Here is a 57,511-nt window from a genome sequence, read left to right on the forward strand (position 1 = left end):
CAGCGCCAGTCCTCCCCCACGGTGGTGGATGAGAGCGCACTGGCGCTGGAGACCATCCTCGTTTCGGGCGGACGGCGCGGCCTGGACATCGAACTGGATCCGGCCGAGCTCATTCGGCTCACGGCTGCCCGCACCGCCAGGATCGGGACCCGGCGCGACTGACCCGGCCCCAGATGTCGAGACGGCAGAGCACGGCAATGGTCGCGCACAACACTGCCGTGATCTGTCAGCGAACCGTCAATGAACTGTCAATGATCTCTGTCAGTGAACTGTCAGTTGAATGCGGCATTGCCGGCCGGAGGCTCCTGGTCGCCGGGGTTGGCGCGGGGCGCCAGCTGCTGCCGGAGCCAGGCCGAGACCTGCCGCTCCCAGCGCTCCGGATCCACGTTCCATTCCTTGGTATGCAGGGCCCTGTCGAAGGGCTCGAAGGTGACCATCTCGGGGTTTTTCTCGGCCAGCGCCGCGGAGGGCCCGTAAGGTACGTACTCGTCGTCCACGCTGTGCACAATGAGGGTCGGCGTCCTCAGCTCCACGGCCCGCGAGACCCAGTCCATCGCTTTGAGGTCGACGGGCGCGGCCAGGCCGGTCAGCCGCCGGCCCAGGCGGTGGCCGAGCATGAGTTGTCCGTAGCGGCCCACGGACGACGGAATCCGGTTCAGCTCCGCGTGGTGGGCCAGCACGTTGACCCAGTTGATCACCGGCGCGTCCAGGACCATGGCCCGGATCAAGTGGCGGTGCCGGGAAAGGTCAGCGGTCTGGAGGCAGATCGCGCCGCCCATCGACCAGCCGAACAAAACCACCTCGCGGGCGCCCTGCTGCACGGCGTAGCCGATGGCGGCCTCGACGTCGCGCCATTCGGTGGAGCCCAGGCCGTACCGCCCGTCGCTGGCTGACGGGGCCAGGCCGTCGTTGCGGTAGGAGATCAGAAGACTGGACATGCCCAGTTCCCTGGCGGTCCGGACGGCCCGCAGCCCTTCCTGCCGGGTGGCCCCGCGCCCGTGCACCATGATCGCCCACACGTCGGGGGCCACATCCTCCGCCACGGCCGGCGCGGCGCGGACAAGCCAGGCCGGCGCGGTCCCGGCGTCGACGTCGATCAGCACGTCCTCCACCGGAAACCCCAGGGCGGCCGGATCCGGATAGGCCGCGCCGCTCCACCAGCCGCGCCGGGCGGTGGCCATGTCCCCGCTGTAGACGTGCTCGACCTCGCGCAGCACGGTGCGTTCGGCCGGGGAGTAGGACAGGATCCGGCCGATCCGCGCATGCCCGCGGCCGCCGTCGAAGAAGAAACCGTACACCCCGTCCACCGTGGCGTCCGGGGTGGCGGCGAAAATGACCCGCAGCGCCCGTCCCTCGCGGATGACGGCCAGCACTTCCTGGTCCTCTGCCCGGAACCGGGCCGGGGTGATGACGCGGCGGGCGAAGTAGAGGGCGAGGGCGGAGGAGCCGGCGGCGAGCACACCCGCAGCGGCGCTGCCGCCGATGATGCCCCCCACCGCCCACTTGGCGCTCCCGGACGTCACGCCGCCGGGGGCCGGCGCGACGGGGAGTGCTGTTCTGCGGGCAGAGGCCCGCCGGGCAGCGGCCTGGCGGAGGTCCGGGCGGAGGCGCAGGGAGGATGCCATGGCACCATTCTTACTGAAGCGCAGCCCAACCACGGCATTGGCGGGATTTCAGGCGCACGGCCGGGCCGGTACAGACACGCCAGGGTCCCGCGGGACACAACGATGCAGGTCAACACGAGCGCGACTAGGCTGGGGTCATGAGTGATCCAATCGTCATTTTGACAGAAGAGCCCCTCGGTGCGGATGACCGCGTCAATATTGAAACCCTGATTGCCGGCGGTGATGCGCCCCTGCTGATCCTGGTGCCGGCCAACACCGAGCGACACCTGGTGGTGGATTTCCTGGAAAACCTTTCCATGCTTGAAATCGCCAAGGCCTTCCGTGAACTGACGGCACACTCGGATCCCGCCGAGGAGCGGGCCGAAGCAGCCGACACTCTGGCCGCCTCGCTGGCCGCGCTGGCCGGTCTGGGCGGCGGCGTCTCGGGCGAAGTCGTCGAGGGCAAGGCCGTTGACGGCCTGGTTGCCAAGGTCAAGGAACTCAGCGCCGGACAGGCTGTGGTCATCACCCGCCCGCACGCCGTGGCCGACACGTTCCACACCGACTGGGCCACCAAGGCACAGGACAAGCTGGGGCTGCCCGTCCTGCATCTGTACGCCGGTTCGGGATTTATCGGGGACTCCTGAGCGTTATTGAGGCTATGAGTATCTTTAACAGGCCTAAATCCATGCCCTCGGCAGTGCCCGCCACCGACCCCACAGCCGACCCCGCCGCCACGGCCCTTGACCAGACTCCGACCGGAACGCCCGTCGAAAAGACGGACGCCCAGTGGCGCGAGGAACTGACGCCCGAGGAGTACCGCGTGCTCCGCCAGGCAGGCACCGAGCGGCCGTACACCGGCGAATACTGGGACACCCACACCCGCGGTGTCTACAAATGCAGGGCCTGCGGCGCCGAACTCTTCACCAGCAACGAAAAGTTCGACTCGCACTGCGGCTGGCCGTCCTTCTGGGCGCCCCTCGCCGAGGGCACCGTTCGCTACATCCATGACCGCACCATGGGCATGGACCGGGTGGAAGTCCGCTGCAGCACCTGTGATTCCCACCTGGGGCACGTGTTCGACGGCGAGGGCTACGGCACCCCCACGGACCAGCGCTTCTGCATCAACTCGGTTTCCTTGAAGCTGGTTCCCGCGGACGACGCCGGGCAGTAGCCCGCAGCCCTGCCTCTCCTTCCGCTGGAACGGCTTTTCAGAATCACTTGCCACAGACTTTCTTATGCTCGAGACAATTTTGCATTAGAGTCTCTGCTTGCTTGCTACGCTCGATTTAGATCCAGCGACACGCTCCACAGCAAACAGAAAGGCGACCGTCGACGATGACCACGACCGCTCTTACCGCCCCCGCCCCGATCACCGCCGGCAACCAGGAATGGCTGCGGCTCAAGGCTGCCGCCACCGCCCTGCGCGCCCTCCAGGTCCAGGACGGATCCGTGCCGGATGCCGAAGCCCACGAAGCCGCGGCCGGCCACGTCGCAACCATCACCGCGGCGGTCGCGGCCCTGGCCCCGTCCTTCCCGCACGACGCGAACTACCTGGAACTGCTGGTCACCGACTTTGACCGCTGGGCCGATGGCGGCTTTGGGGTCCCGGACTTCCTGGATTCCCTGCAGGCGTTCCAGCCGCAGCAGCACCGGGTCAACGGACTCCAGCACCTGGTCGTGTTCCCGATGTACACCCAGAACGGCAGCAGCAGCCGCCTCGTCGAGGCCGTGCTGATCGAGGTCATCTGGCCGGAATTCATCGGCGGCCTGGAAGCCGGCGAATACTCCAACAAGCTCTTCGTCCCGATCCGGTTCCTCGACTTCACCGCGGGCTACGACACGAACTCCGCAGTCCTGTTCCCCGAGACCGTCGCGGTCCGCGAGACCCCGACGTTTACGTGGGGCGCGATCTTCGCCGACCGCGAGGCCGCACGCTTCCGCCGCGTCCTGCGCGCCGCCGCCGAGATCACCTCCCTGCAGCTGCCCGAGGACGCCGCCGGGCTCCTGGAGGACCAGCAGCTGACGCAGGAAACCTTTGTCATGTGGGACCTGATCCACGACCGCACCCACATGCGCGGCGACCTGCCCTTCGACCCGTTCATGATCAAGCAGCGCATGCCGTTCTTCCTCTACTCACTGGAGGAACTGCGCTGCGACCTCACCGCCTTCCGCGAATCCGTGAAGATCGAGAAGGACGAGGACGCTGACCCGGAGGCCCGCCGGCACGCCAAGCTGGTCCAGTACGCCGTGATCTTCGACCGCATCTTCCGCTTCGCCATCACCGGCACGCGCGTGCGGAACTACGACGGCCTTGGCGGCCAGCTGCTCTTCGCCTGGATGCACCAGCACCACGTCCTGCACTGGACCGACAGCAAACTCAGCATCGACTGGGACGAGGCTGCCGACGTCGTGGTTGAACTCGGCGCGAAGATCGAGGAACTGTACTGGCGCTCGATCGACCGCCCCAAGATGGCCCACTGGCTCGCCGCCTACGAGCTCATCTCTGGCACGGTCACGCCTAACCCGGCCTCGGTCTGGGCCAAGGGTCCCGACGCCCTCCCCCTGGACGGTCCGCCCCGCGGCCTCACGGACCAGGTCCTCGACGACGAGTTCCCGCTCTCCATGTTCTACGAGGCGCTGGAGAAGAAGATGCGGCCCGTCATCGAATCCACTGCCGGCATCACCGGGTCGTCAGACATCAGCACAGATACCGGCACTGACACGGGATCAGAGTCCGGCGGCACCCAGGCCCTGAACGCCGGATGAGTGCCGGACGCACTTTGAACGTGCTGGTCACGGGGGGCAGCGGGCCGTCGGGAATCGCGACGGCCCGCGCCCTGCGCGGCGCCGGCCACAGGGTCTTCACGGTCGGATCGGATGCCGCGCGCATCGAGGCAGCCGCCGCCGAGGCCGGCGACGGCGTCACGCCGCTCGCCTGCGACCTCGCCAGCCTGGCCGACGTCCGCGCCCTGCGGGAAAGCATTGCCGGCCTGGCCGGACGCGTCGACGGCGTTATCCACCTGGTGGGCGGCTGGCGCGGCGCGAAAGGCATCACCGACCAGAGCGACGACGACTGGGACTTCCTGGAGCGCAACGCCGTCACGACCCTGCGGAACGTTACGCGCGTCTTCTTCGACGACCTCGCCGCCTCTGAGGCAGGACGCTTCGCCATGGTGTCCTCCACGGCGGTAAGCGCCCCGACGGCGGCGGGGGCGAGCTACGCCGCGGCCAAGGCGGCCGCCGAGGCCTGGACGCTGGCGGTCGCTGACGGCTTCCGCCGGGTCCACGCCGCGGGCAATGCCACCAGCACAGGCACTCCAGAGCAGGACAGGGCGCAACAGGACAACGCCGGACAGGACAGCGCCGCGCTACGGAGCGCCGCCGTCATTTTCGTGGTGAAAGCCCTCGTTGACGCGAAAATGCGGGCCAAGGCCCCGGACCGCAAGTTCCCGGGCTTCACGGACGTGGCTGACCTGGCGGCTGCCGCAGCGGGACTCTTCAACGCTCCTGCCGGCGACCTGAACGGCCAGCGGCTGCTGCTCAGCCGCTGAACATCCCTGATTCCGCGGCCCTGATCCTGGACCCCAGCGTCTGTGGCACAGGGTCTGGGCCCCGATCCAGGGCCCCGGGCTTAGCCCGGGCGGCCCGACCTCTTAGACTGAAAGCGTGAGCAAAACGATGACCAGCACAGTTGAAACTGTCCCTGCCGGCACTGCGGTGCGGCTCCACGATCCCTCCGTCCGCGGCTTCGCCTCGGACAACTATTCCGGCGTGCACCCGGAAGTCCTCGCGGCCCTGGCCGCCGCCAACGAAGGCCACCAGGTCTCCTACGGCGAGGACGATTACACCGCGCGCCTGCAGCAGCTGATGGAAGAGCACTTCGGCGAAGGCATCGAGTGCTTCCCGGTGTTCAACGGCACCGGAGCCAACGTCCTGTCCCTGCAGTCGCTCCTCCCGCGCTGGGGTGCGGTCATTTGCGCTTCCACCGCCCACATCAACATGGACGAAAACGGTGCACCGGAGCGGATCGGCGGCATCAAGCTGCTGCAGGTCCCCACCACCGACGGCAAGCTCACCCCCGCACTGATCGACCAGGAAGCCTGGGGCTGGGGCGATGAGCACCGCGCCCAGCCGCTGGCCGTGTCCATCACCCAGACCACCGAGCTCGGTACCTGCTACACCCCGGACGAGGTCCGGGCCATCGCTGAGCATGTCCACGCAAAGGGCATGAAGCTGCACATGGACGGTGCCCGGCTGGCCAACGCCGCCGCCCACCTGGGGGTCCCGCTGCGGGCCTTTACCCGTGACGCCGGCGTGGACATCCTCTCCTTCGGCGGCACGAAGAACGGCCTGCTGTTCGGCGAGGTTGTGGTCGCCCTGAACCCGGAGGCCGCACACGGCCTGGTCTACCTGCGCAAGATGAACATGCAGCTGGCCTCCAAGATGCGGTTTATGTCCGCCCAGTTCATTGCCCTCCTCGAGGGTGAGCTGTGGCTGCGCTCGGCCTCGCACGCCAACGCCATGGCCGCCCGGCTGCGCGCCGGCGTCGAGGCGATCCCCGGCGTCGAACTGACGCAGAAGACCGAGTCCAACGGCGTCTTCGCCGTCCTGCCTGCCGGTGTCGCGGACCGGCTGCGCAAGTCCTTCCGCTTCTACGACTGGAACGAGGCGGCCCGCGAGGTCCGCTGGATGTGCTCCTTCGACACCACCGAGGACGACGTTGATTCCTTCATTGCGGCCATCAAGCGCGAGCTCGCCGCTGCCTGAGCCGTGCAACGCTTCCCCTGCCCGGCGGCGAGCCTGCCGGGCAGGGCTCCGGCCGTTGCATAACCTTCCAAGGTGAGCTCCCTCGATCAGGTTCCGGCAGATTTCCTCTTCGCCCTGGGGACCCTTCGGCAGGCACGGTGCCGCAGCGAGCTGCACCTGGACGAAATTCCGGCCCCGTCCCGGCTGGCACCGTTCGCGGTGGCCCTGGGCGCGGAAGTGATCGGCCCGGGCGACTCCCCCGCCGGCGGACCGGTCCACGGCCCGGCCGCCGCGGCGCTGGCACGGGCGTCCGGCAGCGACGACGTCGAGCTGGCCACTGGCCGCTTCATTCTGCTCCACGATCCCGACGGCTCTGCCGTATGGGACGGGGAATTCCGGATCGTCACCTACATCCGCGCCCAGCTGGAACCCGAGATGGGCAACGACGAACTCCTGGGGTCCGTGGCGTGGACCTGGCTGGTAGAAGCGCTGGAAAACCATCAGGCCCCGTACCGCTCCGCCGGCGGCACCGCCACCCGGGTGCTCTCGGAGAGCTTTGGAACGTTGTCGGACCGGCCGAATTCAATCGACATTGAGCTCCGGGCCTCCTGGACCCCGGCCACCCCGGACATCACCTCGCACCTGGAGGCGTGGTCGGACATGGTCTGCACCTTCGCCGGGCTGCCGCCCCTGCCCGAGGGCGTCACGGCCCTTCCCCGCCGCCCCCGCGGACACGCATGAGGCCCCTGTTCGGCCGCGGTCACGGCCCTATACGCCATGTTGTCGGTAAACTGTAGAGACCATGACCCCTCAGAATCCGGAAATCAGCACGGCCGGCGCCAGTCGCACCACGGCCGAGGCTGCTGACACCACAGCCCACATCACCGTGGAAGGCTTCGACAGCCTGGTCCCTGAAGTGATCGACCTCGACATTCCCCGCGACGGCGTGCCGCTGGTCATTGAAACCCAGTCCGGACTCGAACGCTGCGCCGCGGCCCTCGCCGCCGGCCACGGCCCTGCGGGCGTGGACGCGGAGCGCGCCTCGGGGTTCCGCTACGGCCAGCGCGCCTTCCTGGTCCAGATCCGGCGCGAAGGCTCCGGAACCTGGCTGATCGATCCCGAACCTTTCGGGGACCTCAGCATCATCAATGACGCTTTGCGCGGCGTCGAATGGATCCTGCACGCCGCCAGCCAGGACCTGCCCTGCCTGTCCGAACTCGGCATGTGGCCGGACAAACTCTTCGACACCGAGCTCGCCGCCCGCCTGGCCGGGCTGCCCCGGGTGGGCCTCGCCGCCGTGATCGAACAGCTCCTGGGCTTCGGCCTGGCGAAGGAACACTCCGCCGCCGACTGGTCCACCCGCCCCCTGCCGGAACCGTGGCTGCGCTACGCCGCGCTCGACGTCGAAGTCCTGACCGAGCTGCGCGAGGAACTGATTGAGCTGCTCGTGGCGGACGAGAAGCTGGAATACGCCGAGCAGGAATTCGCCGCCATCCTCGAAGCCGGACAGGCCCCGCCGCGCGTTGATCCGTGGCGCAAGACGTCCGGGCTGCACCAGATCCGGGACCGCCGCCAACTGGCCGCAGTCCGGGAGCTGTGGCTGGAACGCGATTCCCTGGCCCAGAAACGTGACGTCGCCCCCGGCCGGCTGATCCCCGACTCCGCGCTCGTCGCCGCGGCCAAGGCGATGCCCTCCACGGTCCCCCAGCTCCTGGGCACCAAGGGCTTCCACGGCCGCGCCGCACAGCGGGAAGCCCCCCGCTGGCTGCGCTGCATCGGCGTGGCCCGGGCCCTGGAGGACCTGCCGCCGCTGCACCTGCCCACCAACGCTCCCCCGCCCCCGCGCGTCTGGGCGGACCGGGACCCGGAGGCGGCCGCCAGGCTCGCCACCGCCCGTCCGAAACTCCAGGCCAAGGCCGAGGAACTGAACCTGCCGGTGGAAAACCTGCTGACCCCGGACTATCTTCGGCGGGTCGCCTGGCGTCCACCGGCAGAATGCAGCGAGGAAGGCGTGGCCGAGGAACTGGCGAACCTCGGGGCGCGCCAGTGGCAGATCGAAATCACGGCTCCGCTCATTGCCGAGGCTTTCCTGCACCCCGAGCCGCTGCCCGCGAAGGAACCCAAGGCCGCCGCGGAGGCGCCGTCGGGTTCCACGGTCTAGCGGCTCCTTCCGGGGCCGCTCATCTCCTCCTTGCCAGCTATGTTACTGGCGAGTAACATGATGCATGATGTCGTTCGGAACCCTCCCGCCTGTGGCAACCCCTGCCACAGGGCTTTTTGCCGCTAGCGCGGTTCCGGCACCATGTCTCAATGAGGAGTACGCCGTGAGCCAAGCCCGCACCAGCGGAAAACCCAGCAGCGCAAACCCGAGCAGCGGAAGAAACAGGACCGTGCGCGACGTCGTCTTTGTCGACGGCGTCCGCACCCCGTTCGGCCGCGCCGGCGACAAGGGCATCTACGCGGGCACCCGCGCCGACGACCTCGTGGTCAAGTGCATCCGCGAACTGATGCGCCGCAACCCCTCGCTTCCGGCGGACCGAGTCGACGAGGTCGCGATCGCCGCCACCACCCAGACGGGCGACCAGGGTCTGACCATCGGCCGCACAGCCGCCCTGCTGGCCGGACTCCCCCGCACCGTGCCCGGCTTCGCGATCGACCGCATGTGCGCCGGCGCCATGACCGCCGTCACCACGACGGCGAGCGGCATCGGCTTCGGCGCGTACGACGTCGTGATCGCCGGCGGCGTGGAACACATGGGCAACCACCCGATGGGCGCCGGCGCCGACCCCAACCCGCGCTTCATGTCCGAACGGATCGTGGACCCGGCCGCGCTGAACATGGGCAACACGGCCGAGAACCTGCACGACCGTTTCCCGGCCATCACCAAGAACCGCACAGACGCCTACGCCGTCGCCTCGCAGGACAAGCTCGCCGCAGCCTACGCCAACGGCCAGATCCAGCCCGACCTCGTACCCGTCGCCACGATGAAGCCGGGCCAGGGCTGGACCGTCAACACCGTGGACGAACCCCCGCGCCCGGGGACCTCGCTCGGGGACCTGGCCACGCTTAAGACGCCGTTCCGCGCCCACGGCCGGGTCACGGCGGGCAACGCCGCGGGCCTGAACGACGGCGCCACCGCAGCCCTGCTGGCCTCCGCCGATGCCGCCGAGGAACTCGGGCTGCCGGTCAGGATGCGCCTGGTGAGCTATGCCTTCGCCGGCGTCGAACCCGAGGTCATGGGCATCGGCCCGGTCCCGGCCACCGAGAAGGCACTCAAGAACGCCGGACTCGGCATCGGGGACATCGGGCTCTTCGAAATCAATGAGGCCTTCGCCGTCCAGGTCCTGAGCTTCCTGGACCATTTCGGGATCGCCGACGACGACCCCCGCGTCAACCGCTATGGCGGCGCGATCGCCGTCGGGCACCCGCTGGCGTCCTCGGGGGTCAGGCTGATGAACCAGCTGGCCCGGCAGTTCGAGGAGGACCCCTCCGTCCGCTTTGGCATGACCACGATGTGCATCGGCCTGGGCATGGGCGCCACCGTAATCTGGGAGAACCCGCATCACGCAGATTACGGCACCGAAGCACCTGGCAGAGAAATGCACAACACAGCAGCACAGCACGCAGAGACCACGACCACCGAGACTGGAGCCACAGCATGAGCGCCGCTGATTTCCGCAAGCTTGCAGAACTCTTCCCCAACGAAACGGTCACCCACTCCTACGTCCAGGACATCGAACTGCCGCCCGTCGACGGTGGGGAGACGACTGACGGCAAAAGCCCCGGCATCTTCGCGCTGGTCACCCTCGACAACGGCCTGGACCACTCCAAGCCCACCACCCTCGGACCCAACACCCTGATCGAGCTCGGCACGGTCCTGGAAGGACTGAAGGAACGCGCCGCCCGGGGCGAGATTGCCGGCGTCGGCGTCACCGGCAAGCCGTACTTCCTCGTGGCCGGCGCCGACCTCTCCACGGTCAAGTCCGTCAGCGGACGCGAACAGGGCCTGTGGATGGCCCAGCTCGGCCACGACGTCTACGCCACCCTCGCGAACCTCGGCGTGCCGAGCTTCGCATTCATCAACGGACTGGCCCTGGGCGGCGGCCTGGAGATCGCGCTGCAGTCCACCTACCGCACGGTCTCTACCGGCGCCGGCGCTCTGGCCCTTCCCGAGGCGTTCATCGGACTCATCCCTGGCTGGGGCGGGGTCCACATCCTGCCGCGGCTGATCGGGCCGGAGAACGCCCTCAAGGTCATGATCGAAAACCCGCTGAGCAACAACCGCACGCTCACCGGGCCGCAGGCCTACCAGCTGGGCATGGCGGACGCGATGTTCGAGCCGGCCGACTTCGTGGAACAGTCCCTGGCGTGGGCCGCGAAAGTCATTGCCGGTGCCGTGGCGCCGGAGCGGGCGAACGCCGTGGACCCGTCCGCTCCGGAGGTCGCCGCCCGCTGGGCGGCCGCCGTCGCCAAGGGCCGCGCCTTCGTGGAGGCCAAGACCTCCAACGCTTCCCCGGCGCCCGCCAAGGTCCTGGACGTCATGGAGGCCAACCGCACCCTGACCCAGGCGCAGTCCGCTGAGCTCGAATGCGAGACGCTCGCCGACCTCATGCAGACCGACGAGTTCCGCTCCACGGTGTACGCCTTCCTGGACCTCGTGCAGCGCCGCTCCAAGCGTCCAGCCGGCGCCCCGGACCGCAAGCTTGCGCGCCCGGTGACGAAGATCGGCGTCGTCGGTGCCGGCCTGATGGCCAGCCAGCTCGCCCTGCTCTTCGCCCGCCAGCTCAAAGTACCCGTGGTCCTCACGGACATCGACCAGGCCCGCGTGGACAAGGGCGTGGGTTACGTCCACGCCGAGGTGGAGAAGCTGCTGGCGAAGGGCCGGATCAGCCCCGACGCCGCCAACCGCACCCGCGCGCTCGTCACGGGATCAGTTTCGAAGGAGGCCTTCGCCGACGCCGACTTCGTCATTGAGGCCGTCTTCGAGGAACTCAACGTCAAGAAGCAGGTCTTCAAGGAAGTCGAGGCGATCGTCTCGGAAGAGTGCATCCTCGCGACCAACACGTCCTCGCTGTCCGTCACCGCGATGGCGGAGGACCTTGAGCACCCCGAGCGCCTGGTCGGCTTCCACTTCTTCAATCCGGTGGCCGTGATGCCGCTGCTGGAGATCGTGCGGGCACCGAAGACCGACGACGCCGTGCTGGCCACCGCGTTCGAGCTCGCCAAGGGGCTCAAGAAGTCGGCGGTGCTGGTCAGGGATGCCGCCGCGTTTGTGGTCAACCGCGTCCTGCTGCGCCTCATGGGTGAAGTCACCGCGGCCTTCGACGAGGGCACCGCCGCCGACGTGGCCGATAACGCGCTGCGGCCGATGGGCCTGCCCATGACGCCCTTTGTGCTCGGCGCCATGGTGGGCCTGCCCGTGGCGCAGCATGTCCAGGAATCGCTGCACACGGCGTTCGGGGACCGCTTCAGGGTCTCGGCGAACCTGCAGGTGCTGATCGACAACGGTGTGACGTCCATTTGGGCCGTGCAGAACGGCACACCGGTGCCGGGCCCGGACGGCAAGCCGTTCATACCGGCCGAAACCCTGGCGCTGATGTCCTTTGGCAGCACCCCGTCCACCGGCGAGGAGGTGCTGCGCCGGACGCAGGACGCCCTGGCGGAGGAAATCGGGCTGATGCTCGAGGAAGGCGTTGTGGCCGGTCCCGAGGACATTGACCTCTGCATGATCCTCGGCGCGGGCTGGCCGATGTTCCTGGGCGGGATCACCCCGTATCTGGACCGGGTGGGCGCCTCGGAACGGGTCAACGGCAAGAAGTTCCTGGCCCCGGGCGTGGCGTCAGAGCCGGCCTAAAGCCAGGCTTCACCGCTCGCTTTTGTTGGCGCCGCCGCCCGGACTTTGGTCCGGGCGGCGGCGCTGCTTTCGGGAGAGTGGCCGGGCATCCCGGCGGCGCCATGACGTGGGCAGCCTCGATGTCTGCGGTGTTGAGATGAAAGGCTGGAACGCGAAAGACCGCGTCCGCGGAATAGATCCTGCTGTCCAGGACCAGGCCCGCGGAAACTCCAAGCAATATACATTGCGCGTCATGCATTGCGCGTTGGATTCGGTGCCTACCCCGCGGCCCCAGTCAGATTTCCCGCAGGCTCCCGCCGCTGAGTTCCAGGACGCGGTGCGCGTTCCTCCGTGCGTAGTCCAGGTCGTGGGTGACCATGACGACGGCGGCGCCCCGCGCGGCGGCGCGGTCGACGGCGCCCTGCAGCGCCTCGAGGCCGTGCCGGTCCAGCCCGACGGTCGGTTCGTCCAGGGCCACCACCGCCGGTTCGCGGGCGAGGACCGTGGCCAGGGCGAGCAGCCGCTGCCGGGAGGCGGACAGCTCGGCCGGGTGTGCCTCCTCGGTACCGGACAGGCCCACCGCGGCCAGCGCGGCCCGGGCCTTGCCCTCGGCGCCGGCCTTTCCGGACAGTTGCCGGAGTCCGAACGCGGCTTCCCGCAGGACGGTGCGTTCGAAAAGCTGGTCCCGGGGGTGCTGGAACAACAGGCCCACGGAGGCCGCGACCTTTCCCACCGGCTCGCCGGCAATGCTGCGCCCGCAGACCAGCACGTCCCCGGCCGAGGGCCGGAGCAGTCCATTGAAGTGGCGCAGCAGTGTCGACTTGCCGGCGCCGTTGAGCCCGGTCACGGCGATGATCTCGCCCGGGCGCACGGCGAAATCCACGTCCCGGAGGACCCGGTCCTGCGCGCCGGTGCCGTGCCGACGCGGGTCCCGAGCGTAGCCGAACCCAACCCCGCGCAGTTCCAGCGATGCCGGGCCGGGACCGGGCGCCGCGGCAGGCACCGGCCCGGGATGGCGGGCGCCGGCGGCGACGCCGGACCCACTGGCCCCCAGGACGCCGGACCCAATACCGCTCGGCCCAATGCCGCCGGGCCCGCCTACGCCAATCACTCCGGCGCGCTCCAGTTCGGCCGAGCCCGCCAGCTGCGCCGGCGTCCCGGCAGCGGTGACCGTCCCGGCAGCGGTGATCCTCCTGCCGTCGGGCCCGGTCTGAGCGTCAAGAATCGTCCAGTGCGTGGCTTCCCCGGCGAGCCCGTCGGCTGCCTGGCTCAGGAGGACGACGCCGGTCCCGGCGCCGCAGAGGCTGCGGACCAGGGCCTCGACTTGCGCGGCTCCGGCCGCGTCCAGCGATGCCAGCGGCTCGTCCAGGATGAGCACGTCCGGTTCCGTGATGACGGCGCAGCCCACGGCGAGCCGGCGCAGCTCCCCGCCGGAGAGCGTGGCCGGGTCCCGGTCCAGCAGGTGAGAGAGTCCGGTGCGGGCGGCGGTGCGCTCCACCGCGCGGAGCATGTCCTCCCGGGCCGTCGCGCGGTTTTCCAGGCCGAAGGCCAGCTCCTCCGCGACCGTGGCGCGCACCGAGGAGAGCATCGCCGCGGCGTCCTGCGGAACGAAGGCCACGCGGCGCGACCACTCGGCGGGGTTGATCCGGGGGTCCTCGGGCACGCCGCGGAATTCCAGCACCGTGCCGCCAAGCTCCAGGCTGCCGCGGAATTGTCCGGCGTGACCGGCCCGGAGCCAGCCGGCCAACAGTTTGCCCAGCGTGGATTTTCCGCTCCCGGACCCGCCCAGGACGGCGGTCAGGGAACCCGACGTGACCGAGAGTGCGGCATCCCTCAGCACCGGGGTGTCATCGCCGTGGAACGTGAACGCCTCGATCCGGATCTGAAGCGCCGTGCGGGTGGTGGCCGTCATGACACCGCCCCGGCAGGCCAGGAGGCCACAATCCGCCCGGCGACGGCGGCCGCCGCGAATACCAGTGCGGCTGCCCGGCATAGCCGCTGGGCGGGCGGGTCGGCGACTTCGCGGTAGCTGGTCCGGGGCCCCGGGCTGCCGAAGCCGCGGGCGTCGAGCGCCTGGGCGCGGCTTCCGGCGTCGTCAATCAGGGCCAGGACCAGCGGCACCATCTGCAGACGGAGGGTGCCGAGGCGGGACAGCAGGCCGCGTCCGACCACCATCCCGCGGGTTTCCTGGGCCTGCCGGATCCGGTCCAGGCGGCCCGCGACGGCGGGCAGGAGGGTGAGCGTGGACGCCAGGACGAAGCCGAACTGCGGTGGGATCCTGCGCCCGGCGAGGGCGGAGACGAGGTCGGGGACGCTCACGGTGAAGGAAAAGAGCAGGAATACCAGCACGCAGGCCGTGGTCCGGGTTCCCAGCTCCAGCGCGAAGCCCAGACCCTCGGCCGTGACCCTCGCCGGGCCCCACTGGGCCAGCACGGTCTGGCCCTCAGGGAAGAAGAGGCCGTGCAGCACCAGCAGGGACAGGCACAGGGGTGTCAGGATCACGGCTCCTGCGGGCAGGACGCGCCCCGCAATGCCATGGCGGGCGGCAAGGATCACCGCGGCGAGGGCCACGGCGACAGACAGCGGCCAATAGGCGGCCGCCGTCGTGACGACGGCGGCGCATACGGCGAGGGTCAGCGCGGTGAAGGGGTGCAGTCGCGGTGTCATGGTCGCTGTGTCAGTGTCTCAGGGTCAGTGTCGCTGTGGCAGTGTCGCAGGGTCGGGTGTCCCAGCCGCAGCGGGGCTCAGGCGTCCGGCGCTGCCGGGGCCTTGCCGGCGAGTACCCGGTAGCGCCGCACGAAGGGGAACTGGAAGGTGGTGCGGCGGGGCAGGGCGTAGGCGAGCAGCGCCGCGATGGTGAAAACGATCGCCTTGTCCATGGGGTCGGAAATCAGTGCCTGCTTGGTGATGGCGGCCAGGAGGGTATCCCCCATGGCGCGGAAGGCGCTGACGATCGCCCCGGTACCCAGCCCTGACGTGCCGCCAAAGACGAACGCGGCGATCGGGGCGGAGACGACGCCGGCCAGGATGCCGGTGACGAAGCCGGCGACGGGGGCGAGGTAGAAGCGGCGGAACAGCCCGCCGCGCGCGGCCATGCCGGCGAGGAATCCGATCAGGGCGGCACCGGCGGCGAACGGCAGAACGGTGGGGTTGAAGAAGGACCAGACGATGCTGCTCAGCGCGCCCGTGGCGGCACCCGCTGCGGGTCCGGCGAGGACGGCGATCAGGACGGTGCCGATCGCGTCAATGTAGAACGGCAGGCCCGTGCTGCCCATCAGCTGTCCGAGGACCACGTTCAGGACCAGCGCCACCGGGATGAGGACCACGGTGGAGGTGGGCAGCGCCGGCAGGACGGCCACAATCAGCAGCACAGCGCCGAGCAGGAAGCCGCCGAGGGCAACGAGGGCGGAGAAGCTGGCCGGGCCGTTGGCAATGTCAGCGGGCTGGGTCAGCACCAGGAAGATGTAGGTGGCGGCGATCGCGGCGGCGCCGGCGATTTCGAGCAGGCGGCGCCTGCGGCCGGCCGCCTGTCCAGGGGCAATGATGGTGAGGGCTGGCTGTGACATGAGGGGTGTTCCTTTGGCTGGGTACAACAAGTTCCGCCTCATGTCACCTCGGCGCAGCTACCATCCTAGCGAGCGGCGACCATTCTAGCGATCTGCAGACCCGTCCGGGCACTCCCCGCATTGGCCCAGCCGTACTGTCCGGTTTCAGGCCACCGGCGCCCGGGGGCCCACCGCGCGCGCAAGGGCGCCGATCGAGGAAATCAGTTCGTCGAAGCACTGCCCGGGGTTGTTGTCAGAGACGATCCTGACGTTCGGCGCCAACCCCCACAGCCCGCGGAAATCGGCCACCGTGGTGCCGATCAGCAGGGGCGAATCCGTTTCGACGTCGACCGTGGCCAGCCGGGTGGCGAACGGTGTGCGCCCCGCTGCAGCGCAGGCCGCGAAGGCGTCGTGCACGTGCGCCACATAGCCTTGGTCATAGAGGCGGTGAAATTCCATGTAGAAGCGCAGGGCGTCGGACAGGCAAGCGACGAGGGGGTTCCCGGACTGGCTCCGCTGGCCTTCGGACTGCTCCGGGAGGACGAGTTCGGGCTCCGGTGCACCGGCGGCCTCGCCAAGTCGGCGCAGGTGCTCCGGGTGCATCTCGATCCGCTCGGTCATTTCCAGGGCACACAAGATCGGCAGTTTGTCCTCGGGCAGGCCCCGGTAGGCGGCAAACACCTCCTTGGCGGCATGCGGATCCACCGAGGTGTTCCATTCGGCCGTAGGGGTGGTGTTGCCCTGGTAGTAGAAGCTGCCGCCCATGATCACAAGTCCCTTGAGCAGCCGGGGAAGTTCCGGTTCCCGGCGCAGGGCCAGGGCGAAGTTGGTCAGCGGTCCGGTGATCAGGCCGGTGAGCTCCCCCGGGTGCGCCCGCACCTCCTCGACCCAGACGTCGACGGCGTGCCGCGCCGAGATCTGCTGGCGCGGCGGCGGCAGCTCGGCATAGCCGATGCCCTGCGGCCCGTGGGTCTCCTCGGTGGTGACCAGCGGGATCTCCAGCGGGACCTCGGCGCCGATGGCCACCTCGATGCCCTCGCGGCCGCAGAGCTCCAGCAGGGCCAAGTTGTTCAGCGCCACCTGACGGGCCCCGACGTTCCCGGCGGTGCACGTGATCGCCTGGACGTGGACCTCGGGCCGGGACAGCAGGTAGACCAGGGCCAGGGCGTCGTCGATCCCAGTGTCGACGTCCATCAGGATCGAATGCGTCACGGCAGGTACCGCCGCCCGGGCGCTTGCAGCACTGTTCAGACCAGCACTGTTCATACGATCAGTGTTCAGACCTGGACCGTTCAGAACAGCGCCACCTTGGGCGTGCGCGGGAAGAGGTCGTCCAGCTCGGCGAGGTCGGCGTGGCTGGGTTTCCAGGCCACGGCGGCGGCGTTCTGGCGCACCTGCTCCGGCGTGGTGGCGCCGGCGATGACGCTGCTGACGGACGGCTGGGCGGCCAGCCAGGAGAAGGCCACCTGGACTTCGTTGAGCCCGCGGTCGGCGGCGAACTTGCCGAAGGCACCCAGCTGTTCCCAGTCGGCGTCGTGGACCAGGTTGGTGCGGGTGTGGCTGAGCCGGCTTCCCTCGGGGGCCCGGCCGGCGGAGTATTTGCCGGTCAGCAGGCCGTTGGCGAGCGGGAAGTACGGCAGGACGCCCAGGCCGTAGGCCTCGGCCGCAGGGGTCACCTCGAGTTCGGCGCGCCGGTCCAGGAGGTTGTAGTGGTTCTGGCTGGAGATGAAGCGGGCTCCCCCGCGGGCGCGTGCCACGTACTCAGCCTCGGCGATCTGCCAGCCGGCCCGGTTGGAGTGGCCGATGTAGCGGACCTTGCCGCTGGTGACGAGGTCGTCGAGGGCCGAGAGCGTCTCGTCGATGGGCGTGAGCGGGTCCGGGGTGTGGAACTGGTAGAGGTCGATCCAGTCCGTGCCGAGCCGGCGCAGCGAGGCCTCCGCCGCCTTGATGATGTAGCGGCGGGATCCGCGCGCACCAAAGTCCTCGCCGTTGGCGCCGCGCATGTCCATGCCGAACTTCGTGCCGATGACCGCATCGTCGCGGCGGGAACCGAGGGCCTTGCCGAGCATTGACTCGCTGAGGCCGGGCTCGCGGCCGTAGGCGTCCGCGACGTCAAAGAAGGTGATCCCGGCGTCGAGCGCCGCATGCACGACGGCGTCGGTGCCTTCCTGCGATTCGGTCACGGTCCCGGACCGGCCCAGGTTGTTGCAGCCAAGTCCCACGACAGAGACGGACAGTCCGGAATTTCCAACGCGGCGGTATTCAGTCATGGTTTTAGCCTATATCGCCCCGGCGGGTGCCCCGGCCAGGCCGCCGCGGGCGGCGGACAGCGGGCCCGCGCTACCCTGCCGGCAGCTTCAGCCCGTGCTCGTCCATGGCGTCCTGGAGCTGCGCGAGGGTGCGAGGGCAGACGCCCGGCATCCCGGCAAGCCGGCGCCGGCCAAGCTGCACGAGGTGTTCGAGGGTCTCGACCCCCGCGTGCGCGAGCGACTTTCGCGCCGGCGCCGCGAGTCCCGCGGGCAGCGGGGTGCAGCCTGGTTTCGAGGGTTTGCGCGTCATTGCGTTGCCTTTCAGTCCGTGCCCCCAAACTGGTGTGAGCCGTGCCCGGCTCCTTGCCCGTGCTGCCTACAGCGTGAAGCCGTTTGCCGGCTTCGGCGAGTGCTTGAGCTTGAAAGTATCCTCGCCAAACGGCGCGGCGCCAATGCTCAGTTTGGTGAAGTCGAGGTCTTCGCCGCGGACGCAGACCTTGATGGCGTTGACCGTCTTATTCACGTCCGGGGTGAGGCAGAAGATGTTGAGCCGGGCGTCGGAAAATTCGCTGCGGTCCACGATCCCCAGGCCCCGCCAGGCCAGATGGCTGATCAGGGCGTCTTTGGCTTTTTCCTCGAGGTACCGGTCGCGGCTGGTCCCCTCTTTGGTCTTGAGCGCGTACTGGGCCACTACCCAGGACTGTTCCTCCGCCGGAATTTCGGCGTAGCCGTCCTCGGCGCACTGCGCCGCGAAGGCGTCCATGAGGCGCTCCGCGGCCTCCGCGTCCGCGACGTCCGTCTCGTCCGTCTTGCTCTGGTGTCCGACGACGCCGTGGTTCATCACGAACTGGCTGTAGTCCTCATCAAACCAGGCCTCCCTGAAGTGCAGGGTGCCCTCTTCGTCGCGCTTGTAAACTCTGATAATTCCACTCATATGCCAGTTCCTTCCTGGGCCGTCCGGCGCCGGATTCAGTGGCGCCCACGGGTAGTGCTCAACGGATGTGCTGGCTACAGCTGCGGGATGCTGCCGGTGCTGGGGTGTTCCTGGCCGGGCAAGGGGCGCGCAAACGGCACCTTGGTGCCCAGGACCTGGGCGACGACGTCGTGCGTGATCTGCTGGGCGGTCAGGCCCACGCGTTCGAGCACCTGGCTGCGCGTGCCGTGTTCGAGGAACTCGACCGGCAGGCCGACCTCGTTGAGGGCAGTGTCCACGCCCGCGGCACGCATCTCCTGGCGGATCCGGGAGCCGACGCCGCCGGCCCGCACACCGTCCTCGATGCAAATGACCAGGCGGTGGCGCGCGGCGAGATCGATGATGGACTGCCGGACCGGGAGGACCCAGCGGGGATCCACCACCGTGGAGCTGATGCCCTGGGCACCGAGCCGGCCGGAGACGTCCAGCGCGAGTTCTGACATGGCGCCCACGCTGACGATCAGGACGTCGTTCTCGCTCGAGCCCGCGGGCCGGCGGGCCAGCACGTCCACGCCGTCCTCCAGGCGTTCGACCGCATCGACTTCGGGGCCGACGTTGCCCTTGGAGTAGCGGAGCACGCTCGGGGCGTCTTCAATGGCCACAGCCTCGCGCAGTTCCTCCCGCAGCCGGGTGGCGTCGCGCGGCGCGGCGAGGTGCAGCCCGGGGACGATCTGGACCATGGCCATGTCCCACATGCCGTGATGGCTTGCGCCGTCGGGTCCGGTGACGCCGGCCCGGTCCAGCACGATCGTGACGCCGGCTTTGTGCAGGGCGACATCCATCAGCAGCTGGTCGAAGGCGCGGTTCAGGAACGTCGCGTAGACCGCGACCACCGGGTGCAGTCCCCCGAACGCCATGCCGGCAGCCGAGGTGAGGGCGTGCTGCTCGGCGATGCCGACGTCGAACACGCGTTCCGGGTGCCGGGCGGCGAACTTGTGCAGCCCGACCGGAATCAGCATGGCACCGGTAATCCCGACGATGTCCTGTCGCTCGTCGGCGATGTCGGCGATCTCGTCGGCGAACACCGCGGTCCAGGACTTCGCGCCACCGGCTTCGGTGGGTGCGCCGGTCTCCGGATCGATGATCCCCACGGCATGGAACTGGTCCGCTTCATGGGCGCGGGCCGGGGCGTAGCCGTGGCCCTTTTCCGTCATGGCGTGCACGATCACGGGGCCGGCATAGTTCTTGGCGGTGGACAGGGCGTTTTCCATGGCCTGGAGGTCGTGGCCGTCGACGGGACCGATGTACTTCATGCCGAGGTCCTCGAACATGCCCTGCGGGGCCCACCAGTCCTTGATGCCCTTCTTCATGGCGTGCAGGCTCTTGTACGTGAACTGCCCCGCGGGGCCGCCCTTCTGCAGTTTGCGCTTCCACCACTCGAGCGTGCCTTCATAGGAGGGGGCGGCCCGGAGGGAATCGATGGTGGGGCGCAGGGACGCCAGGTAGTCGGCGAACCCGCCGACAGTCGGGGCGTACGAGCGGCCGTTGTCGTTGACCACAATCACGACACGGCGTTTCTTGTCCGCCGCGATGTTGTTGATGGCCTCCCAGGCCATGCCGCCGGTCAGTGCGCCGTCGCCCACCACCGCGACGACGAAGCGGTCGCCGTCGCCGGTCAGCTGCCGGGCGCGCGAGATGCCGTCGGCCCAGGAAAGCGAGGAGGACGCGTGCGAGCTTTCGACGATGTCGTGCTCGGATTCGCCGCGGTCCGGGTAGCCGGACATGCCGCCCTGCTGGCGGAGCGTGCTGAAATCCTGCCGTCCGGTGAGGAGCTTGTGCACGTAGGACTGGTGCCCTGTGTCGAAGACAATGCTGTCGCGGGGGGAATCGAAGATCCGGTGCACCGCGATGGTGAGCTCGACGACGCCGAGGTTCGGGCCCAGGTGCCCTCCCGTCCGGGAGACGTTGCCGATCAGGAAATCCCTGACCTCGGCTGCCAGCTGATCCAGCTGCGCCCCGGACAACTTACTCAGGTCCTGCGGATTCCGGATGGTGTCCAAGATTCCCAACGGCCCCTCCTTCGGGTGGTAGACATGCCTTTTAACTCTAACGCCTCCGGGCGGGCCGCCGCGCCGGAGGCCAGCACCGGTGCCCTGCACGCTTCACGCTCTCCGCTCCCCCGCTCCCCCGCTCCAGATCCAGCACCCGCGGCCGAAGCCGGGAACGCAAAGGCCCCGGCCGGTCAGTGACCGGCCGGGGCCGTTGCATGCGTTACCGGAACGTGCCCGGCAGCTCCGCTAGTGTGCGGAGATCTGGCGCAGGACGTACTGCAGGATGCCGCCGTTGCGGTAGTAGTCCGCCTCGCCCGGGGTATCGATGCGCAGCACGGCGTCGAAGGACGTGACGGTACCGTCTTCAGCGGTGGCCGTGACCTTGAGGGTCTTCGGCGTGGTGCCGTCGTTCAGGGCGGTGACGCCCTCAACTGCGTAGGTTTCCGTACCGGTCAGGCCCAGGCTGGCGGCGTTCTGGCCGGCCGGGTACTGCAGCGGGAGGACACCCATGCCGATCAGGTTGGAGCGGTGGATGCGCTCGTAGCTCTCGGCAACGACAGCCTTGACGCCCAGCAGCGCAGTGCCCTTGGCGGCCCAGTCACGGGACGAACCCGAGCCGTACTCCTTGCCTGCCAGGACCACCAGCGCGGTGCCGGCAGCCTGGTAGTTCTGCGCGGCGTCGTAGACGTAGGCCTGCGGGCCGTCGGCCTGGGTGAAGTCGCGGGTGAAGCCGCCCTCCACGCCGTCCAGGAGCTGGTTCTTGATGCGGATGTTCGCGAACGTGCCGCGGATCATGACCTCGTGGTTGCCACGGCGTGAGCCGTAGGAGTTGAAGTCCTTGCGTTCCACACCGTTGGCCAGCAGGTACTGGCCGGCCGGGGTGTCCGACTTGAAGGAACCGGCCGGGGAGATGTGGTCCGTGGTGACGGAGTCGCCGAGCTTGAGCAGCACGCGCGCACCGGTGATGTCCTGGACCGGCTCCGGCTGGGCCTTCATGCCCTCGAAGTACGGGGGCTTACGGACGTACGTGGACTTCTCGTCCCAGGCGAAGGTGTCGCCGGCGGGGGTGTCGAGCGCCTTCCAGCGATCGTCACCCTCAAAGACGCCTTCGTAGCCGCGGGCAAACATTTCCTTGTCGATCGAGGAATCGATGACCTGCTGGACCTCAACCGGGTTCGGCCAGATGTCCTTCAGGAAGACGTCGTTGCCGGCCTCGTCCTGGCCCAGGGCGTCGTTGTCGAAGTCGAAGTCCATGGTGCCGGCAAGGGCGTAGGCGATGACCAGCGGCGGGGAGGCCAGGTAGTTCATCTTTACGTCCGGGTTGATCCGGCCTTCGAAGTTGCGGTTGCCGGACAGCACGGCGGTGACGGAGAGATCGTTGGCCTGGATGGCCTCGGAGATCTCGGCGTCGAGCGGACCGGAGTTGCCGATGCAGGTGGCGCAGCCGTAGCCCACGATGTAGAAGCCGAGCTTCTCCAGGTAAGGGGTCAGGCCCGACTTGTTGTAGTAGTCGGTGACTACCTTGGAGCCGGGAGCCACGGAGGTCTTGACCCACGGCTTGGACGTCAGGCCCTTGTCGACGGCGTTGCGGGCCAGCAGTGCGGCGGCCAGCATCACGGACGGGTTGGACGTGTTGGTGCAGGAGGTGATCGAGGCGATCGACACTGCGCCGTGGTCCAGCTCGAACTCGCGTCCGTCCGCGGTCTTGACGCTGACCGTGTTGGACGGGCGGCCGTTGGACTTCGGGCCGTGCGCGTGCGGGGCCACGTCACTCAGGTGCGACGCTGAGGCGGTGAACGAGGGCGAGTCCGAAGCCGGGAAGCTTTCGTCGATCGCTTCGTCCAGGCTTCCGCCGGCCAGGTCTTCCTTCACGTAGTTGCGCAGGTCCTCGCGGAACTGGGCCTTGGACTCGGTGAGGATGATGCGGTCCTGCGGGCGCTTCGGGCCGGAGATCGACGGAACAACCGTCGACAGGTCCAGCTCGAGGTACTCGGAGAACTTGATCTCGCGGGAGGGATCGTGCCAGAGGCCCTGTTCCTTCGCGTAGGACTCCACGAGGGCGACGTTCTCGTCGGACCGGCCGGTGAGGCGCAGGTAGTCGAGGGTGACGTCGTCGATCGGGAACATCGCGGCGGTGGAGCCGAACTCCGGGCTCATGTTGCCGATCGTTGCACGGTTGGCCAGCGGCACAGCCGCGACGCCTTCACCGTAGAACTCGACGAACTTGCCGACCACACCGTGCTTGCGCAGCTGCTCGGTGATGGTCAGGACGACGTCGGTGGCGGTGGCGCCGGCCGGGATGGAGCCGGTGAGCTTGAAGCCCACGACGCGCGGGATGAGCATGGACACGGGCTGGCCGAGCATGGCAGCCTCGGCCTCGATGCCGCCAACGCCCCAGCCCAGCACGCCCAGGCCGTTGACCATGGTGGTGTGCGAGTCAGTGCCGACGCAGGTGTCCGGGTAAGCGCGGACAACGCCGTCGACTTCACGGGTCATAACGGTGCGGGCCAGGTACTCGATGTTGACCTGGTGCACAATGCCGGTGCCCGGCGGGACGACCTTGAAGTCGTCAAATGCAGTCTGGCCCCAGCGCAGGAACTGGTAACGCTCACCGTTGCGCTGGTATTCGATCTCCATGTTGCGCTCCAGTGCGCCGGAGTTGCCGAAGGCGTCAATCTGGACCGAGTGGTCAATGACCATTTCGGCCGGCGCCAAGGGGTTGACCCGCTTCGGGTCGCCGCCGAGCTCCTTGACGGCCTCACGCATGGTGGCGAGGTCAACGACGCAGGGCACGCCGGTGAAGTCCTGCATGATCACACGCGCCGGCGTGAACTGGATCTCGGTGTCGGGCTCGGCGCTGGGATCCCAGCCTGCCAGCGCACGGACGTGGTCGGCCGTGATGTTGGCACCGTCCTCGGTCCTCAACAGGTTTTCAAGCAATACCTTGAGGCTGAACGGAAGGTTCTCTGCACCTTCGACGGAGTTCAACCGGAAAATTTCATATTCGGTTCCGGCTACATTAAGTTTGCCTTTTGAACCGAAACTGTCCACAATGCTCATTCGCAGGACTCCTCTCGCAACAGTTTCATCTTTGTCGCGCCGCAGGACCCTTGCTAGTTAGGGCGGCCTAACTAATACAGGCATCAGTACAACGTGGTACGCAATGCAGGTAAGAAACGCAGGGAACGGCCGTTACATCAACACCAGTCAAATTAAAAGCAGCGGTGATGGAGCGCGACGACGGACTACTACGCCCATCCTAGTGGCATCACGGTTGAGGAGTCAGCAACGCCACAGTCTCCATGTGGTGGGTGTGCGGGTACAGGTCGAAGGCACGCAGCCCGGCCAGGCCCCAGCCGCCCTGCCGGAAATAGCCCAGGTCGCGGGCGAACGAGGCCGGATCGCAGGAGACGTAGGCGACGGCCCGGGGACCGGCGTCGATCAGCTGTTTGACTACCGCCTTACCGGCACCTGCGCGTGGCGGGTCCAGGATAAGGGCGTCGAAGTTGCGCGGTTTCTGCCGCAGCACGCGCTCCACACGGCCCTGGACGATCTCGACCTGGGCGGCGTCGTGCAGGTTCTTGCGTGCATCGCGGCTGGTTCCGGGTGCTCCCTCGACCGAGAGCACGGATCCGGTCACGCCCACGGCATCAGCCAGCGGTGCCGTGAACAGCCCGGCCCCGGCGTACAGGTCCGCCACCACCGAGCCCGGCGCGAGGTAGCCGCCGTCGTGCAGGAAGCCGGTGACGGCGCCGACGAGTGTCTCCGGGGCATCCCGGTGGATCTGCCAGAAGCCGTCGCCGGTAACCCGGTACTCGTGGCCCGCGGCCGACTCCTGGACGTAGGTGCGGCCGCGCAACTGCAGCACCTCGCCGGTGGCCGGGTCCAGGCTGGCGACCGAGACGTCGTCGGGCAGCTGGGCCAGGATGCCGCTGAGCCGCTTGGACCGGGTTCCCGGGGCTGGCACCAGCAGCACCAGCGGCCGGGAGCCGTTCGCCGGCGCGGCAACCTCGATCCGGTCGATGCCCTGCAGGTCGATGTCCCAGAGCCGGAGCGCGTTGATTCCGTCCACGGCCAGCGGCATCTCGCGCACGGGCAGGATGGCATCGGAGCGGTGGGCGTGCATGCCCAGCTTGCCGGCCTGTGTCACGGCGAAGCCGGCGCGCGTGCGCCAGCCCAGGCCGGACGCGGCGGACTCCCCCGCACTGCCGGCATCCTCCGGCGCGCCTGCGCCGGCGCCTGCCGCCTCGCCGACGGCCTCGACTGTGATCTGCTCTGCCGGCGCAAGTTCGACGCCGGCCAGCCGCTTGAGTTGTTCGGCCAGGACCTCGGCCTTGAGGCTGCGCTGGCGGGCCAGGGAGATGTGGCCGAGTTCGGCGCCGCCGACGGGCGGGTGCCGGTGCGACCAGGAACGTGCGGAATCGGCGAGGTCCCAGAAGTGCGACAAGCGGTCCGGGGAGGCCTCCAGGACCTCCACCACATCGGCGCGCCAGAATTTCGCGGCCGGGCCGTCGTCGGTGAGCCGGACGCGGACCTTTTCGCCGGGAATCCCGTGCCGGACGAAGATGACGCGTCCCTCGTGCCGGGCCACACAGTGGCCGCCGTGGGCGACGGGTCCGACATCGAGCGTCAGCTCGGTGCGGGTCTCGGTGCGGGTGTGCGTCCGGGTGTCGGGGGTCATTGGATATCCTGCAGTTTCTTGGCTTCTTCGGACGATTTCAGCTGCCACGGCACACTGCACACCATGACCCCGGGCTCGAAGTGCAGCCGGGTTTTGATGCGCAGCGCGGTCTGGTTGTGGACCAGTTGCTCCCACCATTTGCCCACGACGTACTCCGGGATGTAGACCACGATCAGGTCGCGCGGCGAATCCCGGCGCATGCTCTTGATGTAGTCCATGATCGGAGTCACCGTTTCGCGGAACGGGCTGGCAAGGACGGTCAGCGGCACAGGGATTTCGAGCTTCTCCCAGTCCGCAACTGTCGCCTCGGTCTCCTCGGAGCTGATGTCCACGGTAATGGCGTCCAGCCGCGACGGGCGGGAGGCCCGGGCGTAGGCGAGGGCGCGCAACACCGGCTTGCGCACGTGCGAGACGAGCAGCACGGCGTGCACCCGGGTGGGCAGCGCGCGCGGCGAGGAGTCCTCGTCCACGGCGAGTTCCTTGGCCACGTTGTCATAATGCGCCCGGATGCTCCACATGATCAGGAACAGCACGAACATGGCCAGCAGCGCGATCCAGGCGCCCTGCGAGAACTTGGTGATCAGGACGATCACCAAGACCAGGGCGGTCATGCAAAAGCCCACCGTGTTTATGGTCCGGGACTTGATGATGCGCAACCGCACGGCAGGTTCCTTGGAAAGCTTCAGCTCCCGTCCCCAGTGCCGGATCATGCCCAGCTGGCTCATCGTGAAGGAGATGAAGACGCCCACGATGTAGAGCTGGATGAGCTTTGTAACGTCGGCGTTGAAGGCGATGATCAGCACCAGGGCGCCGGCCGCCAGGGCCAGGACACCGTTGCTGAAGGCCAGCCGGTCGCCACGGGTCCGCAGCTGGCGCGGCAGGTAGCCGTCCTGTGCCAGGATCGAGCCGAGCACCGGAAAACCGTTGAACGCCGTGTTGGAGGCGAACACCAGGATGACGCCGGTGGCGGCCACCACGATGTAGAACGGGATGGACCCCTCGCCGAAAACTGTCTGCGCGATCTGGCTGATGGCCGGGTTCTGGATGTAGCCCTCTTCCAGCGGTTTGCCGTTCAGCAGGAATTCCGTCGCCGGGTCCAGCACGATGTGCACCTTGGTGGCGTTGGCCAGGTAGATGATGCCCGCCAGCATGGCGGAGGCAATCACGCCCAGCAGGAGCAGTGTGGTGGCCGCGTTCTTGCTCTTGGGCTTCTGGAAGTTGGGCACACCATTGCTGATGGCCTCGACGCCGGTCAGGGCCGCGGCGCCGGAGGAGAAGGCACGCAGCAGCAGGAACGCGCCGGCCAGGCCGACAAGTCCTTCGTCGAAGCCTGGCTCCGGCACAATCTCGAACGCCGCCGACGGTGCCTGCCCCAGCTGGCCTGTCGCGGCCTGGAAGATCCCGACGGCGGTCATGCCCAGGATGGAGGCCATGAAGATGTAGGTCGGGACGGCGAAGACACTGCCGGCCTCTTTGATGCCGCGCAGGTTCACGAGGGCCAGGATGATGACGCCGATCGTGGCAATCGCCGCCTGCTGTCCGTGCAGCGAGGGCACGGCGGTGGTCAGGTACGTCGCGGCCGAGGACATGGACACGGCCACGGTCAGCACGTAGTCGACCAGGAGCGCCGAGGYGACGGTGAGGCCGGCGAACTTGCCGAGGTTGACGTTGGCGATCTCGTAGTCGCCGCCGCCGGAGGGGTAGGCGTGGACGTTCTGGCGGTAGGAGGCCACCACGGTCAGGAGCACCACCATGACGGCAAGGCCCACCCACGGGGCGACGGCGACAGCGCTCACGCCGGCGATGGCCAGGGTCAGGAGGATTTCGTCAGGGGCATAGGCCACGGAGGACAATGCATCCGAGGCGAAAATGGGCAGCGCGATCCGCTTCGGCAAGAGTGTGTGGGCCAGACGGTCGTTCCGGAAGGGCTTGCCTACCAGCACCCGCTTCACGGCATTGAAAATTGTCAGCACCACACAAAGCTAGTCTGATTCGGACGCGATGTCATGACGGCGAAGCCGGCGTGCGCAAGGGCGCCGGCCGGGGCCCCGTGCCCGTGGCCTTCCGGGACCGCGTGGCCGGTAGAGTTTTACGCAGTATCAGACGCAGAACCAAGAGGAGGCCCATGTGGCGCACTTCGTGATCATGGGTTGTGGCCGTGTCGGGGCAACCCTGGCACACACGCTCGAGGACGCCGGGCATTCGGTGGCCATCATCGACCAGGATGACCGCGCTTTCCGGCGGCTCCGCACAGGATTTTCCGGACGGAAGGTCACGGGGGTCGGGTTTGACCGCGAGACGATGAAGCGCGCCGGCGTCGAGGAAGCCTATGCCTTCGCGGCGGTTTCCAGCGGCGACAACTCCAACATCCTCGCCACCCGGGTGGCGCGGGAGACCTTCCACGTGCCCCATGTGGTGGCCAGGATCTATGACCCGGGCCGCGCCGAAATCTACCAGCGCCTCGGCATTCCCACGGTCGCCGCGGTCCGCTGGAGCGCCGACCAGGTGCTGCGCCGCATCCTGCCCGAACAGCACATCGCCGGTGACTTCCGGGAGCCCTCGGGCCGGCTGGTGCTCGCGGAGGTTGACCTCAACCCCGACTGGATCGGGCACCCGATCTCCTCGATCGAGAAGGCGGCCGGCATCCGGATCGCGTATCTGACCCGGTTCGGTGAGGGCATGCTGCCCGCTGCCGCCACGTCTTATCAGGACGGCGACACTGTCCACGCCATGCTGAACGTGGACCGGAGCTCCGAGATCGGCCACATTCTCGCCAAATCCCCCGCCAAGGAGTCCTGAGTGAAAGTCGTCATCGTCGGTGCCGGAAGCGTCGGGTCCTCGATCGCCCGCGAGTTGTTGGCCCACAAGCACGAAATCCTGCTGATCGACGAGAAGCCGGAGGTGATCGGCCGGAGCGGGCTGCGCGGAGCCCACTGGCTGGTCGGTGATGCCTGCGAGCTGAGCACGCTGCAGGACGCCAAACTCGAGGACGCCGACGTCGTGGTCTCCGCCACCGGTGACGACAAGGTCAACCTGGTGGTCTCGCTGCTGGCCAAGACGGAATTCGGCGTGGGGCGTACCGTCGGCCGGGTCAACAACCCCAAGAACGACTGGATGTTCGACGACTCCTGGGGCGTCGACGTCGCGGTCAACACCCCGCAGCTGATGACCGCGCTGGTGGAGGAGGCGGTGGAGATCGGCGACCTGGTGCGGCTGCTGACACTGCAGACCGGGGTGTCCTCGCTGGTGGAGTTCACGGTCCCGCACGACTCGCATGTGATCGGGCTGACCGTGGGCGATGTCCAGTGGCCCGAAGACGCCACCCTCGTCGCGATCCTGCGGGACCAGGCGCCCATTACGCCGAGCCGCGACGACGTGATCGACGGCGGCGACGAACTGTTCTTTGTCACCACGATCGCGGCCGAGGACGACCTCCGCGCCCTGCTGGCACCCGAATCCCCGCTGGAGGACCAGCACCCGGTGACCTCGGACAAGCACGGCCACGGCACCCAGCCGGCCGGGGACGACGGCTTCGACGGCTAGAGCAGTTCCGCTCCCAATAGTTGCGCTATCGGATATGGCCGTTCCCGAAGTCTGGGAACGGCCATATCTGATAGCGCAACGGGTCAGTTGGCCTCTGGAGCTGCGGCGGGCACCGGGGCCGGCCGGGTGATCAGCCAGGCAATCCAGATGCCGAGGATGTACAGCGGGGCGCCCATGATGAGCCTGGTGGTGGCGAGGGCGGCGAGGCCCTGCTCGCCCATGAAGTAGAGCGGAACCTGCACCACGAGCCGCAGGACCAGCACGGCAACGATCACCCAGGTGCCGATGCTGTACGCCCTGATCCGTTTCGGGTCCTTGCGCCATTCCAGGCCCTCGTTGCGGATGAAGCCGAAGAGCAGGCCGGCGATCGGCCAGCGCACGGCCACAGAGATCGACATTGCCAGGATGTAGCCGACGTTGGTGAAGAACCCCAGGACGTAAAAATTCTCTGCTTTGCCGGTCGAGGTGGCCAGCCAGGCGGAGAGGCCGACGCCGATGAAGCCGGCCAGAGCCTGCGTCAGTGGTTTGCGCTGAACCAGCCGCGCCACGGTGAAGACGGCGGCCACCGCCAGGGAGGCCGTGACGGCCATCGTTAGGTTTTCCCGGTCGATGGTGAAGGCAATCAGGAAGACCAGGCCCGGGAGGATGCTCTCGGCGATGCCCTGGATGCCGCCGGCGCTTTTCAGCACGTCGATGTTGCCGTTGCTCGACCGGTGCAGGCCGGCCTTGGCCGCGTAGTCCCCGGCAAGCTGGGCGACGGTGGGCGCGGCGGTTGTGGGCTGGGCCGTTGTGGGCTCGGAGGTCACGGGGGCGGAAATGTCCCGGCCGCCGTCCGCGGATTCCGCCGGCTCGTGCCGGTCGGTGTCTTGTTGAGGCCGCTCCGGGCGGTCCCGCTCGGGGTGTTCGGGCAAGGTCATTGCTCCTCCTGGCGGGAGAGTATTTCGTAGCGTGGGTTGAAGATCGTGGGCAGCCCGTCGCGGATGGTGACCATGCCCTCGAGCCGGAGCTCAGTTCCGGCGTCGACGCCAGGGATCCGGCGCCGGCCCAGCCATACAACGCGCAGCCGCTCCTTGGGGCCGGCCGGCCGCTGGCGCTGAGCGCCGGGGCGCACCCGGTGGGTGGACACGCCGCTGGCCGGCAGGCTGCTGGCCGTCCCGGCACCGGAGCCGGCTTTGACACCAAATCCCGGGAAACGGCTGACGGGCGCAGGCACGTCGTGATCGATCAGGATCGCAATGAAGGAAGCCACCTGGTTGGCGGGCACGTACGTGACGGACTCGATGAAGCCGTGGCACAGCACCCGCCCGCGGTCCGGCAAGTCCCGGACGGACATGGCGGCGGTGGATTTTTTGCCGGCGGCATCAGCCAATCTGGGTTATCTCCGGTCCGCGTTCGGGCTGTTCGAATTCGGGGGCCGCCTGCGGCGACGGTGCAGCGGCGGTGTCCTTGGGCAGGCGCAGCTGCAGCAGGTCACGCGGCGGCATGGGGTTCTCGCCGCGGACCACGACGATCTTCCGGAAAAGCCCCTCCAGCCCGGCCGCCGCGTCGCGGTCAAGGGCTGCCTCGCCGCCGAAGACTCCGCGGAGGAACCAGCGCGGGCCATCAACGCCGATGAAGCGGGCCACGCGGTAGCCCTGGCTGCCGTCCGCGCCGCCGGCGGGAAGCTTCGCCACGAGTTCGGTGCCGAAGCTGCCCTCGACCTCCTCGACCTGGCCGCCCTGGCTGCCGACCGACTGCCCGATCTGCTCACGGATTTCATCCCACAGGCCCTCGGAACGGGGGGCGGCGAAGGCCTGCAGCTGAAGGCTCGAGCCCTCCAGGTCCATGGTGACGGCGACGACGCGCTGGCTCGCCTCTTCAACCTCCAAGCGGAGCTGGAGTCCCTCGCGGGGCGCGATCAGCAGCGCACCGAGGTCCACGTACCCGTCCTGGTCGTCGATTTCCGAGACGTCGAAGGGCCCCGTCGCGGCCCGGCCGGCGGTCTCGGCAACGTTCCCTGCCGCTGTCGCGGCGGCGTCACCAGCAGCTTCCGTGGCCACAGCGTTCTGGTCCGTATCGGCCCCGGTCGGCTGCTCCTGTTTGGCTTTCCTGCCGCGCCCAAAAACCATGGGGTGTCTCCTTCAGTTGTGATCCTGTACCGCCGCCCGGCGCCGTCCTGGCGCCTGTCCGCGTGGCCGCCCGCTACCCCGCGGCCGGCTCCTTATTCCGTGCATCATTGGCTGCATGTGCTGCAGTGCCTGCGGCACTGCTTAAACGCAGTTGGCTCCCGTGGTGTTGCCGGGGCCTGCGCTCAGGCCGGTCCGCCGAAACCGCCGGTGGAGCCGAAGCCTCCCCCGCCGCGGACGGAGCCGTCGAGCTCCTCGACCGGGAGGAACCTGGCGTACTCCACGCGCTGAATGACCATTTGTGCAATTCTATCGCCGCGGCGGAGCTCAATCGCCTCGTCCCGGTCCGTATTGAGCAGTGTCACCGCGATTTCACCGCGGTAGCCGGCGTCCACGGTCCCCGGGGCGTTCACCACCGTGAGTCCGTGCTTGGTGGCGAGGCCGGACCGGGGGTGGATCAGCGCAACGAATCCATCCGGGAGCGCAATCGAGACGCCTGTCGGGACGAGGCGGCGCTCCCCCGGCGCGAGGACGACGTCCTCGCGGGCGCGAAGGTCAGCGCCCGCGTCGCCCGGGTGCGCGTACGACGGCGGCTCGAGCCCGTCGTCGAGCATTTTCAGCTGTACCGTCAAGGTGGGCGTTCCGTAGGCTGCGTCGCTGGCCGTCGGTGCGGCACTGGCGACGGCGGTGTTTTCTTCAGTCACAGTCCCTCACTCTAACGCCCGCAAGGAACATCGTCCTAGCCGACGCTGGCCTGCCCGGGCACGCCGCCCGCGGGACTGGTGCGCGGTGGATGCGGGTTGATCCTGGTTGTTCCGGGTTGATCCAGGGCTGGAGCCGGGCGGGGCCGAGGTGAAATAGCCCGGGAAAGATGAAAAGCTGTGCTTATGCCCGAATCCAGCGCAGCCGCGCCTGCCCCGAAGAGCGCCCCGCGCGACTCCACTGCCCTTTACTCCGAGAAGCTTTGGCCGAACTTCTGGATCTGGCTGGTCGCGGCGGGGTTCTCCAGCGCCGGGATCCTCATGCTGGCGCCCATCAGCATCTGGGCCGGTATCACCGCAGCGATCGTGCTCTTCGTCATCATCTCCGCGCTGCTGGTCCTGTCCACGCCGTCAATCACGGTCACGAGGACCACCCTGAAGGTGGGCAGGGCCACGATTGAACGCGGATTCCTGGGCAAGGCCACGGCGTTCCGGGGCAAAGAAGCGACGGCGGAGCGGGGCACCCGGCTCAATGGGCTGGCGTTCCTGTGTATCCGCGGCTGGGTGGATCCGGTGGTCCGGATCGAGATCGAGGACCCCTCGGACCGCACACCGTACTGGCTGGCGTCCAGCCGCCACCCGGAGCAACTGATCGCCGCGCTCAACGCTTAGTTCCCGCCGCCCCCTGCACGGCTCTCCCCAACTCCCAGAGGGCACCTCACGTCGCCTCCTCCCCGGTCCCGAAATGCGGGCCCGGGATCGGGGGTCCTGGTCAGGGCTGCCGCGTGCCTAGCCCTCGCAATCCTTGCAGTACTTAAGGCCGTCCTTTTCGCGGGCAATCTGCGAACGGTGGCGGACGAGGAAGCAGGAGGCACACGTGAATTCGTCAGCCTGGGCGGGCAGGACCCGGACCAGCAGTTCCTCCCCGGACAGGTCTGCGCCGGGAAGTTCGTAGCCTTCGGCGAGGTCGGACTCATCTTCATCCACCACGGCGGAAGGCTTCTCCGTACGCCGCGCCTTCAGAGCCTCAATCGAATCCTCGCTGAGGTCTTCTTCGGTCTTACGCGGCGCATCGTAATCAGTCGCCATTATTTGTTGCTCACACTCCGCATTCGTTCGATTGATTCGCCGCTCCTGGGTGGCCCGCCGGGATGGTAACCCTGGGCTCCGGGAACGGTTCACCGTTGTAACGCCGGACATGCGGTTTTTGTGCCCGGTGTCGGGTCATTTTTGCTTAAGCGCCTCCCGAATGCCAGAGCCCACCGGTCTCCTCGCCCCGATCTCTCCCGCAGACCGGCAAAAACAGGCGGAAAGTCGCGTAAAGTCGCGGAAAATCACGGCGCGCCTGCCGTCCTAACCCGAAATGCGTCCGGCTGGTGGCAGAGTTTCGATTGTTAGTAATGCCAGGGTGGAGGATTTGTATGCAGGATCTACGGCTTGTAGGCGTCCACGACGACGGAGAGCATCTCCTGTTGAGTGGCACCGGCGGCGAGATGTTCCAGCTGCCGATCGATGAAGCACTTCGGGTGGCAGCCAGCCGGGCGTCGGCGAAGACCGCGTCCAGCGCGGCCGCACCCCCTATTGCCATGTCACCGCGCGACATCCAGACCAGGATTCGCAACGGGGCCACCGCCGCCGAAGTGGCGGAACTGTCCGGAATTCCGCTGGAGAAAGTCCAGCGCTACGAGGGCCCGGTCCTGGCCGAACGCGAGTACATCGCGCAGCAGGCCCGCAAGGTGGAGGTCGCCTCCCCCGCCCCGGGCCACGACGCCTACCGATCGGTGTTCGGTGAAAACCCGGCGTCCCTCAGCGACATGGTCGAGCACCGGCTCAGGGCCTACGGCGTCGAGCCCTCAACACTGGAGTGGGATTCCTGGCGACGTCCCGACGGCAGCTGGAACGTGGTGGCCCGCTTCGAGCCCAAGCCCGGCGGCCCGGCCGGAATCGGCGAGGAGCCGCCGGCCCTGTGGACCTTCCACCCCGCCCGGAAGACCCTGCAAAACGCCAACCGCTGGGCCCAGCAGCTGAGCGAACTTGAGCCGCTCGAAGGCCCCGTGCCGACCCGGCGCCTTACGGCCGTCTCCGACCGGCCCTTCGACTTTGAAACCGATGCCGAGGCCGCCGCCCGCACAGCGACCGGCCAGCACAGCATTATTCACCAGATGCTGCTCCAGCAGGACAGGATCCACCAGGAACAAGACGCCGACGGGCTGCTGGACATGCTGCGTTCCCGCCGCGGCCAGCGAATCGGCGTGGACGAGGACGCGGACGACGCCCTTGCCACGCTCCTGACCACCGGCGTCCCCGCTGCCCACCCCCGTCCCTCGGAGGTCCCGGAAACACCCGGGCTTCCGGCAACTGTGGAACCGGATGCCATCCCCGAAACGGCTGCGGAGAACGATCCCGCCCCGGCCGAGACCAATCCAGCCCTCATCAACCCCGGTCTGCCGGACGTTCCTGCAGTGGAGGCGGCCGCCCAGTCGGAAACCGACCCCTTCACGCGACGGCGCGACGGCAGGCCCTCGATGCTCTCGCGGCTGAGCCTCGCACCGCGCCTCCCGGAGGAGGACGATGCCCTGAAACTGCACGACGGCGTCAGCACCGAGACCCGGGAAGTCACCATCGCGGCCTCGCAACTGCGCCCGGCCCCTAAGAGCGGCCCGACGGCGAGCCCGGGCCTGGATGAATTGATCGGCGGCGGAACGTCCCGGCGGCAGCACCGCGAGTCCCACGCCGCTGCCCGGAACGAAGCCGGAACGGACCAGCCCGAGCGCCAGCCGGCCAAGCCGAAGCGCTCCAGCGTTCCGAGCTGGGACGAAATCGTCTTCGGAACCCGCAACGACCAATAAAAGCCGGGTGCGCGTTTCCGGCAGGGATTTCAGTCCCGAATTTCAGGCAGGAAATTCAGGCAGGAATTTCCGTCCCGATTTTCAGTCCCGAATTTCAGGCTGGGAACGTCAGCCGCGGGGCGCTTTTTTACCGTCGGCCTGGAAATAGAGCAGCGGGACTTCACGCTCGGCTTTCGTCAGGGAACCGTGCTGGCCCACGACCTCAAGGGCAGTGGGCCGGACCCTGCGTGTATCGTAAAGCGCCAGCGCGTCCCGGGCCGCGATCATGACGTCGCCAATCCGCAAGGCGGCCTCGGCCCTCACGTCGCCGAACAGGCCGCCCGCGATCGCTTCCTCACGGGTGAAGGCCCATATTCTGTCCCCGAAACGGGACCGCCAGTTGGCCAGCAGGCGGCCGCGGGCGGCGTCGTCCGTCCTATCCTCCAGGTAGAGGTGGACCATGCGCGGCTCTCCGGCGGTGTGCCGCACCCCGGCGAGCAGCGCCGGCTCCGCGGAGTAGTCGATCCGCTGCGATTCGGGCACGTCCACCATTCCGTGGTCCGCCGTCAGCAGCACCGTGGTGCCGGCCGGCAGGGTGGCGTTGAGCCGGCGCACCGTGGCATCAAGTTCTTCCAGCTGGTGCTCCCACTGGGCTGACTGGCAGCCGTGGCGGTGCCCGGCCTTGTCGAGCTCATTGACATAGAAGTACATCAGCGAGGGACCGGCGCCGGCCATGGCCTCGGCGGCCGCTTCGGTCCGGGCGTGCGACGTGGTTCCGGTGAGGAAGCGGCCTCCGCGGAGCGCGGCCTCGGTCATGGCAGAGGTGCTGAACTGCGGCAGGCTGACCGTCGTCACATCGACGTGTTCCGCGGCCCGTTCGAAAACGGTGGGGAACGGCTGCCACGTCCGCGGGTCCACGCCGGCGTCCCAGTTGCCCAGCATGTTCACTACCCGGTCCTGATCCGGATCCAGGACGTCGTAGCCCACCATGCCGTGCTGGCCCGCCGACAGTCCGGTGCCGAAGCTGGCGAGGGATGCCGCGGTGGTGGACGGGAACGCCGAGTCCAGCGACACGGGCACCTGGCCCTGGCCGGCCTGCTGGACCGCACGCAGGAACGGGGTGTGGGCGCTCTTCTGCTTCAACAGGTTCCGGCCCAGCCCGTCGGCCAGCACCACACACACGCGTTTGGCGGCCGGAAGGTTCAGTTTGTTCTCAAACCCCGGGACTCCCAGGCTGGCGGCGGCGCTGGTGAGCACCTCGGCGATGGAACGGTGTCCGAACGCCGGGGCGGGCGGGAGCGGGGACGGACCAGCACCGGCGGCCAGCGGAACGGCCGCGGCGCCGGCGGCCAGGGAGGGAGCCAATACCGGGACTGGCAGCTGATCTTCGGCGGGCTCAGGCTGACGGAAATGGGCCATGTCAGCGCTGGTGGCCGCGGCTGAGGCGGTTTCCGAACACGCCCATCCGCGGTCGGGGCGGCAGCCCGGGCCCGTTGTGCGGGACCGGCGCCGCGGAGCCGGTGTTCACAGCGCGGAGGGCGCGGGCGAAGAGCTTAGCGTCTTGTACGGCCTGCAGGCCGTCCGCTTCGGCGCTGATGCGCAGGACGATGTCTTCCTGGGCAATGGTGCCGCTGTAGCCGTGATCGGCCTCGCACTGCGGGTCCCCGCAGCTGGCCGGACCCATGTCGAGGCGCTGGCCGCCGGACCATGCAATGGACAACGTCAGCTCGCGGACAGGGTCGGAAGGCTTGTAGTCCTGCGGCTGGGCGTAGACATAGCTCAAGACGACGGAGCGGATCTGGGTGACGGGAACGGACTCGGTGGACACCTGGGCGACGGTCTGCTCGCCGGCCTCGTCGAGCTGCTGGTCGTCGACATGGGTGATGACCAACATGTCGTCGGTCAACACCAGGACTGTGATGTGGCGGCGGACCTCGGCCCGGTCGAAGTGTGTCTCGAGATGTACGAGGTGGGCCACGCAATCGCGGCCATCCAGGGCATCGGCGACGACGTCGGCCACGAGCCGGGGGTAGAAACCGGCCTGCTGGAGGGCCCCTTCCAGGCTCTGGCCCTGCGCACTGTGGTCATGGAGGCCGTGGTGGTGCGCGGTCTGGCGTGCGGGGGCGGTCGCCAGGGGCTTGGGTGCTGGAGGCTGGGTGCTCATAGTCTCCATTTTCACAGATCAGCATGGGACTTGCTAACTGCCGGGCCCTGGAGGCGGGCTGCAGCCGGGGAGGTTAGACCCTAACTGCGCATCGCCCGGCGTGCACTGTCGGTCCGCTGGGCGGCGTTCGCGATCCTGACATCGGCGGCCAGGATCGAGGCACCATCGGGCCCGGCGAGGACGGGATTGAAATGCACCAGCGCGATCTCCGGGTGGTTGTCCTTCAGCCTGGTGAGGCGGGCGGCGAGGTCCTCGAGTGCCGCGACGTCGACGGCGGGCAGGCCCTGGTAGCCGAAAAGCTTCCGCGACGCCCGGGGCGCCCGGATGAAGTCGTGGACGTCGGAGCCGGAGAGCGGCGGCACGCGGTGGGCCCAGTCGTCGAGCAGGTTCACGGCGTCTCCGGCCAGGCCGAAGGAGATCACCGGCCCCAGCAGCGGGTCTTCGATGGCGCGGAAAGTGCAGGCCTGCCCCACGGGTACCATGGTCTGCACTTCCAGGGACGGCGAGCCGTACCGCTCGAGCGACTTGCGCATCTCCAGCACGTTGCGCCGCAACGAATCGGCGTCCTGGATGTCCAGCCGCACACCTCCCAGGTCCAGCCGGTGCCGCAGTGCCGGGTCCGTGGTCTTCAAGGCCACAGGCCAGCCGAGCTGCCCGGCCGCGGCCACGGCCTCCTCCGCCGTCTCGAACCCGACGGACGGGACCAGCCGGATGCCGTAGTGGCCCAGCAGCCGGGCGGCCGTGTCCTGGTCCAGCCGGACGAGCTGCTCGCCGCCCACATCGCGCAGCAGCAGCTCCAGGTCCGCCCGGGCGGCCTCCGGGTGGCACCCTTCGGGCTCCACGAACAGTCCCTGGTCCCGGTCCAGCCATTGGGCGTAGCGCACGACGGCGGCAAGGGCCGCGACCGCCGCACCCGGGTTGGAGTAGCACGGGACCGGCGGAGCGGGCGCGGGCTGGTGCGGCTGTTCAGGTTCGGCGCCGACCATTCCCTCCACATAGATGGAGGGATCAAGGATTCCGCTAAAGGCGGCAACCACCGGCTTGCCGGCCGCCGCGGAGCATTCGGCCAGCACTCCGGCGATCTTTTCGACGGTGAGACCGTGCGCCGGCAGCAGCGCGACCACCGCGGCGTACACCGTGTCCGCGGTCAGGGTTTCCTGCAGGCTCCGGCGCAGGGCCGGCAGCGCCCGGGACATGCCCGCGTCCAGGTCCATGTCTGTCACGATCCGTTCCACGCCGAGCCCCTGGCGGGCGGCACTGTCTGCTACCACCTTGCCAAGGGCGCGCGAGTTGCTGAAGACGGCGATTCCGGGGCCCCCGGGCAGCGGCTGGCTCGAGACGATCTGGGCGACGTCCATGAGCTCTTCGATGGTCTCGACCCGGATCACCCCGGCCTGCCGCATCATGGCATCCAGCGCTTCCGAGGGAGCCTGGGTGGTGCGGACAGAGTGCCCGGGCGGCAGGTTCAGGCCCATGGCGTCGGACTTGGCCACAATCACCGGCTTGGTGCGGGCCAGCCGGCGGGCCAGCCGGGAGAACTTGCGCGGGTTGCCGATCGATTCCAGGTACAGGCCCACCGCCGTGGTGTCGGCGTCGTCTTCCCAGTACTGCATCATGTCGTTGCCGGAGACGTCGGCGCGGTTGCCGGCCGAGAGGAAGGTCGAGATGCCAACCCGGCGCCGGCTGGAGGCCGCGTAGAGCGAGACGCCGATCGCGGCCGACTGGCTGAACAGCCCCAACCCGCCGCGACGGGCCAGGGCCGGTGCCATCGAGGCGTTGAGGGACACGGCCGGGTTGGTGTTGACGATGCCCAGGGACGCCGGGCCGATCACGCGCATGCCGTTTTCTCGAGCCTGCCGCACCAGTTCGCGCTGGCGCGCCAGGCCGCGTTCGCCGTCGTCCGCGTACCCCGCGGTGGCCACCACGATTCCCTTGACCCCGGCGGCCGCGCATTCCTGGACCACCTTGGGGACCTCGTCGTACGGGACCGCGATGATGGCGAGCGTGACCGGGCCGGGAACCTCGGAGAGCCGGGCGAAGGAGAGCATGCCGGCCAGTTCCAGGGCCTCCGGGTTGATCGCATAGACCGGGCCGCTGAAGCCGCCTTCGATGACGTGCTCGAGCAGCTGGTAGCCCACGGTGCCCCATTTGCGGCTGGCTCCGATCACGGCCACGGACGCCGGAGCGAGCAGTTCCTGGATGCTGCGGGCTTCGGCGCGGTGCTCGCGGGATTCCATCACGGCGCGGGATTTGTCGGTGGGGTCGATGTTGAACTCGAGGCTGACCACGCCGTCGTCGAAGTGACGTTTGACGTCGTAGCCGGCGTCGGAGAAGACCATGAGCATCTTGCGGTTCTCCGGAAGCACCTCGGCGCTGAACTTGCGGATCCCGTTCTCGCGGGCCGCTGCGGCGAGGTGTTCGAGCAGGATCGAGCCGATGCCGCGGCCTTGGTGGGCGTCGGCGATGTTGAAGGCGACCTCGGCCTCGGCCGGGTCATCGAGCCGGTCGTAACGGCCGATGCCCAGGATTTCGCCGCCGATGGTGATCACCAGGGCCACCCGGTCCTTGTAGTCCACCTCGGTGAAGCGCTTGAGTTCCTTGCTGGAAAGCTTGGACTTGAAGGCGAAGAAGCGCATGTAGATGGACTTCTGGGACTGGCCCACGTGGAAGGCCTGGACCGCATCTGCATCGGAGGGGTGGATGGGGCGCACATGCGCCGTGCCGCCGTCGCGCAGGACAACATCGGCTTCCCAATATTCCGGATATACGCCGTCCGCCGGCTGATCCACCATAGGCTTAGCCTAGTCATAAACTTACGCAGTACCCGTTCAGCACCCCTCAGAAGGATCCACCAGCCTTATGGCACGCCGCCAAACCACGCCCCCGGCAGGGGAACCCAGCCACGATTCCGCAGGAAAATTCGTTGAGAACATCGTCGATATCGATGTCACGTCCGAGATGGAAGGCTCATTCCTCGAATACGCCTATTCGGTGATCTATTCGCGGGCCCTTCCCGACGCCCGCGACGGCCTGAAGCCCGTCCAGCGGCGGATCCTCTACATGATGTCCGACATGGGGCTGCGCCCGGACCGCGGCCACGTCAAGAGCGCCCGCGTGGTGGGCGAGGTCATGGGCAAGCTGCACCCGCACGGTGACGCCGCGATCTACGACGCCATGGTGCGGATGGCCCAGGACTTTTCCCTGCGGCTGCCGCTGATCGACGGACACGGTAACTTTGGCTCGCTCGACGACGGCCCGGCGGCCCCCCGCTACACGGAAGCCCGGCTGGCGGCCGCGGCCCTGACCCTCACCGACCACCTCGACGAGGACGTCGTCGATTTCGTTCCCAACTACGACAACCAGCTGACCCAGCCGGACGTGCTGCCGGCCGCGTTCCCCAACCTGCTGGTCAACGGCGCGACGGGCATCGCCGTCGGCATGGCCACCAATATGGCCCCGCACAACCTGGTGGAGGTCATCGCCGCGGCCCGGCACCTGATCGACAACCCGGACGCCACGCTCGAGGACATCATGAGGTTCGTCCCCGGCCCGGACCTGCCCACCGGTGGCCGGATTGTGGGCCTGGACGGCATCCGCGACGCCTATGCCACCGGCCGCGGCTCCTTCAAGACCCGGGCAAAGGTGGACATCGAGCAGCTCTCGGCCCGCCGCACCGGCCTGGTGGTCACGGAACTGCCTTACATGGTGGGCCCGGAGAAGGTGATCGAGAAGATCAAGGATGCCGTCAACGGCAAGAAGCTCACCGGCATCAGCGACGTCGTGGACCTCACCGACCGCAAGCACGGCCTGCGCCTGGTCATTGAGCTCAAGAACGGCTTCAATCCCACTGCCGTGCTCCAGCAGCTCTACCGCTACACCCCGATGGAAGACTCCTTCGGCATCAACAATGTGACGCTCGTCGACGGCCAGCCGCAGACCCTCGGGCTGCTCCAGCTGCTCTCGGTCTACGTGGACCACCGGATCAATGTGGTCCGGCGCCGCACCGCCTTCCGGCTGGGCAAGAAGAAGGACCGCCTGCACCTGGTCGAGGGCCTCCTGGTCGCGATCGTGGACATTGACGAGGTCATCCAGATCATCCGGTCCTCCGACGAGGTGGCCGAGGCCCGTACCCGGCTGATGTCCATCTACGATCTCTCCGAGATCCAGGCCAACTTCATCCTGGAACTGCGGCTGCGGCAGCTGACCAAATATTCGCGGGTCGAGCTGGAGAAGGAGCAAGAGGAGCTCCGCCGGGAGATCGCGGAGCTTGAAGCGATCCTGGGCTCCCCCGCGCTGCTCCGTGCCCTGGTGTCCGACGAACTCGGCGAGATCGCGGAGAAGTACGGCACACCGCGCCGGACCGTCCTGCTGGAATCCGAGGCCGTCTCCCCCACCGTCGCCGCGGCACTGGGCGCAGCCGCCGGGGTCAAGGGCAAGGCCGCACCGCTGGCCCTTGAGATCGCGGACGATCCTTGCTGGGCCATCCTCACCGTGTCCGGGCAGATTGCCCGCACCGCCAACCAGGACAGCCTGGCCGAGGCCGGACCGCGGACCCGGCATGACGTCTTCTCCTCCGTGGTCAAAACCACCGCCCGCGGCGAGATCGCCGCCGTGACCTCGCAGGGCCGCATGCTGCGCCTGCAGGTCATGGACATGCCTGTGCTGCCGCCAACCTCGGGTACCCCCAACATGGCCGGCGGGGTAGCGGCCAAGGATTTCATCACTCTGCTCAAGGGGGAATCGCTGGTGGCCTTCGCGCCGCTGGACCAGGTTCTGGCAATCGGAACCGCCCACGGCGTGGTCAAACGGGTGCAGCCGGACTATCCGCTGAACCGCGAAGACTGGGAAGCGATCGCGCTCAAGGACAAGGACACCGTGGTGGGCGTTGCCCCCGCCGGGTCCGACGACGACGACCTCGTCTTCATCACGCGCCAGGCCCAACTGCTGCGTTTCAGTGCCTCCGCCGTCCGCCCGCAGGGCCGGACCGCCGGCGGCATGGCCGGGATCAAGCTGGCCGCCGGGGACCGGGTGATGTTCTTCGGGACCGCCAGCCCCGCTGACGCCGCCGCCGTCGTCGTGACCATCGCGGGGACGGAAGGCGCGCTGCCGGGCACAGCCCCCGGGGCCGCGAAGGTCACCGCCCTGGCCGAGTACCCGGTCAAGGGCCGGGCGACTGCCGGGGTGCGGGCACACCGTTTCCTCAAGGGCGAGGACACGCTGCTGCTCGGCTGGGCTGGGCACGGGCCGGCCAAGGCGTCCTCCCTGGCAGGTGTGGCGCGCTCACTCCCCGGCGAGCATGGCCGCCGCGACGGCTCCGGCATTCCGCTGTCCCAGGCGATCGACGCCATTGGACCCAGCATGGCGTGGTCAGAGGACCCGGAAGCCGGCAACGACACGTAGGACCGCGGACGAACGAAATCCGGCCGGCGGCGCTGTCGCGCTCCGGCCGGGATTCGTGATCCGGCGTTGCCTCCGGCGATCTCAGTCCCGGAAGCCTTGCCCGCATCCTGTGGGCCGGCGCTAGGGCATGTGGTTGAGGCTCAGGATGTTGCCCTCCGTGTCCAGGAACCACGCGGCCGAGCTTCCGTCCGGAGTGGTGGCGATGCCGTCCTCCGTTTTTAGGCCCGGGAAGTCGTATTCCTCGAAGACGACTCCCTTGGCCCGGAGTTCCGCAACGGCACCCGGAAGGTCATCGACCACCCAGCCGATCTGCGTGTTCTTGGCCGTTCCGGCATTGGGCGTCTGGTACAGGAGGAACCCGGTACCGCCGCCGCACTTGTACTGCAGGTTGTCCTCGGCATCCGCGTTCTCGGGTTCGAGTCCGAGCTTATCGCGGTAGAAATCCCGTGCACGGGCGATGTCCGCTGCCGGTAGCACTGCGCCGACTTGCTTGTCCTTGAGCATGGCTATTCTCTTTCCAGGCCCGCCCCCCGGAAGGAATGATACTCCTCCACATCCCCCACGTACCTGAGAAACCGCGACGCCGATTTCCTTGGCCGGCGGGGCACGGCCGGGCATGCGCGCACTCGATATCCGTGAGTGCGTGTAGCTCGAGGCTCCCGGGCGGGGAGGCCTTCGGACTCTACCGGGCAGCCGGGGTCGGCCCAAGAATCGGAATAGCAATGGTCTGAGGCGAAAGGGCACCGGTTTTGATGTGGGGCTACGGCATGAATATGGCCTGGATGTGGATGTGGGGCATTCTCCTGCTCATCGGCATAGCGCTGCTGGTACTGGTCGCCGTGCGCATGTTTGCCGGAGGCGGCAGTCACAGCGGGATGCAGGGACCGCAGGGGCCCTACCCGGGCAGGAGCCGGGCCCGGCAGATCCTCGATGAACGCTTTGCCCGGGGTGAACTGACGGCGGAGCAATACCGCGAGCAGCTAAAGGTTCTCGGCGAGGACCAATAGTGCTCCCAATGAGCCGCCGGAACGCGCTCCTGCTGGGCGGCCTCGGCACGGCAGCCGTAGCCGCCGGCGGAGCCGGGCTCTGGTGGACGGTCAGTTCCCGGTTCGCGTCCGTCGCGGGCGGAGACTTCACCGAGCCGAAGCAGCTGCGCAGCAGCAACGGACAGTTGCAGGTCCGGCTCGAAGCGTCAGCTGGCTCAGTGCAGCTCGGCGGCCAGCAGGCCTCGGCGCTTGGCTACAACGGCGGAATCCCCGGCCCAACCCTGCGTTTGAGGGGTGGGGACGTGTTCGCCGTCGAGCTGGTCAACAGCATGGACGTCCCGACAAACCTGCACGTCCACGGACTCCACGTTTCACCCCAGGGCAACGGAGACAACGTTTTCAACGTCGTCGAGCCCGGCCACTCGTTCCGCTACGATTACCGGCTCCCTGCGGATCACCCGCCCGGCGTGTACTGGTACCACCCCCACCATCACGGCATGGTCGCCGATCAGATTTTCGCCGGCCTGTTCGGTGCGATCATCGTCGAGGACGCACAGCCCGTGGACGTCAGCCGCGAGCGGGTGATGGTCGTCTCTGACATCACCCTGGACGGCTCCGGAACCGTCGCCGGCCCCTCGCCCATGGACCGGATGCTCGGCCGGGAAGGTGAACTTGTCCTGGTCAACGGCCAAAGCAACCCGAAACTTTCCGCCCGGCCGGGCGAGCGTGAGCGGTGGCGGATCGTGAACGCGTGCGTGGCCCGCTACCTGCAGCTGCGCCTGGACGGGCAGCAGATGCAGCTCCTCGGCATGGATTCCGGCCGCTTCCCCACACCCTGGAACGTGGACGAGGTGCTGCTGGCGCCGGGCAACCGTGCAGATGTCCTGGTCACAGCTGTCGAGGGCGACGCCACTCTCGGTGCCGTCTACTACAACCGTGGCAGCATGGCCGGCGTGATGGGGCCGGCAGGGCCAGCCCCCAACGGCGCGCAGGGCACAGGGGATCTCGTGCTGGCGACCCTCTCGGTCTCCGGCGCCCCGGCCGCTCCTCCTCCGGCGGTGCCGGCCCGGCCCGCAGCGGCAGACCTGAGGACCGCGGCCGTTGCCGCTCGCCGGCAGCTGACCTTCGCCGTCGGCGGTATGGGGATGGGAATGACTTTCACCATCAACGGCCGTGAATTCAACGCAAGCCGGACGGACACCACCGTGGCCGCGCAGACGGTGGAGGAGTGGACCCTGATCAATCCCAGCCCGATGGACCATCCTTTCCACCTGCACGTCTGGCCGATGCAGATCATCGAAGAACAGAGGCAGGCGCCGGGCCAGCCCGTCTGGCGTGACGTCGTCAACATACCCGCCAACGGACAGGTGCGGGTCCGGATCCACTTCAAGGATTTCACCGGCCGCTCCGTGTACCACTGCCACATCCTGGACCACGAGGACCAAGGAATGATGGGCGTCATCGAAGTCCGCTAGCCCAGCGGGAGCAAGTATCCCGACGACGGCCCGGCCAATGCGCAGCCTGTAGCCTTAACCTGGCTACCGTCCAACACTGCCAACCGGAGGGAGAATGCCATGGCCGCAGCTTTCATGGGCCATGCCGCAACCGCCCTTCGCCGCGGATTCCTGCTAGTGGGCCTGCTGGCCGTCATGGCTGGATTCCTCGGGATGCACATCATGACCGGAATGCATGGCGCTCATGCCATGACCGCGGTGACATCCTCCGCGGAAACCGCGGGGTCGTCTTCCCGGCCGGAGACCGGCCTCGCACCTCATCCGGCCGCCCATGCCCTGCAAGAGCGCACCATGGGCCATGACTCCTTGGCTCCGCGCCCTGCGACCCCAGCCGGTCCCGACCTGACGGCCGACAGCCGGGCCGCTGCCCCAGCGGCTTCGTGCGTATGCCAATCGAACTGCGCCGACGCTGCGTCAATGCACTCGGCCTGTGTGCCCTCGGCGGCAATGACGTCCCTGGCCGCGCCCCCGCCTGGCACGGCACCGGCCTCAATGCACAACCCGGACACGCACGGCGACGCCGCCGTCAGGGCCTACTTCTATCGCCCCGCAAGTCCTTCGCCGGGCGATCTGTCCATCAGCCGGACGTAAGACGGGATCGCGCCGTGTCGTGCCCGGCGTCCCTACTTACCCGACACGCTCCATCCCGTTCTTCCAGCGGCGCGGGCGTGTCATCCGCAGGCGTGCCACAACGCCGATTGATGATTGAAGGACTTGACCCCATGAAGAAAACCCTGACCATCTCTGCCACAATTTCTGCCTTCGGCATTTCCGCCGCCATCGCCCTTGCCGGCTGCGCCGGCACCTCCGGAAGCACACCCACTAACACCATGCCGGGCATGGGCATGGCATCCAGCTCAGCCCCCGCAACCGCAGACCACAACACGGCAGACACCATGTTCACCCAAGGGATGATCCCGCACCACGCCCAGGCCGTGGAAATGAGCGACATGATGCTCAGGAAACAGGGCATGGACGTGCGGATCACCGCACTCGCCACCAAGATCAAGGCCGCACAGGCACCCGAAATCGCGCAGATGACGGGCTGGCTCAAGACCTGGAACGAACCCACCCAGATGGCGTCCGGCCATGGCATGGGCGACGGGATGATGGGCGACGACGACCTCAAGACGCTCGACGCCGCCCAGGGCAACGACGCGGCCAAGCTGTTCCTGGCCCAGATGATCGCCCATCACGAGGGCGCGGTGATGATGGCCAAGACTGAAAGCAGCCAAGGCAAGAACCCGGACGCCCTCAGCCTCAGCAAGGCAATCGTGACCGCCCAGGAAGCTGAAATCCAGGAGATGAAGGACCTGCTGGCCAGCCTCTAGCAGCGTCCCGGCCCCGGTCCGTCTTCGGACCGGGGCCGTCAACTGGGCGGCCACGGCCGACGTCGTCAAAGCATCGGCCGACGGCGGTGCTGCTTTGGCCTCGTACCTGGGTGCCGCACCGGCTGCAGCGACGGGTCGGGATGCCCGGCGGAACAAATGCACCTACACTGCTGGAATGCCTATCATTCCGGATTCCAAGGACTGGACTTGGGTCCTGTCGCGGCCCTGCCCCGAGTGCGGTTTCCATGCCTCCGCCGCGACCCCGGCCACGGCGCCGGGGATCGTCATCAGCATGCTCCCGCGGTGGCGTGCAGCCCTCCGACGTCCGGACGCGACGGAACGGCCCAACGAGGCAGCGTGGTCCGTCCTCGAGTATGGCTGCCACGTCCGGGACGTCTTCACGCTTTTCGATCACCGCCTGTCCCTCATGTTGTCCGAGGACGATGCCCGGTTCGATGACTGGGACCAGGACAAGACGGCAATCGAGCAGGACTACGCCAACGCCGATCCAGCCCAGGTCGGCGTCGAGCTGACGGCCGAGGGCGAGCAGATTGCAGCGTCCTTCGCACGGGTAACGGAGGAGGATTGGGTCCGCTTGGGGACCCGGAGCAACGGCTCAGTGTTCACTGTCCTGACCTTCGCGCAGTATTTCCTGCACGACGTCGTCCACCATCTCCACGACGTAGACGGCTAACGCGCAGAACTGGCGCGCGGACGGCAGCCACGCGGACGGCCGGCGGGCAGGCGCAGGTCTGCGGTTCCCCGAGGCGGCCCCTACGGCGCTGCCGGCTGAAGCTCCTTGTCCCACGCCATGCTCCGGTTGACGGCCACATAGCCCATCTTGATGTAGAGCGCGAGGGCCCCGGTCGGGTTTTCCGAGTCGACATCCAGCGAGGCCACGTCCATGCCCGCGGCCGCGAAGCGGCGCATGGCATCGGCCAAGAGCACCTGCGCGATGCCCCGGCCACGGTACTCCCGCCGGACGCCGAGGAGCTCCGTGTAGCCTTCGCGGAAGCCGCGGGTCAGGGCGGCCCCGACGTCGTGGGTGGCCAACTGGTACCCGGCCACCGTGCCGCTAGAACGGTCCAGCACGACGCCGCTCAGGTCCGGCCGGGCCTGCGGATCATTCACCACAAAGCCCCAACCCTCCTGGTCGCGGGGCTCGCTGCCCCAGTGGTCCCGGAATGCCGCGTTGTGCGCCAGCCGCACCGGTTCATGCAACTCCGGCCCAAAAGTGACGAGCTCCAGTCCGGGGTCCAGGGAGGATTCAGGCACAGCCTGGTTCAGTGGCCGGTGCATCTCGTTGTAATAGCGGACAACGCCGTAGCCGGAACCGGCAAACAAGGCGGCCTGGTGCTGGTGCTGCTGTTCGGTATGGAGCCGCAGTCTCGGGCGCGGGACGTCCCCGGTCCCCCCGTCCTCGGCAAAGCGGTCCCTGGTCCGCTGTTCCATCCAGCCCAGCACCGAGGTGCCGATCCCGCTCCCCTGCCACTCGGGGTCAACGCAGCCGGAGCCGTTCGCCTTGTCACCGTCGCGGTTCTTGGTGATCCGGCCGTAAGCCCGGGCAACGCCCTCCGGATCGAAGCCGATGATGGTGTTTGCCGTTGCCGGGTTATTTTTCGACTCCAGGATCTGTTCCAGATCCGCCTGGCGTTCGAACCAGACGGGTTGCTCGACGGCGGCCGTGCGGGCAATCAGCCCGGCCCACGCGTCGAGGTAGCGGCGCTCCGCCGGCCGCCAGGACAGCCGGGGATCGAGTGCGGGCCGGGGGTGGAGCTCGCCGTTGCGGTTCATGGCAACAGGCTAATAGGCGGGTTACCCGCGCGCCAGCACGGCTGCCGCCGCTGGACCCTCGCCCGCGGCGCCCACGGCGGCAGCCGCGGCTGCGGCGTCCAGGTCCAGCCTGGTGTCCGCGGCGTCGATATCGTCCGGGTTGTGGGTGACCAGGACAACGGTCCGGTCGCGCAGCCCGTCGCGCAATTCGGCGAGCATGAGCCTGCCTGACTCCGCATCGAGGTGCGCCGTCGGTTCATCGAGCAGGATGACGTCGGCCCCGGTCATGAGCGTGCGCGCAACGGCCAGGCGCGTACGCTCTCCGCCGCTGAGGAAGGCCCCGCCCGGGCCGATCCGGGTGTCCAGGCCGGCCTCAAGCCGGGCCAGCATCGGGCCGAGTCCGACGGCGTCGAGGGAAGCCCGCATCTGCTCGTCCCCGTTGGCCACCACGGCGCCGCCGGGTCCACGCTGCGCACTGTCCGTCCTGGCGGGAGCTGGCTCCGGCCGCGCCAGGAGAAGGTTGCCGCGGATGGTCGAATCGAACAGGTGTGCCTCCTGCGGGCACCAGGCGGCGCGTCCGCTCAGGTACAGGTGGCCGCCGGCCGCCGGCAGGAACCCCAGGACCGTGGCCAGCAGGGTCGATTTGCCGGAGCCGGAGGCGCCGGTGACGGCCAGCCAGCGCCCGGGGCCGGCCTCGGCCGTGAGTCCGCTGAAGACATTTCCGCCGCCAGGCCACGCGGCAGCGAGGTCCACGAGTTCAATCCCTGGCCGGCCGCCGGGCCGCGAAGCCACGGGCACCAGTCCACCCGTTGCGGCGCCGCCGTCCGCGTCACTGACCGCCCCCGCCTCCAGGACTCCTGCCGCGCCGATCCGCCGCATCACGGCGCGCAGCGCGGGATACTGCCGCACGGCCGTGGTGATGGCCGCGTAAGGGTCCACCAGGGCCAGCTGCACGAGGACGACGACGGCAACAGTCTCCGGTTCGACCGCGCCGCTCAGGGCGAGCGGGGCGGCCAGCACGGCGCTGGCCAGGGCGGCCCCGGCACAGGCCAGGACGGTCAGGGACTGGCCGAGACCTTCCGCCCATGCCGACCGTTGTGAGGCTGCCGTCGCGGCCCGGTCCGCCCGGCCAATCGCATTGAGCACGGGGGCGCTGACGCCGTTCGCGTGCAGTTCCGCGCGGGCGTCCAGGGCTGCGGCAACGTGACGGAGCACGCCGGAACGGAGGTTTTGTTCGGTGCCGGCAGACATGCGGTCGGCGGCCAACGCCAGGGCGGGGGCAACGACGATGCTCAGCAGCGCTGCCGCGGCCACGGCAGGCAGCGCAGCGGGAAGCAGCAGCCCGATCCCGGCCACTGCGGCCGCGGCGACAGCGACGGCGGTCACGGGCGGCAGCACGACGCGGGGCAAAAGCTCGCGGACCGTGTCGACGTCGTCCACCACCGTGCCGAGTACGTTGCCGCCCTGCAGGAGCCGGCGCAGGGACAGCGCCCGGCGGCTCAGCGACTCCCAGAGCCGGCCCCGGAGCCGGGTCAAGGCGGCGAACACGGCATCGTGCAGCAGCAACCGCTCGGAGTACCGCAGGCACGCCCGGCCGACGCCGAAAAACCTCACGCCGACGATCGCGGTGAGCAGGTACAGGATGGGCGGCTGTTCACTGGCCCGGATGATGAGCCAGCCGGACAGCCCCGCGAGGGCGACGGCGAACAGGGCCGCCAACGTGCCTACGGCTCCGGCGGCGGCGAACCGGCCCTTGACCGGGGCCAGCAGGCGACGCAGCTGGGCAGGGACCGAACCGGACGGGCCGGACGGGCCGGAGCCGATTGAGCTGACCGAACCGGCGGCCGCGGCAGGAGCGGGGCCGGTTTCGGGGCGGCCCGGGGCCGGATCCGGGGTCGGGGTTGGGTCCGGGGTCTGGCTTTGGCCCGGCGCCGCGGCGTCCACGAGGAAGGGCGCCCGGGTGGCCGCCGCCTGCACGCCCGGCTCTCCCCCGGCGGATGCCGGCAGTGGCGGGACGAGGGCCGGAAGTTCACCGCCGTGGTGGCCGCCGGCTCCCGGCGTAACCGCGACGAGAGTATCGGCAAGGTCCCGGGTGTGCCGGTCGTGCGCAACGAGCAGCACGGTGACCTTTCCCCGGAGCCCGGCGAGGGCCCGATTGACCAGTGTGGCCGATCCCCGGTCCAGATGGGCGGTGGGTTCATCCAGGAGCAGTACGCGGGCGCCGGCCTCGATCCTCGCCAGCCCGCGGGCCAGAGCAACCCGCCTCAGCTCCCCCGGGCTCAGCTCGGCCGGGTGCTTGGCCGCCAGGTGCCCCGCGCCCACGGCTGCCAGGCACCGCTGCGCTGCCGCATCGGCTTCCGCGCCCGCCTCGGTGCCGGCCGCGGCGGCGTCGGCTTCATCGTCGGGAACGCCCAGATACAGGCGGATCTCGTCCAGCACCGTGGAAGCCAACATGACGGGATGCTGTGGCACCCAGGCGAGATCCGCCGTCGTGAATCCTCCGAGGCGTCCGGACACGGCGGTCCCCGCGTCCGTCCCGATGGTCCCGGCGAGGACTCCGAGCACGGTGCTCTTGCCGGCGCCGCTGGCACCGTCGAGTGCCGTGATCTGGCCGGCGGCGGCGGTGAAGCTCAACGGTCCGACGGCGGCGTCCGTGCGTCCGCCGAAGCGGACGGTCAGTCCGTCCACGGTGACGGCGGGCGGGCCGGCAGCAGGAACGGAGGCCGGCGTCGGATCCAGGGGTGCGGCTCCGGGGTCCGCGAGGACCGCTGTGGTTTCGGCGAGCGCTGCCCGGCCGTCGTCGCTGGCGTGGTGTGCGGTGCCGAGCTCCCGGAGCGGAAGGTAGCAGTCGGGAGCGAGGATGAGCGCAAGCAGCCCTGCCTCAAGCGCCATGTCGCCGTTGACCAGGCGGACGCCGATGAACACGGCGACGACCGCCACGGAAATCGTCGAGATGAGCTCCAGGGCCAGGGCGGAGAGGAAGGCCGTGCGCAAAGTCCCCATGGTCCGGGAACGATATTCCTCGGACATGTCCTCCAGCGCCTGGCGCTGGGCGGAGGCCCGGCCCAGGCCCACGAGGACGGGCAGGCCTTTGGCGAGCTCGAGCATGTGCCCGGAGAGCCGTGCCAGCGCGGACTGGGCGTCCCTGACACGTTCCTCGGTGTACCGCCCGATCAGGATCATGAACAGCGGCACCAGCGGCACCGTCAGCACGATCACCACGGCGCTGACCCAGTCGGCGAACAGGATGCGGGCGCCCAGCAGCAGCGGAATGGCCGCGCAGTTCACCAGCGCGGGCAGGAACTGGGTGTAGTAGCTATCCAGGGCGTCCAGCCCCCGGGTGGCGAGCACGGCGAGGCCGCCGTCGGCGGGCCCGGCAGACCGCGTGCCGTTCCTGAGCGCCTGCTCCAGCAGTTGCGAGCGCAGCTCCTCCTTCACTCCGAGCGCCGCCCGGCGTGAGGCCACGGACTGGCCCCATACCGTCAGTGAGCGCAGCACCGCCCCCGCGGCGCCCAGAACCAGCTGGTCTGCCCAGGCGGGGTCATGAGCGGCGAGCCCGGCGAGCATCGATGCCACAGCCTGCGCCATGAGCACGAGCGAGAGCGCTTTCAGGGCGGCAAGCAGTCCCAGCAGGTAGAGGGCGGAACGGGTCGAGGGGCCGGCGGGGAACGGTCTCATCTGGGAAGTTAGTCCTTCGGTGCCAGCGCTTTGGCGGCGATCGCGGGAAGGAAGCTGTGCGCCTCCGGGATATGCGCTGCGCTCACCCGGCGCCGGAACACCCAGTACGTCCAGGCCTGGTACGCCAGGACCAGCGGCAGCCCGATGCAGGCCACGATGCTCATCAGGCCCAGGGTGTAGTCGGAGGACGAGGCGTTGGAGACGGTGAGATTGAACGCGGGATCCAGCGTGGACGGAAGGACCACGGGGAAGGCGGCACCGAAGATGGAGGCGCTGCCGAGCAGGAGGAATGCACCCAGCGACATGAAGGCACGGCCTTCGGCACCCTTGCGGGCGAAATTCCACGCCAGGACTGCGGCGGCGACGGCGCCGACCACGGCGGCGATGGTCCACGCCTCGCCGCTGAGGAGCTGGAGGCTCACCGCCCAGCCGGCCATGGGCAGCAGCAGCACAGGCAGCAGCCGGACGAACCAGGCCCGCGCCCGGTGGCGTACCTCGCCGTCGGTCTTCAGGGCCAGGAACCCGAGCCCGTGCAGGAGGGAAAATCCGACGACGGCGAGCCCGCCGAGCACGGCGTAGCCGCTGAACCAGGCAAACGGGCCGCCCTCTCGGTCGCCGTTGGCGTTCAGCGGCAGTCCCGTGGTGGTCAGGGCCAGTGCGGCGCCGACGCCGAAGGCCGCGACGAACGACCCTGCCGAGATGGCCCAGTCCCAGCGGGCGCGCCACCGGGGGTTGTCCACCTTGCCGCGGTATTCGAAGGCGACCGCCCGGAAAATGAGCGCCACGAGGACCAGCAGGAGTGGCAGGTACAGGGCGGAGAACAGCGAGGCGTACCAGAGCGGGAACGCCGCGAAGGTGGCGCCGCCGGCGGTCAGGAGCCAGACTTCGTTGCCGTCCCAGACCGGGCCGATCGTGTTGATCAGGACGCGGCGTTCCGTGTTGTTCCGGGCGAATCCCTTCATCAGCATGCCGACGCCGAGGTCGAAGCCCTCGAGGAAGAGATAGCCCGTCCACAGCACCGCGATGGCAACGAACCAGATGGTGGGTAGCAGTTCCATGCTGAGAATCCTCTGCGTATTTTTCGTGTGGGTTGCTGGGTGGTGGGTTGCCGGGCGGGCGCCTAGTAGGCGAACGCCAGGACGTCGTCGTCGGGTTTGCCGGGACCGCCCCGGGGGGTGGTGTCCTCGTTTTCGTCAACGGCAGCGTGGGCAAGTTCCGGCATGGCAGAGGCCACGCCGCCGCGGATGTACTTGACCAGGAGCTTGACCTCCACCACCAGCAGCACAGCATAGATGGAGGTCAGGACCACGAGGGAGGTCAGGATCTCTCCGGCCGAAACTCCCGGTGAGACGGCCGCGGCGGTGAACATGAAGACCTGGTCGATGCCGCTGGGGTCCGGGTTGGGGGCGACGACGAACGGCTGTCGGCCCATCTCGGTAAAGATCCAGCCCGCCGCGTTGGCACCAAACGGTGCGAGGATCCCGAACACCGCCAGGCGCATGAGGCCGCGGGAGGCCGGCACGGTTCCCTTGCGGGTGGCCCACAGTGCTAGGAGGGCGGCGAGGGCGGCCACGCCGCCGAAGCCGATCATCATCCGGAAGCCCCAGTAGGTGACTTCCATGACGGGCACGTACTGGATTTGCTGTCCGGCGCGGTCCCCGTAGATGGGGTTGTCCGGCAGGGTGGTGCCGTACTTGGCCTGGTACTCGCCCAGCAGGCTGTTGACGCCCTTGACCTCCGTGGTGAAGTCGCCCTTGGCCAGGAAGGACAGGATGCCGGGGACCTCGATCACGGCCACGATGTCATCGCAGTTCTTGGCGCCGAGGTTGCCGACGCTGAGGACCGAGAAGCCGGTGCCATCATGGCAGGCCGCCTCGGCGGCGGCCATCTTCATGGGCTGCTGCTCGAACATGAGCTTGCCCTGCAGATCTCCGGTGACGGCGGTGCCCGCGAAGGAAATCATGGCGACGACGGCGCCGATCCTCAGCGAGCGGATCCAGACGGTGTGGTCACTGCGGTCCCGGCCGAGGATGCCGGCGGCTTCGCCGGGGATCACCTTGCCGTCGGCCCCGATGGTGTCGATGCCGTCGTGGCGGCGGCGCCACAGGTGGTACCAGGCAATGCCGAGCAGGAACCCGCCGGCGACGGCGAGGGCGCCGAAGAGCGTGTGGGGCACGGCGACCAGGGCCGTGTTGTTGGTGAAGACGGCCCACGCGTCGGTCATGACGGGCCGGCCGTTGACCATTTCGACGCCGACGGGGTGTTGCATCCAGCTGTTGGCCACGATGATGAAGTAGGCCGAGAAGACGGAACCAATGACGGCGATCCAGAGGCAGGCCAGGTGGACGGCGGGCTTGAGCTGTTTCCAGCCGAAGATCCACAGGCCCAGGAAGGTTGACTCGACGAAGAACGCCAACAGCGCTTCCAGGGCCAGCGGGGCGCCAAAGACGTCACCGACAAAGCGGCTGTACTCGCTCCAGGCCATGCCGAACTGGAACTCCTGCACGATGCCGGTGGCCACGCCCATGATGAAGTTGATCAGGAAGAGCTTGCCCCAGAACTTGGTCATGCGCAGATATTCCGGCTTGCCGGTGCGGTACCAGAGCGTCTGGATCACAGCCACCACCAGCCCGAGGCCGATCGTGAGCGGCACCATCATGAAGTGGTAGACCGTGGTGATTCCGAATTGCCAGCGTGCGATTTCCAAGGCGTCCAAGGCAGTCCCTACTTTTGGCTAGGTCCGAGCAACTTCTACGTGGCGTAGAAGTAATTCTTCTACAGAGTGTAGAACACATCGTCGCTTCCCCGTAACCCAGACTCCCACGGCACGTCACGGCCTGCAATGGAACAAAGGCCCTCTCCCGCCACCCCGGGTCGGCGGCGCGACACGCCGGGCGGCCGTGTTCTACTTCATGTAGAAAGAATGCGCAAAACGCGGTAAATTTGTAAACGAAGTATTCACACACACCGCCCCGGCAGGCACCAGCAGTTTCCCAGCATGACGCCGGCGCGGCAGGCATAGAAGGATGTACGCAATGGCAAGTCTCGGTGAACTGGAACGGGCAGTGATGGACCTGCTCTGGGCAGGCCAAGAAGCTGCGACAGCCAACACTCTGCGGGACCTCCTCGCACAAAGCACCCAGCCCCAGGACGGGAGCGCCGGACACGTGGGCAAAGACCTCGCGGTCACCACGGTGCTGACCGTACTCTCGCGCCTTGAGCGGAAGGGTCTGGTGGAACGCGAACGCGGCACCCGCCCGCACCGCTACCAGGCCGTCTCGAGCCGTGCGGACCACACCGCGGAACTCATGCACGAGGTCCTCGGCTCCGCTCCGGACCGCGAAGCCGTCCTGGCCCGGTTCATTGGTTCCGTCACGGATAACGAGGCAGAAACCCTGCGCAAGCTTTTGGGCCGCAGCTAGCGCCCGATGTTCTGGACCTCATATTTTCTGGCGGTCCTGGCGATAGCATTGGCGTGGCCGGTGCCTGTCCTCCTCTCCCGTGCCCAGTGGCCGGCCCGCTCCCCCTTCACGGCGATGCTGTTGTGGCAGGCGATCGCGCTGGCCGGTGGCCTGTCCATGATCGGCGCCATGCTGGTTTACGGGCTCGAGCCGGTCGGGGACAACCTGCTCTCCGGCCTGCGGGCGCTGGCTGGCATGGTCTTCCACAATGCCCCCACCACGGAACTGGGCTTCTGGCACATCTTTGCGCTCTCGGCCGCGGCCCTGCTGACGGCGCACCTGGTATTTACCCTGCTGCTGACCTACTACAAGATCCAGCGCCAGCGCCGCCGCCACCGCGAGCTGCTGGACCTCCTGGCGTCTCCGTCCTCCGACGGCCCGGGGACGATGGTCCTGAACGTGGACTCGCCGGTGGCGTACTGCCTGCCCGGCGGCGCACGGTCCGTGACGGTTCTCTCCGACGGCCTCATGGCCGCCCTGGAGCCCGATGAGTTGCGTGCCGTGCTAATTCACGAGAACGCCCACCTGAGCCAGCGCCACCACCTCCTGCTGTGGGCCTTCGCCGCGTGGCGCCAGGCGCTGCCGTGGCTGCCCACCACCCGGCTGGCGCAGGAGTCGGTCAACTCCCTGATCGAGATGCTGGCCGACGACGTCGCGCTCAAGACGGAGAGCAAGGCGACCCTGATCAGGGCGATTGCCATTGTGGCCAGCGGGTCCCCGGCCACCCCCGCGGTGCGCCTGGCGTTCGGCGAGCCCGGCGTGGCCGACGGCGACCCCAGCCAGCCCGGCGCCACCGGAGGCAGCGGCTCGGCGGGCACGACGGCGTCACGCGTCAGCCGCCTGCTCTCGCCGCAGCCGCCGTTGTCGGAACCGCTGCGCGCCGCTGTCCTGGCCTGCTGCGTGCTGCTCCTGGCCGTGCCGACGGCCCTGCTGCTGGTCCCCGGCCTGCTCGGCTAAGGCCGTTCTTCCGGCCAGCCCGTCCCCGCCGACGGAACGTCAGGCGTCGATGCGCTCCCGGTCCAGATTGGCGGCGCCTGCAATGATGAAGTCCTTGCGCGGCGCCACGTCCGAGCCCATGAGGAGGTCGAAAGTCTCTTCGGCCTGTTTGGCGTTCTCGATCCCGACCTTGCGGAGCGTCCGGTGCCGCGGGTCCATGGTGGTTTCGGCCAGCTGCTCGGCATCCATTTCGCCCAGCCCCTTGTACCGCTGGATGGGCTCCTTGTAGCGCTTGCCCTCCTTGGCGAGCCGCGCCAGCAGGACATGGAGCTCAGCCTCGGAGTAGGTGTAGATCATCTCGTTGGCCTTCTGGCCGGCGTTGACGACCTCCACCCGGTGCAGCGGCGGGACGGCGGCGAAGACGCGCCCCTCGTCGATCATCGGACGCATGTAGCGGAAGAAGAGCGTCAGGAGCAGGGTCCGGATGTGGGCGCCGTCGACGTCGGCGTCGGTCATCAGGATCACTTTGCCGTACCGGGCGGCGCTGATGTCGAACGTGCGGCCGGAACCGGCCCCCACCACCTGGATCAGGGCAGCGCACTCGGCGTTGGAGAGCATGTCCCCCACCGAGGCTTTCTGGACGTTGAGGATTTTGCCGCGGATCGGCAGGAGCGCCTGGAAGTCGGAGGACCGCGCCAGCTTGGCGGTGCCGAGCGCGGAGTCACCTTCGACGATGAACAGTTCGGAGCGTCCGACGTCGTCGGTACGGCAGTCGGCCAGCTTGGTGGGCATGGAGGAGGTTTCCAGCGCATTCTTGCGGCGCTGGGTTTCCTTGTGGACGCGCGCCGAGATGCGGGACTTCATCTCGCTGACGATCTTTTCCAGCAGCAGCGCGGACTGGGCCTTGTCGTTGCGGTTGGCGGAGGTCAGCTTCGCGGTGATCTCCTGTTCCACCACCTTGGCCACAATGGCCCGGACGGCGGAGGTGCCCAGGATTTCCTTGGTCTGGCCCTCGAACTGCGGTTCGGCCAGCCGGACGGTCAGGACCGCGGTCAGGCCGGCGAAGATGTCGTCCTTTTCGATCTTGTCGTTGCCGGCCTTGAGCTTGCGGGCATTGGTCTCCACGGCCTTGCGGAAGGTCTTGAGCAGGGCCTGCTCGAAGCCGGACTGGTGGGTGCCGCCCTTGGGCGTGGAAATGATGTTGACGAAGGTCCGGACCGTACTGTCGTAGCCGATCCCCCAGCGCAGCGCGACGTCGACCTCACAGTCGCGTTCGACCTCCGCAAGCTGGCTGTGGCCCTTTTCGTCGAGGACGGGGACGGTTTCCTTGAATTTCCCGGCACCGTGGAGGCGCCAGATATCCGTGACGGCGGGGTCGGCGGCGAGGAAGTCGACAAATTCGGAGATGCCGCCGTCGTGGTGGAAGACCTCTTCATGCGGGCCCGATTCTCCGGGCGTGCCGGCAA

At 68.4% G+C, this 57,511-nt stretch carries 47 protein-coding genes (2 of these 47 cut by a window edge); 21 read left to right on the plus strand and 26 right to left on the minus strand.

Features of this window, described 5'->3' with window-relative positions:
- Positions 1-162, plus strand: the final stretch of a protein-coding gene (gene ybaK, locus AC1D1A_RS15395; RefSeq protein WP_476851506.1) for a Cys-tRNA(Pro) deacylase. Its footprint begins 336 nt before the window's first position; only the last 162 of its 498 coding nucleotides appear in the window; its start codon lies off the left edge, out of view; its stop codon occupies positions 160-162.
- Between the two features lie 110 nt (positions 163-272).
- Here ybaK and AC1D1A_RS15400 read toward each other — a convergent pair whose 3' ends face one another.
- Positions 273-1,625 carry an alpha/beta hydrolase family protein gene (locus tag AC1D1A_RS15400; RefSeq protein WP_476948087.1) on the minus strand — a complete coding sequence of 451 codons (1,353 nt, stop codon included), beginning with the start codon at positions 1,623-1,625 and terminating at the stop codon, positions 273-275.
- A 137-nt stretch (positions 1,626-1,762) separates the two neighbouring features.
- Between AC1D1A_RS15400 and AC1D1A_RS15405 the strand changes: the two genes are divergently transcribed.
- The 9 genes from AC1D1A_RS15405 to AC1D1A_RS15445 all read left to right on the plus strand — a co-directional run bounded on the left by AC1D1A_RS15405 (position 1,763) and on the right by AC1D1A_RS15445 (position 12,207).
- Positions 1,763-2,251: a hypothetical protein gene (locus AC1D1A_RS15405; protein ID WP_230007972.1), complete on the plus strand. Its 489-nt coding sequence runs from the start codon at positions 1,763-1,765 to the stop codon at positions 2,249-2,251.
- 14 nt (positions 2,252-2,265) lie between these two features.
- The gene (gene msrB / locus AC1D1A_RS15410; RefSeq protein ID WP_476948088.1) at positions 2,266-2,778 is read left to right on the plus strand and encodes a peptide-methionine (R)-S-oxide reductase MsrB; all 513 of its coding nucleotides are present in this window, start codon (positions 2,266-2,268) and stop codon (positions 2,776-2,778) included.
- Between the two features lie 164 nt (positions 2,779-2,942).
- On the plus strand, positions 2,943-4,373 hold the full coding sequence (locus AC1D1A_RS15415; protein WP_476948089.1) for a DUF6421 family protein: 1,431 nt from the start codon (positions 2,943-2,945) through the stop codon (positions 4,371-4,373).
- Positions 4,370-5,158: an SDR family oxidoreductase gene (locus AC1D1A_RS15420; protein ID WP_476860248.1), complete on the plus strand. Its 789-nt coding sequence runs from the start codon at positions 4,370-4,372 to the stop codon at positions 5,156-5,158. Before AC1D1A_RS15415 ends, AC1D1A_RS15420 begins: the two co-directional genes overlap by 4 nt.
- Positions 5,159-5,285: 127 nt before the next feature.
- Positions 5,286-6,374, plus strand: a complete 1,089-nt coding sequence (locus AC1D1A_RS15425) for a threonine aldolase family protein (RefSeq protein ID WP_028277018.1) — start codon at positions 5,286-5,288, stop codon at positions 6,372-6,374.
- Between the two features lie 72 nt (positions 6,375-6,446).
- Entirely contained in the window at positions 6,447-7,094 is a 648-nt protein-coding gene (locus AC1D1A_RS15430) for a DUF3000 domain-containing protein (RefSeq protein ID WP_018772438.1), read from the plus strand.
- Positions 7,095-7,155: 61 nt separating this feature from the next.
- Positions 7,156-8,514 carry an HRDC domain-containing protein gene (locus tag AC1D1A_RS15435; RefSeq protein WP_476948090.1) on the plus strand — a complete coding sequence of 453 codons (1,359 nt, stop codon included), beginning with the start codon at positions 7,156-7,158 and terminating at the stop codon, positions 8,512-8,514.
- Positions 8,515-8,677: 163 nt separating this feature from the next.
- Positions 8,678-10,015: a thiolase family protein gene (locus tag AC1D1A_RS15440; RefSeq protein WP_476948091.1), complete on the plus strand. Its 1,338-nt coding sequence runs from the start codon at positions 8,678-8,680 to the stop codon at positions 10,013-10,015.
- Positions 10,012-12,207: a 3-hydroxyacyl-CoA dehydrogenase NAD-binding domain-containing protein gene (locus tag AC1D1A_RS15445; protein ID WP_476948092.1), complete on the plus strand. Its 2,196-nt coding sequence runs from the start codon at positions 10,012-10,014 to the stop codon at positions 12,205-12,207. Before AC1D1A_RS15440 ends, AC1D1A_RS15445 begins: the two co-directional genes overlap by 4 nt.
- 274 nt (positions 12,208-12,481) lie before the next feature.
- On the opposite strand, the gene AC1D1A_RS15450 is transcribed toward AC1D1A_RS15445, so the two are convergent.
- The 11 genes from AC1D1A_RS15450 to AC1D1A_RS15500 all read right to left on the minus strand — a co-directional run bounded on the left by AC1D1A_RS15450 (position 12,482) and on the right by AC1D1A_RS15500 (position 27,598).
- Positions 12,482-14,098: an ABC transporter ATP-binding protein gene (locus AC1D1A_RS15450; RefSeq protein ID WP_476948093.1), complete on the minus strand. Its 1,617-nt coding sequence runs from the start codon at positions 14,096-14,098 to the stop codon at positions 12,482-12,484.
- A complete protein-coding gene (locus AC1D1A_RS15455; protein WP_476948094.1) occupies positions 14,095-14,853 on the minus strand; it encodes an energy-coupling factor transporter transmembrane component T in 759 nt (252 codons plus the stop codon). The genes AC1D1A_RS15450 and AC1D1A_RS15455 overlap by 4 nt, the downstream gene beginning before the upstream one ends.
- Before the next feature lie 77 nt (positions 14,854-14,930).
- Complete coding sequence (locus tag AC1D1A_RS15460) at positions 14,931-15,752, minus strand: ECF transporter S component (RefSeq protein ID WP_476948095.1); 822 nt, start codon at positions 15,750-15,752, stop codon at positions 14,931-14,933.
- 144 nt (positions 15,753-15,896) lie between these two features.
- Entirely contained in the window at positions 15,897-16,925 is a 1,029-nt protein-coding gene (locus tag AC1D1A_RS15465) for a nucleoside hydrolase (protein WP_230009738.1), read from the minus strand.
- 98 nt (positions 16,926-17,023) lie between these two features.
- Positions 17,024-18,001, minus strand: coding sequence for an aldo/keto reductase (locus AC1D1A_RS15470; RefSeq protein ID WP_476860244.1), 978 nt, complete (start codon positions 17,999-18,001; stop codon positions 17,024-17,026).
- A gap of 70 nt (positions 18,002-18,071) precedes the next feature.
- Positions 18,072-18,290 (minus strand): helix-hairpin-helix domain-containing protein, encoded by a 219-nt coding sequence (locus AC1D1A_RS15475; protein ID WP_026537002.1) that lies wholly within the window; start codon positions 18,288-18,290, stop codon positions 18,072-18,074.
- 66 nt (positions 18,291-18,356) lie between these two features.
- Positions 18,357-18,914: a hypothetical protein gene (locus AC1D1A_RS15480; protein ID WP_476886938.1), complete on the minus strand. Its 558-nt coding sequence runs from the start codon at positions 18,912-18,914 to the stop codon at positions 18,357-18,359.
- A 74-nt stretch (positions 18,915-18,988) separates the two neighbouring features.
- Positions 18,989-20,962, minus strand: coding sequence for a 1-deoxy-D-xylulose-5-phosphate synthase (dxs, locus tag AC1D1A_RS15485; RefSeq protein ID WP_476873101.1), 1,974 nt, complete (start codon positions 20,960-20,962; stop codon positions 18,989-18,991).
- A gap of 228 nt (positions 20,963-21,190) precedes the next feature.
- A complete protein-coding gene (locus AC1D1A_RS15490; protein ID WP_476873100.1) occupies positions 21,191-24,004 on the minus strand; it encodes an aconitate hydratase in 2,814 nt (937 codons plus the stop codon).
- Between the two features lie 208 nt (positions 24,005-24,212).
- Positions 24,213-25,625, minus strand: coding sequence for a class I SAM-dependent RNA methyltransferase (locus tag AC1D1A_RS15495; protein WP_476948096.1), 1,413 nt, complete (start codon positions 25,623-25,625; stop codon positions 24,213-24,215).
- Entirely contained in the window at positions 25,622-27,598 is a 1,977-nt protein-coding gene (locus AC1D1A_RS15500) for an APC family permease (protein WP_476948097.1), read from the minus strand. The genes AC1D1A_RS15495 and AC1D1A_RS15500 overlap by 4 nt, the downstream gene beginning before the upstream one ends.
- Positions 27,599-27,752: 154 nt before the next feature.
- On the opposite strand from AC1D1A_RS15500, the gene AC1D1A_RS15505 reads away from it, so the two are divergent.
- Positions 27,753-28,424 carry a potassium channel family protein gene (locus AC1D1A_RS15505; RefSeq protein WP_079553719.1) on the plus strand — a complete coding sequence of 224 codons (672 nt, stop codon included), beginning with the start codon at positions 27,753-27,755 and terminating at the stop codon, positions 28,422-28,424.
- A complete protein-coding gene (locus AC1D1A_RS15510) occupies positions 28,425-29,168 on the plus strand; it encodes a potassium channel family protein (RefSeq protein ID WP_476948098.1) in 744 nt (247 codons plus the stop codon). It begins immediately after the preceding gene.
- 83 nt (positions 29,169-29,251) lie between these two features.
- Here the strand turns inward: AC1D1A_RS15510 and AC1D1A_RS15515 are convergent, their stop codons facing one another.
- The 4 genes from AC1D1A_RS15515 to dut form a co-directional block, all read right to left on the minus strand.
- The gene (locus AC1D1A_RS15515) at positions 29,252-30,085 is read right to left on the minus strand and encodes a DUF3159 domain-containing protein (protein ID WP_476850471.1); all 834 of its coding nucleotides are present in this window, start codon (positions 30,083-30,085) and stop codon (positions 29,252-29,254) included.
- Positions 30,082-30,537 (minus strand): hypothetical protein, encoded by a 456-nt coding sequence (locus tag AC1D1A_RS15520; protein WP_476948099.1) that lies wholly within the window; start codon positions 30,535-30,537, stop codon positions 30,082-30,084. The genes AC1D1A_RS15515 and AC1D1A_RS15520 overlap by 4 nt, the downstream gene beginning before the upstream one ends.
- Positions 30,530-31,276 carry a DUF3710 domain-containing protein gene (locus AC1D1A_RS15525; RefSeq protein WP_476857976.1) on the minus strand — a complete coding sequence of 249 codons (747 nt, stop codon included), beginning with the start codon at positions 31,274-31,276 and terminating at the stop codon, positions 30,530-30,532. The genes AC1D1A_RS15520 and AC1D1A_RS15525 overlap by 8 nt, the downstream gene beginning before the upstream one ends.
- A gap of 182 nt (positions 31,277-31,458) precedes the next feature.
- Positions 31,459-31,977: a dUTP diphosphatase gene (gene dut, locus AC1D1A_RS15530; protein ID WP_230010969.1), complete on the minus strand. Its 519-nt coding sequence runs from the start codon at positions 31,975-31,977 to the stop codon at positions 31,459-31,461.
- Positions 31,978-32,160: 183 nt separating this feature from the next.
- Here dut and AC1D1A_RS15535 point away from each other — a divergent pair, with 183 nt between their 5' ends.
- Positions 32,161-32,646, plus strand: a complete 486-nt coding sequence (locus tag AC1D1A_RS15535) for a DUF3093 domain-containing protein (protein WP_476857975.1) — start codon at positions 32,161-32,163, stop codon at positions 32,644-32,646.
- A 117-nt stretch (positions 32,647-32,763) separates the two neighbouring features.
- Here AC1D1A_RS15535 and AC1D1A_RS15540 read toward each other — a convergent pair whose 3' ends face one another.
- Positions 32,764-33,063, minus strand: coding sequence for a DUF4193 domain-containing protein (locus AC1D1A_RS15540; RefSeq protein WP_018772415.1), 300 nt, complete (start codon positions 33,061-33,063; stop codon positions 32,764-32,766).
- 332 nt (positions 33,064-33,395) lie between these two features.
- On the opposite strand from AC1D1A_RS15540, the gene sepH reads away from it, so the two are divergent.
- Positions 33,396-34,823, plus strand: coding sequence for a septation protein SepH (sepH, locus tag AC1D1A_RS15545; protein ID WP_476948100.1), 1,428 nt, complete (start codon positions 33,396-33,398; stop codon positions 34,821-34,823).
- A 108-nt stretch (positions 34,824-34,931) separates the two neighbouring features.
- On the opposite strand, the gene AC1D1A_RS15550 is transcribed toward sepH, so the two are convergent.
- The 3 genes from AC1D1A_RS15550 to AC1D1A_RS15560 form a co-directional block, all read right to left on the minus strand.
- Positions 34,932-36,221 (minus strand): alkaline phosphatase family protein, encoded by a 1,290-nt coding sequence (locus AC1D1A_RS15550; protein WP_476948101.1) that lies wholly within the window; start codon positions 36,219-36,221, stop codon positions 34,932-34,934.
- 1 nt (position 36,222) lies between these two features.
- Positions 36,223-36,966: a DUF5998 family protein gene (locus AC1D1A_RS15555; RefSeq protein WP_223917079.1), complete on the minus strand. Its 744-nt coding sequence runs from the start codon at positions 36,964-36,966 to the stop codon at positions 36,223-36,225.
- An 80-nt stretch (positions 36,967-37,046) separates the two neighbouring features.
- Positions 37,047-39,758 carry a bifunctional acetate--CoA ligase family protein/GNAT family N-acetyltransferase gene (locus AC1D1A_RS15560; protein ID WP_476948102.1) on the minus strand — a complete coding sequence of 904 codons (2,712 nt, stop codon included), beginning with the start codon at positions 39,756-39,758 and terminating at the stop codon, positions 37,047-37,049.
- 67 nt (positions 39,759-39,825) lie between these two features.
- On the opposite strand from AC1D1A_RS15560, the gene AC1D1A_RS15565 reads away from it, so the two are divergent.
- Entirely contained in the window at positions 39,826-42,366 is a 2,541-nt protein-coding gene (locus AC1D1A_RS15565; RefSeq protein ID WP_476948103.1) for a DNA gyrase/topoisomerase IV subunit A, read from the plus strand.
- Positions 42,367-42,486: 120 nt separating this feature from the next.
- Here AC1D1A_RS15565 and AC1D1A_RS15570 read toward each other — a convergent pair whose 3' ends face one another.
- A complete protein-coding gene (locus AC1D1A_RS15570) occupies positions 42,487-42,870 on the minus strand; it encodes a VOC family protein (RefSeq protein ID WP_223917085.1) in 384 nt (127 codons plus the stop codon).
- A 263-nt stretch (positions 42,871-43,133) separates the two neighbouring features.
- On the opposite strand from AC1D1A_RS15570, the gene AC1D1A_RS15575 reads away from it, so the two are divergent.
- The 4 genes from AC1D1A_RS15575 to AC1D1A_RS15590 all read left to right on the plus strand — a co-directional run bounded on the left by AC1D1A_RS15575 (position 43,134) and on the right by AC1D1A_RS15590 (position 46,891).
- Positions 43,134-43,373 carry an SHOCT domain-containing protein gene (locus AC1D1A_RS15575; protein ID WP_476948104.1) on the plus strand — a complete coding sequence of 80 codons (240 nt, stop codon included), beginning with the start codon at positions 43,134-43,136 and terminating at the stop codon, positions 43,371-43,373.
- Between the two features lie 8 nt (positions 43,374-43,381).
- Positions 43,382-44,827, plus strand: a complete 1,446-nt coding sequence (locus tag AC1D1A_RS15580) for a multicopper oxidase family protein (RefSeq protein WP_476948105.1) — start codon at positions 43,382-43,384, stop codon at positions 44,825-44,827.
- Between the two features lie 761 nt (positions 44,828-45,588).
- Positions 45,589-46,197, plus strand: a complete 609-nt coding sequence (locus tag AC1D1A_RS15585; protein WP_476948106.1) for a DUF305 domain-containing protein — start codon at positions 45,589-45,591, stop codon at positions 46,195-46,197.
- A gap of 175 nt (positions 46,198-46,372) precedes the next feature.
- Positions 46,373-46,891 (plus strand): DinB family protein, encoded by a 519-nt coding sequence (locus AC1D1A_RS15590; RefSeq protein WP_476948107.1) that lies wholly within the window; start codon positions 46,373-46,375, stop codon positions 46,889-46,891.
- Positions 46,892-46,971: 80 nt separating this feature from the next.
- Here the strand turns inward: AC1D1A_RS15590 and AC1D1A_RS15595 are convergent, their stop codons facing one another.
- The 4 genes from AC1D1A_RS15595 to AC1D1A_RS15610 form a co-directional block, all read right to left on the minus strand.
- Positions 46,972-47,991: a GNAT family N-acetyltransferase gene (locus tag AC1D1A_RS15595; protein WP_476948108.1), complete on the minus strand. Its 1,020-nt coding sequence runs from the start codon at positions 47,989-47,991 to the stop codon at positions 46,972-46,974.
- Positions 47,992-48,012: 21 nt separating this feature from the next.
- A complete protein-coding gene (gene cydD, locus AC1D1A_RS15600) occupies positions 48,013-51,648 on the minus strand; it encodes a thiol reductant ABC exporter subunit CydD (protein ID WP_476948109.1) in 3,636 nt (1,211 codons plus the stop codon).
- A gap of 8 nt (positions 51,649-51,656) precedes the next feature.
- The gene (gene cydB, locus AC1D1A_RS15605; protein WP_230008859.1) at positions 51,657-52,706 is read right to left on the minus strand and encodes a cytochrome d ubiquinol oxidase subunit II; all 1,050 of its coding nucleotides are present in this window, start codon (positions 52,704-52,706) and stop codon (positions 51,657-51,659) included.
- A 62-nt stretch (positions 52,707-52,768) separates the two neighbouring features.
- The gene (locus AC1D1A_RS15610) at positions 52,769-54,364 is read right to left on the minus strand and encodes a cytochrome ubiquinol oxidase subunit I (protein ID WP_476948110.1); all 1,596 of its coding nucleotides are present in this window, start codon (positions 54,362-54,364) and stop codon (positions 52,769-52,771) included.
- Between the two features lie 319 nt (positions 54,365-54,683).
- Between AC1D1A_RS15610 and AC1D1A_RS15615 the strand changes: the two genes are divergently transcribed.
- Together AC1D1A_RS15615 and AC1D1A_RS15620 are read left to right on the plus strand one after the other, a co-directional pair.
- Positions 54,684-55,070 carry a BlaI/MecI/CopY family transcriptional regulator gene (locus AC1D1A_RS15615; RefSeq protein WP_018772400.1) on the plus strand — a complete coding sequence of 129 codons (387 nt, stop codon included), beginning with the start codon at positions 54,684-54,686 and terminating at the stop codon, positions 55,068-55,070.
- 6 nt (positions 55,071-55,076) lie between these two features.
- Positions 55,077-56,066, plus strand: coding sequence for a M56 family metallopeptidase (locus tag AC1D1A_RS15620; RefSeq protein ID WP_223917105.1), 990 nt, complete (start codon positions 55,077-55,079; stop codon positions 56,064-56,066).
- 39 nt (positions 56,067-56,105) lie between these two features.
- On the opposite strand, the gene AC1D1A_RS15625 is transcribed toward AC1D1A_RS15620, so the two are convergent.
- Positions 56,106-57,511: the 3' portion of a DNA gyrase/topoisomerase IV subunit B gene (locus tag AC1D1A_RS15625; RefSeq protein ID WP_018772397.1), read on the minus strand. 703 nt of this gene lie beyond the right edge of the window; the window shows 1,406 of its 2,109 coding nt (coding positions 704-2,109); its start codon lies beyond the right edge, outside the window; it ends in the stop codon at positions 56,106-56,108.

This window comes from Arthrobacter sp. P1_B9, from assembly GCF_056406495.1.

Excerpts from the sequence above, each read along its gene's own strand:
- AC1D1A_RS15470 (WP_476860244.1), bottom strand. The coding sequence starts at position 18,001 with ATGACTGAATACCGCCGCGTTGGAAATTCCGGACTGTCCGTCTCTGTC.
- AC1D1A_RS15480 (WP_476886938.1), bottom strand. The coding sequence starts at position 18,914 with ATGAGTGGAATTATCAGAGTTTACAAGCGCGACGAAGAGGGCACCCTG.
- AC1D1A_RS15415 (WP_476948089.1), top strand. The coding sequence starts at position 2,943 with ATGACCACGACCGCTCTTACCGCCCCCGCCCCGATCACCGCCGGCAAC.
- AC1D1A_RS15405 (WP_230007972.1), top strand. The coding sequence starts at position 1,763 with ATGAGTGATCCAATCGTCATTTTGACAGAAGAGCCCCTCGGTGCGGAT.
- AC1D1A_RS15540 (WP_018772415.1), bottom strand. The coding sequence starts at position 33,063 with ATGGCGACTGATTACGATGCGCCGCGTAAGACCGAAGAAGACCTCAGC.
- AC1D1A_RS15490 (WP_476873100.1), bottom strand. The coding sequence starts at position 24,004 with ATGAGCATTGTGGACAGTTTCGGTTCAAAAGGCAAACTTAATGTAGCC.
- AC1D1A_RS15455 (WP_476948094.1), bottom strand. The coding sequence starts at position 14,853 with ATGACACCGCGACTGCACCCCTTCACCGCGCTGACCCTCGCCGTATGC.
- AC1D1A_RS15435 (WP_476948090.1), top strand. The coding sequence starts at position 7,156 with ATGACCCCTCAGAATCCGGAAATCAGCACGGCCGGCGCCAGTCGCACC.
- AC1D1A_RS15615 (WP_018772400.1), top strand. The coding sequence starts at position 54,684 with ATGGCAAGTCTCGGTGAACTGGAACGGGCAGTGATGGACCTGCTCTGG.
- AC1D1A_RS15575 (WP_476948104.1), top strand. The coding sequence starts at position 43,134 with ATGAATATGGCCTGGATGTGGATGTGGGGCATTCTCCTGCTCATCGGC.
- AC1D1A_RS15560 (WP_476948102.1), bottom strand. The coding sequence starts at position 39,758 with ATGGTGGATCAGCCGGCGGACGGCGTATATCCGGAATATTGGGAAGCC.
- AC1D1A_RS15425 (WP_028277018.1), top strand. The coding sequence starts at position 5,286 with ATGACCAGCACAGTTGAAACTGTCCCTGCCGGCACTGCGGTGCGGCTC.
- AC1D1A_RS15515 (WP_476850471.1), bottom strand. The coding sequence starts at position 30,085 with ATGACCTTGCCCGAACACCCCGAGCGGGACCGCCCGGAGCGGCCTCAA.
- AC1D1A_RS15450 (WP_476948093.1), bottom strand. The coding sequence starts at position 14,098 with ATGACGGCCACCACCCGCACGGCGCTTCAGATCCGGATCGAGGCGTTC.
- AC1D1A_RS15445 (WP_476948092.1), top strand. The coding sequence starts at position 10,012 with ATGAGCGCCGCTGATTTCCGCAAGCTTGCAGAACTCTTCCCCAACGAA.
- AC1D1A_RS15525 (WP_476857976.1), bottom strand. The coding sequence starts at position 31,276 with ATGGTTTTTGGGCGCGGCAGGAAAGCCAAACAGGAGCAGCCGACCGGG.
- cydD (WP_476948109.1), bottom strand. The coding sequence starts at position 51,648 with ATGAGACCGTTCCCCGCCGGCCCCTCGACCCGTTCCGCCCTCTACCTG.
- AC1D1A_RS15495 (WP_476948096.1), bottom strand. The coding sequence starts at position 25,625 with ATGACCCCCGACACCCGGACGCACACCCGCACCGAGACCCGCACCGAG.
- sepH (WP_476948100.1), top strand. The coding sequence starts at position 33,396 with ATGCAGGATCTACGGCTTGTAGGCGTCCACGACGACGGAGAGCATCTC.
- AC1D1A_RS15565 (WP_476948103.1), top strand. The coding sequence starts at position 39,826 with ATGGCACGCCGCCAAACCACGCCCCCGGCAGGGGAACCCAGCCACGAT.
- AC1D1A_RS15590 (WP_476948107.1), top strand. The coding sequence starts at position 46,373 with ATGCCTATCATTCCGGATTCCAAGGACTGGACTTGGGTCCTGTCGCGG.
- cydB (WP_230008859.1), bottom strand. The coding sequence starts at position 52,706 with ATGGAACTGCTACCCACCATCTGGTTCGTTGCCATCGCGGTGCTGTGG.
- AC1D1A_RS15595 (WP_476948108.1), bottom strand. The coding sequence starts at position 47,991 with ATGAACCGCAACGGCGAGCTCCACCCCCGGCCCGCACTCGATCCCCGG.
- AC1D1A_RS15570 (WP_223917085.1), bottom strand. The coding sequence starts at position 42,870 with ATGCTCAAGGACAAGCAAGTCGGCGCAGTGCTACCGGCAGCGGACATC.
- AC1D1A_RS15620 (WP_223917105.1), top strand. The coding sequence starts at position 55,077 with ATGTTCTGGACCTCATATTTTCTGGCGGTCCTGGCGATAGCATTGGCG.
- AC1D1A_RS15460 (WP_476948095.1), bottom strand. The coding sequence starts at position 15,752 with ATGTCACAGCCAGCCCTCACCATCATTGCCCCTGGACAGGCGGCCGGC.
- AC1D1A_RS15420 (WP_476860248.1), top strand. The coding sequence starts at position 4,370 with ATGAGTGCCGGACGCACTTTGAACGTGCTGGTCACGGGGGGCAGCGGG.
- AC1D1A_RS15580 (WP_476948105.1), top strand. The coding sequence starts at position 43,382 with ATGAGCCGCCGGAACGCGCTCCTGCTGGGCGGCCTCGGCACGGCAGCC.
- AC1D1A_RS15465 (WP_230009738.1), bottom strand. The coding sequence starts at position 16,925 with ATGGACGTCGACACTGGGATCGACGACGCCCTGGCCCTGGTCTACCTG.
- AC1D1A_RS15550 (WP_476948101.1), bottom strand. The coding sequence starts at position 36,221 with ATGGCCCATTTCCGTCAGCCTGAGCCCGCCGAAGATCAGCTGCCAGTC.
- AC1D1A_RS15535 (WP_476857975.1), top strand. The coding sequence starts at position 32,161 with ATGCCCGAATCCAGCGCAGCCGCGCCTGCCCCGAAGAGCGCCCCGCGC.
- AC1D1A_RS15555 (WP_223917079.1), bottom strand. The coding sequence starts at position 36,966 with ATGAGCACCCAGCCTCCAGCACCCAAGCCCCTGGCGACCGCCCCCGCA.
- AC1D1A_RS15585 (WP_476948106.1), top strand. The coding sequence starts at position 45,589 with ATGAAGAAAACCCTGACCATCTCTGCCACAATTTCTGCCTTCGGCATT.
- AC1D1A_RS15400 (WP_476948087.1), bottom strand. The coding sequence starts at position 1,625 with ATGGCATCCTCCCTGCGCCTCCGCCCGGACCTCCGCCAGGCCGCTGCC.
- AC1D1A_RS15475 (WP_026537002.1), bottom strand. The coding sequence starts at position 18,290 with ATGACGCGCAAACCCTCGAAACCAGGCTGCACCCCGCTGCCCGCGGGA.
- msrB (WP_476948088.1), top strand. The coding sequence starts at position 2,266 with ATGAGTATCTTTAACAGGCCTAAATCCATGCCCTCGGCAGTGCCCGCC.